Raw genomic sequence first — 57,671 nt, forward strand, 5'->3', positions numbered from 1 at the left:
AGCGTCGAGGTGGATGGGCTGGCAGTCTGCGGCGCGGGCCGAGGTCCCCGGCAACAACCGGGGCGAATACGAGCGTACGCGGAAGCGGACGCACCCCTCCCCTTGGCCGCAGCGCAGTCCGTCGGAGGCCCTCTCTCCCTCGGCCGGTCCGCGGTGCGGGCCGCCCGACCGCCATCAGCAGCGACGTCTGGCACTGGTCACGAATCTACACCGATCGGCCCAGCGAACCCCAGCCCGGAGGGGCGATGCCGTGCGGTACCGGCCAGGGAGGGGGGGCGGAACGGCCGGTGATTCCCGGGGGCCGGGGCGCCGGCGACCGGCGTTCCCGCTGCTGGGGGCCGTTGCTCCGGAGGGGTTTGCTCGCGCCGGGACGTCATGCAGGATGCCTCGGAGCGCGGGAACATCTGCCCGGCCGCGCGCACGTTCGTAAGGAGAACCACGTGACCACCAGTCCAGCCGATCCCCCCACGAGCACGGGAAGGGGCGGGCACGGTCTGAAGCTGCTCGCAGTGACCGCCTGCCCGACCGGTATCGCCCACACGTACATGGCCGCGGAGAAGCTGACCCAGACGGCCCGGTCCCTCGGGCACGAGATCAAGGTGGAGACGCAGGGCTCCATCGGGGCTGAGAATGTACTGTCTGACAACGATGTCAGAGACGCGGATGGCGTCATCATCGCCGCGGACAAGGACGTCGACCGCAGTCGGTTCGTCGGCAAGAAGGTCTTGGCCGTCGGGGTCGCGGAGGGCATCCGTCATCCCGAGCAGCTGATCGAGCGCGTGCAGAGTGCGCCCGTGTACGGGGGCGAGCCGGGAGACGGGGCCGGCGGTGGCGCGGCTGCGGCTTCCGGGGGCGGCGGCACCGGTGGCGGCAAGGAGCGCAGCGTAGCGTACAAGGCGTTGATGAACGGCGTCAGTTACATGATCCCGTTCGTGGTGGTCGGCGGGCTGCTGATCGCGATCTCGCTGGCGGTGGGGGGTCATCCGACGCCCGAGGGGCTGAAGATCGCTCCGGGCTCGTTCTGGGAGGACGTCAACAACATCGGCACCATCGGCTTCCAGCTGATGGTGCCGATCCTGTCCGGCTATATCGCCTATGCGATCGGCGACCGGCCCGCGCTGGTGCCGGGCATGATCGGCGGCTGGATCGCCACCCATGGCGAGTTGTACGGCATGAAGGACGCGAGCGCCGGCTTCATCGGTGGCATCGTCACGGGCTTCCTGGCCGGGTACCTGGTCGTATGGATCAAGAAGGTCAAGGTCCCCAGGTTCGCCCAGCCGATCATGCCGATCATCGTGATCCCGATCGTGGCCACGACCGCGCTCGGGCTCTTCTTCGTCTACGTACTCGGCAAGCCGATCTCCTGGGTGTTCACCCATCTCACCGGCTGGCTCAGCGGCATGACCGGGACCAGCGCGATCGTGCTGGGGGCGATCCTCGGCCTGATGATCGCGTTCGACATGGGCGGGCCGGTCAACAAGACGGCGTTTCTGTTCGGTTCGGGTCTGATCGCCTCCGGAAACCAGACGGTCATGGGGATGTGCGCCGCCGCGATCCCGGTGATGCCGCTCGGTCAGGGGCTGGCCACGCTGATCCGTCGGCACCTGTACTCCGAGCAGGAGCGGGAGATCGGGATGGCGGCGCTGTTCATGGGGCTCTTCGGGATCTCGGAGGGCGCGATCCCGTTCGCCGCGGCGCGGCCCGCGCAGGTCATTCCGGCGAACATGCTCGGTGGCGCGGTGGCCGGTGCCCTCGCGGGGATGGCCGGGGTGGCGGACGCGGTGCCGCACGGCGGGCCGATCGTGGCGGTGCTGGGTGCGGTCGACGGGGTGCCGATGTTCTTCGTCGCCGTGGTGATCGGAGCGGTGGTGACGGCGCTGGCGACGGTGGCGCTGGTGGATGTCGCGGAGCGGAGGAAGAGCGGGGCGCGGGCCGGTACCGGGGGCGGTGCCGAGGTCATGGCCGGCGCTGACGCCGTGGTGACGGTCGGCGGGGCGTCGTTGGCGGTGGCGGAGCCGGTGACGGAGCCAGTAGTTGCGGGACCCGTGGCTGCGGGACCCGTGGCTGCCGGGGTCGGCGCGGGGGCCGGGGCTGAGGCTGCGGCCGGTGGCGCGTCCCGTACGGCGGTGGCGGTTGCCCCCGTCCCCGGGGCGACCGCTGCACCCGGGCAGGGGTCGGACGGTGAGGCCGTCGAGACCGATGGCGCCGAGATCGATGGCAACGATGTCAGCGGCGACGGTCAGGGCGCCGACGGCGACGGCGACAGCGACAGCGACAGCGATGACAGTGCCTCCTCCGTCGAGGTTCTCTCCGGCTATCTGACGGAGCAGACCGTCAAGACGCAGCTCGACGCCGACGGGAAGGAGGCGGCGATCCGCGAGATGGCCGAGCTGGCGGCCGGCACCGGCAAGGTGGCGGACGTCGACGAGCTGGTCCGGGTGGCGCTGGCGCGTGAGGCGCAGGGCACCACCGGGCTCGGTGAGGAGATCGCCATCCCGCACGCCAAGACGGACGCGGTGACGGCTCCGGTCGTCGGCTTCGCGCGGTCGGCGGACGGTATCGACTGGGGTTCGCTGGACGGCACGCTCGCCAAGCTGGTCTTCATGATCTCGGTACCGGAGGCAGCGGCCGGGGATGAGCATCTGCGCATCCTGGCGCTGCTGTCGCGGAAGCTGATGGATGCGGACTTCCGGGCGCGGCTCCAGGGTGCGGAGGACAAGACGGCGATTCTGCGCGTGCTCGGTGAGATCCACTAGGGACTGGGCGGGCATCCCGCGAGATCCACTAGGGCGGGGGCGAACGCATCCCGTAGGGGGTGCGAGCGCCCCCTCGGGGCCACAACGCGGTGGTCCGGGGGCGGTATTCCCGGTTCCTGTGGCCGACACGTGAGCAACAGCCCGGCACCTCACGGCGTGAGCAACAGCCCGGCGGCTCACGGCGTGAGCGACACCTCCTGTGACCGGCCACATGAGCGACATCCCTGTGGCCCCACATGTGATCGCCATTCCCAAGGCTCAGGTGATCGGCACTCCCGTGGCTCACCGCGCGATCGTGGCTCACCGCGCGATCGACGGGTCGTGGTCGATCGGCTTGGCGCCATACGGCGGTCGTGATCGATCCGCTTGGCGTCGCCATACGGGAGCGGCCCCCGCGCTCGTCGGGCGTCATACGGCAGCGGCCCCCGCGCTCGTCAGGAGTGCGGGGGCCGTTCGGTCGCGGGTGGTTCAGTGCTCGCTCGGCGTCTTCGACGGGTCGGTGCCCGCGGCGGCCGTGGCCTCGTTGTAGATGTCCGGCTCCAGGTAGATGACCCGGGCGATCGGCACGGCCTCGCGGATGCGGGCCTCGGCGGCGTTGATGGCCTCGGCGATCTGGGTGGCGGTGCCGTCGTGCTTGACCGCGATCTTGGCGGCGACCAGCAGCTCGTCGGGGCCGAGGTGGAGCGTGCGCATGTGGATGACACGGGTGACGACGTCGCCGTCGACGACCGCGGCACGGATCTGGGCGATCTGCTCGGGGCCGGCGGCCTCGCCCAGCAGCAGCGACTTGGTCTCGGCGGCCAGGATCAGAGCGATCAGCACCAGCAGCGCGCCGATGCACATCGTGCCGATGCCGTCCCAGATGCCGTCGCCGGTGGCGAGGGTGAGGCCGACGCCGCCCAGCGCGAGCACCAGACCGACCAGCGCGCCGAAGTCCTCCAGCAGGACGACCGGCAGCTCGGGGGCCTTGGCGCGGCGTACGAACTGGGTCCAGGTCTGCTTGCCGCGCAGCTCGTTGGACTCCTTGATCGCCGTACGGAAGGAGAAGCCCTCGGCAATGATCGCGAAGACCAGGACGCCGACCGGCCAGTACCAGTTGTCCAGCTTGTGCGGCTCGTGGATCTTCTCGTAGCCCTCGTAGAGCGCGAAGACGCCGCCGATGGTGAACAGGACGATGGAGACGAGGAAGCCGTAGATGTAGCGCTCGCGGCCGTATCCGAAGGGGTGCTCGGCGGTCGCCGCGCGCTTGGCCTTCTTGCCTCCGAGCAGCAGCAGGCCCTGGTTGCCGGAGTCCGCGATGGAGTGCACACCTTCGGCCAGCATCGAGGACGAGCCACTGAAGGCGAACGCCACGAACTTCGCTGCGGCAATCGCCAGGTTGGCGCCCAGCGCCGCAACGATCGCCTTTGTCCCGCCTGATGCGCTCATAAGTGCCGCATGTCCCTTCCGTCGTCCGGCTTTACCGCCGCTTTAATGCTGCTGCGGCGGTCATTGTTGCAGCCCGGTCCCCGGCAGCCGCCATGAGGCCACCTGACGGACAGCTTCCGGAACCCGGCGCGCGCTTCCGGTGAGCGGGGAGCCCTCCCGATGCGTGCGTGTCTGTATCCGCAGGTCCCGATGCGTGCCCGTCTGTGCCCGCAGGCCCCGATGCCTGTCCGTCTGTCTGTGTCCTCTGTGCCCGCCGGCCTGCCCCGTCCCGGCCCCCGGCAACGGCCGTCGGCCTGTCCGGCACCTCGGCAGGGGCCGCCGAACCTGACGAGGACGCCTCCTAGGGAGGGACCCCTAGGCCACCACCGTCGCGCGGAAGAGCGTGCCGTCCCCGGTGAGCGTGAGGTGCTCGCCGGCCCGTACGAAGGCGGACTCGCCGGGCGCCAGAGTCAGTTCGGAACCAGAACCGGAACCGGCTCCGGCATCGGCACCGTCCCCGGCATCGGCCCCGCCGTTCCGCAGCCGGACCGTGCCCGCCGTGCACAGCAGGATCTGCGGTGTACGGGAGACCAGCGGGCGCGGTGCGGCGCCGGGGGCCAGGGCGAAGCGGGAGAGCCGGAACTCGTCGATGGGGGTCTCGTAGATCTCCTCGCCGTCCACCGCCTCGGGGCGCAGCACGCCCGCGTCGCCGGCCTCGAAGCGGACCACCCGCAGCAGCTCCGGTACGTCGACGTGCTTGGGGGTCAGCCCGCAGCGCAGCACATTGTCCGAGTTGGCCATCAGCTCGACGCCGAGGCCGTTCAGGTAGGCGTGCGGGATGCCGGCGCCGAGGAACAGCGCCTCGCCGGGCTGGAGTTGGACGTGGTTGAGCAGCATGGCGGCGAGCACGCCGGGGTCACCCGGGTAGTGGTGGGCGATGCCCGCGTACGCGGCGTAGTCGTCGGCGTGCGGGCCGCCCTCGGCCGCCAGCCGGCCGGCGGCGACGGCGGCCCGCTCGACGGTGTCGGCGATCGCGTGGTGCTCGGCGCTCAGTACGGCGGTGAGCACCTCGCGCAGCGCGTTCTCTTCCGGGCTGGCGCGCAGGATGTCGACGTACGGCTTGAGGTCGTCGACGCCCAGGCCCGCCAGGAGGTCCGCGGCCTGCGCGGGGTGCCGGAAGCCGCACAGGCCGTCGAAGGGGGTGAGCGCGACGATCAGCTCGGGCTTGTGGTTGGCGTCCTTGTAGTTGCGGTGGCCGGCGTCGATCGGGACGCCGCGCCGCTCCTCGTCGGCGAAGCCCTCCTTGGCCTGTGCAAGGTCGGGGTGGACCTGGAGGGAGAGCGGCGAGCCCGCCGCGAGCAGTTTGAGCAGGAAGGGCAGCCGGGGGCCGAAGGCGCGGACGGCGTCGGCGCCGAGTTCGGCCTCGGGGGCGGCGTCGATGGCCTCGGCCAGGGAGACGGGGCCCGCGCCGCGGTCGATGCGGGAGGGGGCGCCGGGGTGGGCGCCCATCCACATCTCGGCCTGCGGTTCGCCGGTCGGTGCGGTGCCGAGGAGCTCCGGGAGGGCGGTGGTGGAACCCCAGGCGTAGGGGCGCACGGTGTTGGCGAGGCGGTCCATGGGGCTGCTGCTTCCTCAGGGTCGTACGTGGCTGCGGAGTCATGCGGCCGGTCCGCGGGTGCGGACCGGCCGTCAATGATCACTCGGTGCCGGCAAGCGCCAGGTAAACGGCGCCAAAATCCACGATGGCGAGTAGTTCCGCGGCCTTCTCCAGATCGCTGCCGGAGTCCGGTTCCAGTTCGCTGACGGCGGTGTCGCGCTCCTCGGCGAGCGCCTGGGCGGCGCGGGTGGCGGACAGCGGGCCCGGTTCCTGCTCGCGCAGCAGCACGACCCTGGCGTGCATCGCGGCGGGCTGCTCGACACGGTCGCGGAAGAAGTCGTCCGGGTCGGCGCCGGCGGCCAGGGCGCCGGCGAGCAGGGTGCGGTGGGTGGTGAGCGCCTCGGGGAGCTCGGCGGCGAGGGCGGGGCGTCCGGCGAGCCCGGCCAGCTCGGTGGCGAAGTGCCGGCCGACGGCGCCGGCGACGGTGCCTTCCGTCCAGATCAGCGGGAAGGAGTCGGCGAGTTCGGCGGCGAGCGTCTTGGCGGGGTTGGTGTACGTGGGGATGGCCGGGCCGCAGCGTTCGGCGAGCTGGTCGAGGCGGTCGGCGAGTTTGCCCAGGTCCTCCGGCGGGGCGCTGAGCAGGCCGATCCGGTCGGCGAGTGCGAGCAGCGGGATGAGCACCGACCAGAGGGTGCCGGGGGCGGCCGGCGGGGCGCCCTCGACGTCGAATTCGGCGTCGTAGGGGGTGGTCGCCAGCGGGACGGCGAGGCCGCGGGCCTGGATGACGGCGTCGGCGAGCGGGCCGCCGGCCGGGGTGACGGCGACGACGGCGCAGCCGCGGCGGTAGGCCTGCTCGACCAGCTCGGCGAGGCCGGGGTCGGCGGCGTCCGGGCCGGGGAGCAGCAGCAGGTCCAGGGGGCCGGCCCAGCCGGGCAGCGTCCAGCGCAGCGCGCCGGGCAGCGGTGCGACGCCCGTGGGCGGGATGAGGGTGACGGGGCAGCTGCCGCCGCCGAGGGCCCTGAGGAGGTCGGCGACACCGGCCGCGGCCGGGCCGGGCCCGGCGACGAGCACGGCGCGCGGCCGCCCGTCGGGGGTGAGTTCGGGGATGCCGGATTCGACGGCGCTGCGGGCGGCGGTACGGACCCGGGCGCCGGATTCGGCGACGCCGCGCAGCAGACCGAAGCGGTCTGCGCCCGCCAGTGCGTCAGGGGTGTCGAGGAGTGACTCGTCGAGCATGGTGGGCGCGGCCTCCGATCGCCGGTACGGGCGGGGGAACGCCGGGCGGTGCCGGGACGGGCCCGGCGGCGCCCGGTCAGGCGGGGCTGGGGGTGCCGCCCATGCCCTGCGGGCCATGGGGGCGGGCCTCGTCGACGAGGAGTACGGGGATGCCGTCCCGGACGGGGTAGGCGAGGCCGCAGTCGCCGGAGGTGCAGAGCAGCTCGGGGTCGGCGGCGGAATCCGCAGGGTCTCCGGTGCGGTCCTCGAGGGGAGCATGGCACGCCGGGCAGGCAAGGATCTGGATCAGGCTGGCGTCGACCGGCATGGAGACTGCTCCTTCGGGGTGGTTACGGCTTGGCCAGCGTACCGCCGGAGCGGGGGCTGAGGCGTGCTCGGCGGGATTCGGGGTGGTGGGAGGAGTGCCGGGCGGCAGGGACGGTGCTCCTGCCGCCCGGAGCCCACCGGAGCCGGCCTCCGGGCCGGGCGTCCGGCCCGGAGGCGACCGGTGCCGGGACTCAGGCGCGGATGATCGCCAGGGCCTCGTCGCGGGTCCGTTCGGCGGTCGCGGTGTCGCGGGCCTCGACGTTCAGCCGGAGCAACGGCTCGGTGTTGGAGGCGCGGACGTTGAACCACCAGTTGTCGGCGGTGACGGTCAGTCCGTCGAGTTCGTCGAGGGTGACGCCCTCGCGGTTCTCGTAGGCCGCCTTGATCGCGGCGAGCCGGCCGGCCTGGTCGTCGACGGTGCTGTTGATCTCGCCGGAGGCCGCGTAGCGGTCGTACTGCGCGACCAGCTGGGAGAGCGGTCCGTCCTGGCCGCCGAGGGCCGCCAGGACGTGCATCGCGGCGAGCATGCCGGTGTCGGCGTTCCAGAAGTCGCGGAAGTAGTAGTGCGCGGAGTGCTCGCCGCCGAAGATCGCGCCGGTCTTGGCCATCTCCTCCTTGATGAAGGAGTGTCCGACGCGGGTGCGGACCGGCTTGCCGCCGTTCTCCTTGACGACCTCGGGCACCGACCAGGAGGTGATCAGGTTGTGGATGACCGTGCCGCCGGGGTGCTTGGCCAGTTCGCGGGCGGCGACCAGGGCGGTGATCGCGGACGGGGTGACCGGGTCGCCGTTCTCGTCGACGACGAAGCAGCGGTCGGCGTCGCCGTCGAAGGCGAGGCCCAGGTCGGCGCCGGTCTCGCGCACCCGTGCCTGGAGGTCGACGATGTTCTTGGGATCCAGCGGGTTGGCTTCGTGGTGGGGGAACGAGCCATCCAACTCGAAGTACATCGCGTCCAGTTCGAGCGGCAGGCCCTCGAAGACGGTCGGGACGGTGTGCCCGCCCATGCCGTTGCCCGCGTCCACCACGACCTTCAGCGGGCGGATGCCGCTCAGGTCCACCAGGCCGCGCAGGTGGGCGGCGTAGTCGCCGAGGACGTCGCGCCGGGTGACGGTGCCCGGTTGGGCGGCCGGCTTCGGGGCGCCCTCGTCGGACCACCGCTCGACCAGCGCGCGGATGTCGGCGAGACCGGTGTCCTGGCCGACCGGCGCCGCGCCCGCCCGGCACATCTTGATGCCGTTGTACTGGGCGGGGTTGTGCGAAGCGGTGAACATGGCGCCGGGCAGGCCCAGTGCGCCGCTGGCGAAGTACAGCTCGTCGGTCGAGCAGAGACCGATCTCCGTGACGTCCGCGCCGCGGGCCGCGGCGCCGCGGGCGAAGGCCTCGGACAGGCCGGGCGAGGAGGGCCGCATGTCGTGCCCGATCACGATCGCGTCCGCGGCGGTGATCTCGGCGAAGGCCGCCCCGAACAGCTCGGCCAGCGTCTCGTCCCACTGGGTGGGGACGACGCCGCGCACGTCATACGCCTTCACGATCTGCGACAGATCAGTCACAGCCAGCCCTCCTGGAGAGTCTCTACGGACTTCCAACCTACCCGGGCCGCTCCGCCTGTGGGCCGTGCATCTCTGCCATTGCCGGGCGCGGCGCCGCTGCCGGCCGGGTCCGCCGTGCGGGGCGGGCGGCGGGGCGTCCCCGCGGGGTCGTTTGCGGGCCCAAGAGGGCAGCTCCGCTCAGGAGTCCGGCGAGCGCAGCACCCGTAGATGGCCTCGGCGGGCGACTTCCATGGGGTGGCTGTCGCGGTCCCCGGGGTGGGAGGCGCCGCCCGCGCCGGCGGCGCGTTCCTGGGGGCGGGCCGCCTCGCGTACGGCGTTCGCCAGGGCTTCGAGGTCGTCGCCGCTGGGGCGGGGCGGGCCGGAGTCGAGGGCGAGGCGGACAACTTCCCAGCCGCGGGGCGCGGTCAGCCGCTCGGAGTGCTCGGCGCACAGGTCGTAGCAGTGCGGTTCAGCGTAAGTGGCGAGCGGTCCGAGCACGGCGGTCGAATCCGCATAGACGTACGTCAGCGTTGCGACGGCGGGGCGGCCGCACGCAGTGCGCGAACAGCGACGTACAGGGCTCACGACGTTGGACGGTACCGCACTCTTGAGCGGGCCGCGACGACTCCGCCCAGGCTCACCCACCCGTGTCGTCCCGCTTCGTCCGATGCGTCTGACCTGCACCCGCTCGACCTGACCTGAGCCGGGCGCGCCGGGACGGACGGCGCGCGGCGAAGAATCCCGTCACGACTCGATGCATTTCCGGCCATTCCGACGTCGGTCCGCGATCTCATGCGGGGAGGCAAACGAACTCGACGCGGACAGGTCCGGTCAGCCGGCGACATGCCACGTCTTGCCGCGCTCCCCGGTGCCGAGCGGTGCTCGACGGCTACGCTCGATCCTGATGGACAGTCCCGTACCTCCCCGACCGGCACAGCCGCGGACCCGCCGCCGCGACCGCCACGGCCGCGGCATGCGCGGCCCCATCGCGCCGCCCCAGGTGCCGCTGTCGGTGACCCGTGCCGACGCGTTCGTGGATCTCGTCTACGACTCCCGGGACCGGCTGGAGCGGCGCTGGACGCAGCTCTCCCAGGTCGACTTCCTGGTCCTGGAGGTGCCCGGTTTTGGGCCGGACGACGGGGCGGAGGCGGAGACCGACGAGGAGACGGTGCCGCTGGGGCGGGTGGTGCCGGCCGCGGGCGGATATCGCGACCGGATCGTGATCTACCGCAGGCCGGTGGAGATCCGTACGAAGAGCCGCGACGAGCGGGCGCTGCTGGTTCATGAGGTGGTGGTCGAGCAGGTCGCCGAACTGCTCGGGCTGGCCCCGGAGTCGGTGGACCCGCGCTACGGCCAGGAGTGAGGCCGGCGCGCGGGTCCGTGGAGGCGGCTGCGGTCAGTTCGTGAGGACCGACAGATCCTGGCCGGCGGTCGGGACGAGGACCGAGCCCCGGTCGTCGGGCAGCGGCTGGACGGTGAAGGCGGGCAGCCCGCCCTGGGGCCGGGCGAGCATGCGGGCCGCATAGACGGGACCGCTGCCGGATTCCGGCTCCACCGTCAGGGCGTAGCTGCCCTTCACGCCCGCCGGGCGGGGCGGGGCGATGTCGAGGCTGGTGCCGCCCTTGACCGTGTACGTCTTGGTCACCGGGGTCCCGCCGCCGCTGCCGGCCGACGCGGTGACCTTCACCTTGGCGTCCTTGCCCTTCTCGGGCGCGACCAGCGAAAGGGTGCTGTCCTTGCCGCGGTTGTCGACGACGGTGGCGCGCTTCTCGACCGGCCGGGTCGCGGGGATGAACGCCATCTCCTGCTTGTCGCCCTTGCCGCGGGTCACCCGCAGCGCGGCCGCGACCGGGACCTTGGAGCCGCTGTCGGAGGGCGTCAGCACCAGTGAGCCGGCCTCGCCCTTGGTCAGGTCCTTGAGGTCCACCGCCGTGGTCATCCCGCTCTTGAGGTGCAGGGTCTCCACCCCGGCGGGGGTGATCATCCCGGTCGGGGTGGCCAGTTGCACCTTGAGGTCGGCATCGGCCTCGCCGGGGGCGAGCGCGACCAGCCGTACGGAGGTGGCGTCCTTGGGGATGCCGGGCAGCACCACGCGCGGCGACGGGTCCGCAGCGGCCGGCAGCCAGTCACTGCCGAGCTTGCCGTCGCTCGCCTGGACGGCGGCGCCGACCCGGCCCTCGCGGGCGACGACGTGCAGGGACGCGTTGGTGGTGGGGGCGCCGGTCAGGGTGGAGAGCAGGACGGGGACCGTGGTGTGCGGCGGGACGGAGATGTCCTCGCCGGCCGAGCCCCCCAACCCCCCGTCCTTGCCGCGCAGTTCGAGGTCGACGACGGCGGGGGTCGAGTCGGGGTTGGTGAGGTGGACATAGTCCTGGCGGTCCGTGGCGGTGCTGACGCCGGGGAACCAGAACGTGGTGTCGGGGGTGGTGCAGCTCAGGCCGAGGAGGCCGCGGCCCGCGCCGGCGGCGACCGAGGTGGTCTGCTGGACCGTCCAGCCGGGGGCGAGGGCGCCGTCCGCCGTTCCCACGAGGGCGGGGGCGTCGGGCCGGTCGGTGGTCGCGGTGACCGGCCGGCCGGCCTCCCGGAGGGGCACGACGGGCTTGGTGTCCCGGGGCGGGACGGCCTGCCCGGCGGCGGAGTCCGCACCGCTGCCCTTGCCCTTGCCGCCCTTGGGGTTCTTCTTGCCCTTGCCCTTGCCGTCCGCGGCCCCGGCGGCGTCCTGGACGGTCCCGGCGGGCAGCAGCTGGGCGGAGCCCTTCTTGCCGTCCGCGCCGGCGGCGGCTCCCTTGGGCGCGAAGGCGGTGTAGGCGGTCTCGCCGACCTCGGAGGAGGTCGGGGCCGGGCAGAGCAGCGCGGAGCGCTGGACGGGCAGCCGGGTGCTGCCGCGGGGCGCGTCCTGGCCGCCGCCGTCCGGGCCGGCCACGGCGGCGACGCCGGTGACGGCGGCCAGCGCGACGGCCACGCCGGTCAGGGACATCATGGTGCGCTTCACTGCTGGTCGCTCCCGTCACGGCGCGGCTCGGGGTAGGAGCCGGAGTACCCCGGGTACTCGGTGCCGTCGTCGTAGGGCTGCTGGTGCTGCGGTCCGCCGTCGCCGTACTGCTGCTGCCCGTACCCGTACGGGTCGTAGGCGCCCGCCTGGTAGGGGTCCGCGGCGTACGGGTCGGCGGCTTGGTAGGGGCCGGCCTGCGGGTAGGGCTGCCGGCCGTACTGCCCGGCCTGGTAGGGCTCGGCGGGCGCGTAGGGCTGCTGGTCGGCCGGGTGGGCCGGCGGGACGGGCCCGCCCTGCTGGGCGGCCTGCCAGTCGTCGTACGACGGCTGCTGCGGCACCGCCCCGTACGGGTCGGCGTCACCCATGGGCGCAGCGGCCTGCGGCACGCCCTCGGCCCCCTGGCCGGGGACCGCCGCGTCCATCGGGCCCGCCGGGTCGAGCGGCTGCTCGCCCGCACGGGCCGCGGGGATGCCGGGCCCGGCCGCCTCGGGGGTGCCGGCGGCCTCGGCCTGCGCCCGCAGACGCCGCGCCCGGCGGCCGTCGCCGGTCACCGCGGCGGCCTGCGCGGCGGCCGTGTCCTCGGGCAGATCGTCGTCGATCTCCCGGCGGCGGCCCGGCAGCGCCAGGACCACCAGGAAGAGGGCGAGCAGCCCCTGCGCCCACAGCCAGAGGGTGTGGCCGATCGGGTTCTCATGGGTGAGGTCGAGGGTGCCGCCGCCCGCGGGGAGCGTGAAGCCCTGGGCCCAGCCGTCGACCTTCAGCGGCTTGAGCGGGGTGCCGTTGAGCGTGGCCTGCCAGCCCTCGTCGGCGGCGTCGGCGAGACGCAGCACCCGGCCGTCGGCGCCGTCGGGCACCTTGGTGTGCGCCTCGACCGGGCCGGACGGTACGGCGAGGGGCGCGGCGGCCTCGCCCGCGCTGGTGCCGTCCTTGGCCTCGCCCGCGACGATCGAGACCCGCGAGACCCGCCGGTCGACACGCCACAGGGCGCTGCCGTCGTCCTGGCTGAGCCGGGTCAGCCCCGGGGTCGAGTCGAGCACCCGGCCCATTTCGCGCGGCGCCCCGTCCCTGACCAGGATGTAGCGCACCGCGTAGCCGCCGAGCTGGTTGGTCTGGTCGGCGCCGGACCCGGCCACGAGGTGGGCGACGATGCCGCCGAGCCGCTTGTCCTCACCCGCCGCGGCGGCCAGATCGGCGTCACCGAGCCGGGCGCCGGAGCCTCGGACGAGGGAGTAGTCGACATGGCCCGGCTTGCCGTCGAGGACCAGGGTGCGGGCCCGGTCGGCGGTGCCGGACTCCTCGGCGACGAAGGCCGGGACCTGCTCCGGGGTGCGCCGCTCCAGCGGTCCGGCCGCGCCGGTGATCATCCAGCTGACGGCGGCGACGAGCGGGGCGAGCACGGACGCCAGCGCGATCAGCACGGCGACCGGCTGCTTCCAGCCGAAGCCGAGGTTGGCCATCCGGGTGCGGATGCCCTCGGCGCCGATCGCGGCGGCGCACAGCAGCGCCAGGCCGTAGACGAGCATCGCGGGCCCGGTCCAGCCTGAGCCGTTGCCCAGCGCCGCGAGCAGCAGCCCGGTCAGGGCCACCGTCCAGGCGGTACGGATCGCGCGCTGCCGCTGGTCGCGCAGCGTCGCGGCGAGCGCGGCCAGCACGATCCCGAAGAGCAGCACCCCGCCGACGGCCTTGGGGCCGCCGGGGCTGAGCCCGATGAGGTCGAGCACGGAGGCGGAGCCGGCGCCGTAGTCGAGCCCGGCTTCCTGGAAGAAGCGGGACGGCTGGGTCAGCAGCGACAGCGACCAGGGGGCGAGCACGACGAGCGGGGCGAGGAGCACGACCAGGAAGCGCAGCCCGTGGGCGGCCAGCTGATCGCGGCTGCCGTCCAGGAGGCGCAGCACCAGCAGCCCGATGCCGAGCAGCACCGCGATGGGCCAGACGACCGGGGTGAAGGCCATGGTGAAGGTGACCAGCAGCGCATACGCCCAGGTGGCGCGCCAGCTGGGCCGCACGCCCGCCGGCAGCCGCAGTCCGCTCGCCGCGACGGCGGCACGCGCCATCAGCGGCAACAGGATGGCGAGCACCGCGGTGCCCAGCCGGCCGCCGGCCAGCGCTCCGGCGGCCGCGGGCAGGAAGGCGTACGCGATGCTCCCCCAGGCCCGCAGCAGCCGGGAGGCGACCAGCGGGCGGGAGGCGAAGTAGGCGGTGAGGCCGGCCAGCGGGACGGAGCAGACCAGCAGCAGGGTCACGGCGAAGCCGGTGCTGCCGAAGAAGATGCTCGACACCAGGGCGACGATCGCCAGGTAGGGCGGCGCGGAGGCGCTGCCACCGACCCCGACCGCATGCCAGCTGTCGAGGTACGCCGACCACAGGTCGGACACGCTGCCGGGCGCGGGCAGCATCGCACCGCCGGTCAGCGCGCCGGAGCCGAGCAGCCCGCGGCAGGCGACCAGCGAGACCAGCAGCAGCAGGACGAAGAGCACCGGTGCGGGCTTGCGGGCGATCCGCTTGAGCCGGGCGAACTGCTCGATCTCCAGGAAGTCGGCGTCGTCGCCGCCGGGCCCTGACTCGACCGCGCCGTGCCGGCCGGCCGAGGCCACATCCGGTGCGGCCCGCCCGGCGAGGTTGCCGGCGACCTGCTCGGCGGTGGCCCGCACGGTCGCGCCCGGTGGCGGGAAGAGCGGCCGCAGTTCGCTCGTATCGACCGCGGGGCGGCCTCTCTTCTTGCGTGCGGCGAGGATCTTGCCGGGCCGCAGCAGGGTGCCGAAGAGCCCGGCGAGCTCGTCGAGCGCCTGGCCCGGGACCTTGCCGACGAGGTAGGCGATGACCCGCAGGACGGTGCCGAGCAGCAGCCGCAGCAGGACGTACGGGAGGATCGCGCCGCGGGTGTTGGTGAGCAGCGTGTAGACGGCACCGGCCTTGTCGACGCGGTGCGGGTTGGCGACCGAGCGGCCGACGCAGTCGATGGGGCGGCGCTCGCGGGCGGCGGCCTCGGCGTGCCGCAGGATCGCGTCCGGCGCGACCAGGACCTGGTGTCCTGCTGCCTGGGCGCGCCAGCACAGGTCGACGTCGTCGCGCATCAGCGGCAGCCGGCGGTCGAAGCCGCCCAACTCCTCGTAGACGTCACGGCGGATGAGCATGCCGGCGGTGGAGACGGACAGCACGGGACGGACCTGGTCGTGCTGGCCCTGGTCCTGTTCGCGGCGGTCCAGGCCGGTCCAACGGCGGCCGCTGCGGGCGATGCTGACCCCGGCTTCGAGCAGCTGCCGGCGGTCGTACCAGCTGCGCAGCTTGGGGCCGACGATGACGGTGGACGGGCTGGCGTCGGCGACCCGCAGCAGCTCGGCGAGCGCGTCCGGCTCGGGCGCGCAGTCGTCGTGCAGCAGCCACAGCCACTGGACCGGTTCGCCGTGCGGCAACTCCGGCATGTCGTACGCCTCGTCGCGCCAGGTCCGGCTGACCGGGTCCCAGCCGCTGGGCCGGCGCAGGTACGGCAGATCGTCGGGGGTGAGCTCGGGGGCCGTGCGGACGGCCTCGTCGACGGCGGTGCCGAATCCGGAGCGGCGGGCGAGGTGCAGCACCCGCTGGTCCCCGATGGCCTCCGCGAGCAGCTGGGCGGAGTGGTCCGCGCTGCCGGTGTCGGCGCCGATGACGTTCTGCACCGGGCGCTCCTGGCCGAGCAGGCCGCCGAGCGCGTCGGGCAGCCAGCGGGCACCGTCATGGGAGACGATCACGGCGGTGACGACGTGCCGCGGGAACTCTGGGGTGGCGGCTGCATATGAGGCGGCCTGGGCCGCCGACTGGCTGTGCACGGACATCGAGGTACGGGCCCTCCGGACCCGGGAGTTCGAAGGCCCGCGGCGAAGTCTGGGCCCCCGCCCCCGGAAGACACTGCGACGGACTACGAGGCGACGCGCGCGCACTGTAGGGCGGCGGCGCATCTCGGACGGGGCCCCACACTAATGGTTCGCGCCGGTGCCCCGACCGGGTCCGTGCACAGCAGTCCGCCTCCGGCGCACGAGTCGCTGGAGGCGGAGTGTTCGCTATAGGGGGATATGGGGAGTTGGGGTGGCACGGCGGCGTGGTCCGTGAGGCCGCGCCCGGTCGGTCCGGCCGGCTGCGCTGTCATCGTCAGACGGCGGCCTTCTTCAGCCGGCGCCGCTCGCGCTCGGACAGGCCGCCCCAAATACCGAAGCGCTCGTCGTTGGCGAGCGCGTACTCAAGGCATTCGGACCGGACTTCGCAGGCGAGACAGACCTTCTTGGCCTCGCGGGTGGAGCCACCCTTCTCCGGGAAGAAGGACTCGGGGTCGGTCTGGGCGCACAGTGCGCGCTCCTGCCAGCCGAGCTCCTCATCCGCCTCCTCGACCAGCAATTCCTGGAACAGCTCGGTCATGTGCGCCCCTCGTCTGTCTTTACGTCCCCGTGATCAAGCCGTGATCGATTTCGGCTGAACGACACGAGTGAAATTACAAGTGTGGTGATCCGGGCCAGTCAAGCCGAGATCTGCTATTGGGCCTCTTATTCACTCGGCGGAACCAAGCGTATGCGGAAAGTGTTCAAATCAGTAAAAACCAGGACACTTCCCAGGGCGTGCCACCTGGCACATCCTCGTTGCTCACCAAGACGCAATCAGGCGGCATTCACGTTGCACCCCGCGCGCCGAAGCGGGGGAGATCACAGACGGATCACGGGGCCGCAACGGCGTTTGAAGGTGCGGTTGCCGGTCGATGTCTCCGTGCCAACGACTGCACAAACCTTTCTCCGGGCGGAGTAACCGGATGAGGTGAAAGATTTACGGCAAACCAGTCATCCAGTTGACATCGCCGCGCGAACCCGGTCTCCTTGACCCCATGCCAGTGACCCCCGCGCTCCGACTGACCCGTGCCTACGGGTCGCTCTGCGCTGCGCAGGCTCGCTGTCGCTGTTCCAGCTGTTGAAGCCACTGAGCTCCAGCCTTCTCGCTCGCACCACCCCCGCAGCGCTTCTGCTCCGCGTCGCCGCGCCGCGCCCCCCCCAGGGAGCGCCCGCGCCGTGCCGCAGCCCTCCCCCAGCACTTTTGCCGAGGAACCCGAAACCCCATGAACAGCGACGTCCAGATCGCCGGCGACCCGCTCGCCATCCCTCACCTGCTGCCGCCCGTCCCCGCCCACCCGGCCACCGTCGCCGGCTTCGCGGGACTGGCCCGCTCGCTCGCCGCCGACCGCGCCGCCTGGGCCCCGCTCGTCCGCTACGACACCACCACCCGCTGGTACCACCGGCTCCGTACCGGCCCCGGCTACGAGGTGTGGCTGCTGAGCTGGGTGCCGGGCCAGGGCAGCGGCCGGCACGACCACGGGGCGTCCTCCGGTGTGCTGACCGTCCTGGAAGGCGAGTTGACCGAGCACACCGAGGCCGGGCCCCGCACGCTCACGGCCGGCGCCCAGCGGGTGTTCGCCCCGGGGTACGTCCACGAGGTCGTCAACGACGCGCTGGCGCCCGCGGTCAGCCTGCACGTCTACTTCCCGGGCCTGACCAATATGCCGATGCACCCCAGCCAGGCCACGGTCTCCGGGGGCGCGGCGGCCCCGTCCGAGGTACTGGCCCCCTGACACCCGGTCGCCGGCCCCTGCCATGCTGGGGCCATGCGAATCGTGGTTCTGGCCGGCGGTATCGGCGGCGCCCGCTTTCTGCGGGGACTGAAGGCAGCGGCTCCGGACGCGGACCTCACCGTCATCGGCAACACCGGCGACGACATCCATCTGTTCGGGCTCAAGGTGTGTCCCGACCTCGACACCGTGATGTACACGCTCGGCGGCGGCATCAATGAGGAGCAGGGCTGGGGCCGGACCGACGAAACCTTCCGGGTGAAGGAGGAGTTGGCCGCCTACGGCGTCGGCCCCGAGTGGTTCGGGCTCGGCGACCGGGACTTCGCCACCCACATCGTGCGGACCCAGATGCTGGGCGCCGGATATCCGCTCAGCGCCGTCACCGAGGCGCTGTGCGCGCGCTGGAAGCCCGGCGTCCGGCTGCTGCCGATGTCCGACGACCGGGTCGAGACCCATGTCGCGATCGACGACGAGGACGGCGAGCGCAAGGCGGTCCATTTCCAGGAGTACTGGGTGCGGCTGCGCGCCTCGGTGCCGGCGCATGCCGTGGTGCCGGTCGGCGCGGACCAGGCCAAGCCCGCACCGGGCGTGCTGGAGGCCATCGCGGAGGCGGACGTGGTGCTGTTCCCGCCGTCCAACCCGGTGGTCAGCATCGGGACGATCCTGGCGGTGCCGGGCATCCGTGAGGCCATCGCGGACGCCGGGGTGCCGGTGGTCGGTCTCTCGCCGATCGTCGGCGACGCCCCCGTGCGCGGGATGGCGGACAAGGTGCTGGCGGCGGTGGGCGTGGAGGCGACCGCCTCGGCCGTGGCCCGCCACTACGGCTCCGGGCTGCTGGACGGCTGGCTGGTCGACTCCGTCGACGCGGACGCCGTGGCGGAGGTCGAGGCGGCCGGGATCCGCTGCCGGGCCGTGCCGCTGATGATGACGGACCTGGACGCGACGACCGCGATGGTGCGCGAGGCGCTGGCCATGGCCGAGGAGGTCCGGGCGTGAACGGCGCCGCCCAGGTGCCCGCGTACCGGGTGTGGGCGCTGCCGGGGGTGCCCGAGGTGCAGCCGGGCGATGACCTCGTCAAGCTGGTCGTCGCGGCGGCCACCGCCGACGGCCTGCCCCAACTCGCCGACGGCGACGTGCTGTTGGTGACCTCGAAGATCGTCAGCAAGGCCGAGGGACGGGTGGTCGAGGCCACCGACCGCGAGGCGGCGATCGACCGGGAGACGGTACGGGTGGTGGCCCGGCGCGGCCCGCTGCGGATCGTCCAGAACCGGCAGGGCCTGGTGATGGCCGCGGCCGGCGTCGACGCCTCCAACACTCCTTCGGGGACGGTGCTGTTGCTGCCTGAGGACCCGGACGCCTCGGCGCGCGCCCTGCGGGCGGGCCTGCGCACCGCGCTCGGCGTCGAGGTCGGCGTCGTCATCAGCGACACCTTCGGGCGGCCGTGGCGCAACGGCCTCACCGATGTCGCCATCGGGGCGGCCGGGGTGCGGGTGCTGGACGATCTGCGCGGCGGGACGGATGCGTACGGCAATCCGCTCAGCGCGACGGTGGTGGCCACCGCCGACGAACTGGCCGCCGCGGGCGACCTGGTGAAGGGCAAGGCCGCCGGGCTGCCGGTCGCGGTGGTGCGCGGCCTGCCCCATGTCGTCGAGGAGGCGGGCGACGGCGACGGGGCGCGCGCGATGGTGCGCGGCGCCGAGGACGACATGTTCCGGCTGGGCACCTCGGAGGCCGTCCGCGAAGCGGTGACGACGCGGCGTACGGTCCGCGCCTTCACCGGTGAACCGGTCGATCCGGGGGCGGTCCGGCGCGCGGTGGCGGCGGCGCTCACGGCCCCGGCGCCGCATCACACCACGCCCTGGCGGTTCGTCCTCCTGGAGTCGCCGCAGACCCGGGCGCGGCTGCTGGACGCGATGCGGGACGCCTGGATCGCGGATCTGCGCGCCGACGGCAAGTCGGAGGAGTCCATCGCCAAGCGGGTGCGGCGCGGCGAGGTGCTGCGCAGCGCGCCGTATCTGGCGGTGCCGTGCATGGTGCTGGACGGGTCGCACGACTACCCCGACGCGCGGCGGAGCGCGGCGGAGCGGGAGATGTTCGTCGTGGCCCACGGCGCGGGGATCCAGAACTTCCTGGTCGCGCTGGCGGGCGAACGTCTGGGCTCCGCCTGGATCTCGTCGACGATGTTCTGCCGGGACGTGGTCCGCGACGTGCTCGGGCTTCCCGCGGACTGGGAGCCGATGGGGGCGGTGGCCGTCGGACATCCGGCGGCGGCACCGGCGCCACGTCCGGCGCGGGACGCCGACGACTTCGTCGTCGTGCGGTGATCCGTCGTCGTGTGCTGATCCGTCGTGGCGCGGTGATCCGTCGTCATGCGTCGATCCGTCTCGTGTGCGGATCCGGGAGCGTGCGCTGATCCGTGAACGTGTGCGGCTCCGTCATCGCGCGCTGATCCGTCATCGTGCGGTGGTCCGTCGTCGTGCATTGATCCGTCTCGTGTGCGGATCCGGGAGCGTGCGCTGATCCGTGAGCGTGTGCGGGTCCGCGAGCGTGCGCGGATCCGTCATCGCGCACTGATTCCGTCATCGTGCGCCGGACCGCGCCGTCGCTGCGGGTCAGAGCCGGGCGATGTCCCCCACGGGGAACCGCGGGGCGCGGCGCGGCGGGACGCGGCCGGACAGCAGGATCAGCCTGGCCGCGCGGTGCCGCTGGCCCTCGTAGGGGGCGAGGAGTTCGAGCATCTCCTCGTCGGTGGTGCCGCGCCGGCCGGTGAGGGCAAAGCCGATGATCTTCGGCAGATGGAGATCGCCGACCGTGATCGCGTCCGGCGCGCCGAGGGTGCGCTGGAGGGTCTCGGCGGCCGTCCACGGGCCGATGCCCGGTATCGCCGTCAGCCGGCGGGTGGCGTCCGCGAGGTCCATCCGCGCGGCCTCCTCCATCCGGCGGGCGGCCCGCACCGCGCGCAGGATCGTGGACGAGCGCTTGGCGTCGACACCCGCGCGGTGCCACTCCCAGGAGGGGATCAGCGCCCAGCCGCGCGGGTCCGGCATCACCCGCATCCGCTCCCAGGGGCCGGGGGCGGGCTCGCCGTGCCGCTGGAGCAGGAGCCGCCAGGCGCGGTAGGCCTCGTCGCTGGTGACCTTCTGCTCCAGGACCGAGGGGATCAGCGACTCCAGGACCAGGCCGGTCCTCGCCAGCCGGACGCCGGGATGGCGGCGGCGGGCCTCATGGACGATGCGGTGCCGGGCGGTCAGCTGCGCCGGGTCGTCGGACTCCCCCAGCAGGTCGGGGAGGTGCGCCAGCAGCCAGTCGGCACCCGGCCCCCAGGCCTCCGCCTCGACGCTGCCGGCGGCCGGGCGGGCCGCGACGCGCAGTGTGCCGGGGCCCTGGGGCGTACGGCAGGCCCGCCACAGTTCGCCGCCGCGCACCGCGAACGCGGGGTCGCCGGGACCGCGCTGGAGCACACCAAGGGTGCGGTGCAGGTCGAACGGGCCGGGCGGCAGCCAGGTACGGGCGGGCATGCGGCCAGGTTAGGCGATGCGGCCGGGGCGGACCGGGCCCTGTGGACAAGCACGGTCACGGCCCCCGGTGACCGGCCTACTGGTCGGAGGAGAAGCGCACCGACCCGGCCGGGATGTCGGCGTCGCACCAGATGCGGATGCCGCCGCGCAGCTCGTTGTCGGCGCCGATCCGCGCGCCGTCGCCGATGACCGCACCGTCCAGGACCGTACGGGCCCCGATGTGCGCGCCGGCGCCGATCAGCGAGTCACGGATCTGGGCGCCCTCCTCGATGACCGCGCCTTCGAGGACGGCGCTGCCGTCGATCCGGGCGCCGGAGCCGATGACGGTGCGCGCTCCGGCGACGGTGCCGCCGGTGAGCTTGGCGTCGGGGGCGACCTCGGCGGTCTCCAGGACCAGGCGGTCCCCGCGGCGGCCGGGCACCGCCGGGGACGGGGCGCGGCCCAGGACCAGGTCGGCGGAACCGCGGACGAAGGCCTGCGGGGTGCCGAGGTCGAGCCAGTACGTGGAGTCGACCATGCCCTGGAGGTGGGCGCCCTCGGCGAGCAGGCCGGGGAAGGTCTCGCGTTCGACGGAGACCGGGCGGCCGGCCGGGATGGTGTCGATGACGGACCGGTTGAAGACGTAGGCGCCGGCGTTGATCTGGTCGGTGACGATCTCCTCGGGGGTCTGCGGCTTCTCCAGGAAGGCGGTGACCCGGCCGGTGTCGTCGGTGGGGACGAGGCCGAAGGCGCGCGGGTCCTCGACCCGGGTGAGGTGCAGCGAGACATCGGCACCGGAGGTGCGGTGGGTGCCGACGAGGGCCGCGATGTCCAGACCGGTGAGGATGTCGCCGTTGAAGATCAGTACCGGGTCGTCGGGGCCGGAGTGCAGCCGCGAGGCGACATTGCGGATGGCGCCGCCGGTGCCCAGCGGCTCGTGCTCGGTGACGTACTCCAGGTGCAGGCCCAGCGTCGATCCGTCGCCGAAGTACGGCTCGAAGACCTCGGCGAGGTAGGAGGTGGCGAGGACGATGTGCTCGATACCCGCGGCCCGGGCGCGGGCCAGCTGATGGGTGAGGAACGGCACACCGGCCGCCGGGACCATGGGCTTGGGCGTATGCACCGTCAGCGGACGCAGCCGCGTGCCCTTGCCGCCGACCAGGAGGATCGCTTCAGTCACTGTGACCTCTGTTCACTTCTCCGCCCGCTGGGCCTCTCCTGCCCGATGGCGGGCTAGGAGGGAGCAACGGTGCGGCTCTCGTCGTCGACCACAGCCCGGCGGCTGCACGTACGACGCTCACGGAGTCTTCTCTGCTTCCTGCTGGGGTCGGCCGATCGGCCGACCAGTGTAGGCAGACGGGCCGGCAGGCGCCCTCGGCGGTGGGGGGTGCCCCGTGCCGTTCGGATCACGGGGCCGCGCGGGCCGGGAGCGCACACGTCGTGGTCGCCAAGACGTGTCAACGACAGGAACGGTTCAGTGGTCCCTGCAACATGCACCGTGCCGGACGCCCGCAAACCCGGGTGCTGCCGCCCGGCCCGACGGAGCAGGTCAGCGGCCCTGAAGGCCGGCCGCGGCGAGGCGGGTGGCGGCGAGCTTGTTGTAGAGGTGGAGGCCGGGGCAGTCGGTGGTGAAGCCGTCCCGGTGGCCGGAGATGACGTGCAGCGGGACCTTGGCGCCCTTGGGGAAGCGGTTTCCGCCGGCGGACAGCAGCTTCGTCATGGTGCGCGGATCGACACCGTAGAGACCGAGCTTCCAGGCCGTCAGACGGGCGATGGCGTCGATGGCGGGCCGGGGCGGTTCGGTGTCGGTGAAGGCGCCGAGGACGGCGATGCCGGTGCTGTCGGAGTTGAAGCCGAGGGTGTGGGCGCCCATGACGGGCTTGGCGACGCCGCCCGCCCGGCCCTCGTAGACCGTTCCGCACTTGTCGATGAGGAAGTTGTAGCCGATGTCCCGCCAGTGGTTGCTCATGACGTGGAAGCGGTACATGGCGCGGATCAGCGCAGGGGCCTCGTCGCAGGTGTAGTTGTTGCCGGAGCCGCTGTGGTGGACGAAGGCGGCGCGGACGGTGCGGGTGTAGGTGAAGGCCTTTTCGCGCAGATGCTCGTCGGCGCCCCAGCCGGCCCGGGTGACGATGCGGGGGCGCGGTCCGATGGCGGGGTGAGCGGAGGACGGCCCGCCCGCCACGGCGATGTCGGCGTCGGAGGCGGCCTGGTCGAGGGCCGGGATCTCGGTGGCGCCGAGCGGGGCGAGGCCGTCGTTGGCGGCGGAGGCCGCGACGGCCTCGGCGCCGACCGGGGCCGGGGGGTCGGCGTGCGCGCCGCGGACGGAGCGCGGTTTCCTGCCGGGGTCGACGAGTTCCAGCCGTAGCCCGGCCGGGACGGTGGCCGGTGCGCGGTCGTGGGTCTCGGGGGTGATGCGCAGTTGGACGGCGTCGGAGTCGCCCACCCACAACGGCGCGGTGCTGCCCCGTACGCCGCTGCCGTGCCGCTCGGCGGAGCCGAGGTCGGGGGCGTCGTCGTTGTGGACCTGGACGTCCTGCCAGTCGGACCACTGGCCGCCGGTGGCGCGGGTGCGGACCTGGACCCGGCCCCGCAGCTCGGCGGCGGCGTCGTCCCAGACGATCCCGAGCAGGGAGAACGGCCGTACGGTGCGGGCCGGCAGACCCAGCGTCCCGGGGGTGGGCACCGTGGTGGTGTCGCGGTCGGTGGTGTGCGGGCCGGGTGCGCCGAGCGTCGCCACCGGCAGGGACTGGGTGCTGCCCGGCAGATCACCGGTTCTCGTGGCGCCCGGCACGGCGGCCGGGGCGGGGGCGGCGCTCGCACCGGCCGTCGGCGCGAGGGAGAGGGCGAGGGCGGCGGTGCACACGGCGCCGAGGCAGGTCACGAGGAAGGGGCGCATGGACAAAATCCTGGACATGGGCGGACCGAACGCGCCAACGGTGGCCTGACGGGACATCGGCCGATCCGGTGGCCGAAGGCTGCTGTGCCCGGCCCGACGCCGGCCGCCGCCGCGCGTACCCTGGCCGCGATGAACGCCACCGATCGCACCCCCGCCGACCTGCTGAGTTCCGCGCTCGCCGCGGACCCGGCCCGCCCGCTGGTGACCTTCTACGACGACGCCACCGGCGAGCGCGTGGAACTGTCCGTCGCGACCTTCGCCAATTGGGTGGCCAAGACCGCCAACTACCTCCAGGGCGATCTGGCCGCCGAGCCCGGCGACCGGCTCGCGCTGCTGCTGCCCGCGCACTGGCAGACCGCCGTCTGGCTGCTGGCCTGCTCGTCGGTGGGCGTGGTCGCGGAGGTGGACGGCGATCCGGCCGCCGCCGATCTCGTCGTCGCCGGGCCGGACCGGCTCGATGCGGGGCGCGGCTGCTCCGGGGAGCGGGTGGCGCTGGCGCTGCGCCCGCTGGGCGGCCGTTTCCCGCAGCCGCCGGAGGGTTTCGCGGACTACGCCGTCGAGGTGCCGGGCCAGGGCGACCGGTTCGCGCCGTTCGCACCGGTGGACCCGGGGGCCGCGGCCCTGGTGGTCGGCGGCGAGGAGCTGACCGGTGCCGGGATCGTGGCCCGCGCGCTGGCCGACGCGGACGCGGCCGGGCTGCCCGAGGCGCCCCGGGTGCTGTCGGGGCTGCCGTACGACAGCTGGCAGGGCCTGGCGTACGGGCTGTACGCGCCGCTGGCGACCAGCGGTTCCGTGGTCCTGTGCCGCCACCTTGACCAGCTGGACGCACCGGCCACGGCCACCCGCGAGAGCAGCGAGAAGATCACGTTCAGGGCGCCGCTGCCGCACTGAACGGCACTCCCCCGTCCGGCGGACCGGTGGCGCCCGCGGCGGGCCGGTTCGCCCTTTTCGGTCCATGATCTTGAGTACGTACAACCCTGCGCGGGTTTCGTCCGTCTCTTGTTCCGTCCGGGCCCGTGTGCGGGCGCGACGCCGACTCCGTGAGGGATGGACGCACAGGTGACCGAGACCCCCGAACCCCCCAGGTTCGCCGGCTGGGGCGAGCACCCCGCCCGGGGGCCGGGTTCGGGCCGGCCGGGGCCGCCGCGCATTCCGCCCCACCGGTGGGGCTGGCGGCGCTGGGCCGCACTGGGGGCCGCCGGTTTCCTGCTGGGCGGGGCCGGTACCGGCTGGGCGGTGTACACCAAGCTCAACGGCAATATCCACACCGACAGCGCCACCGAGAAAGAGCTGCGGAAGTGGGAGTCCGAGCGGCCCCCGGCGGGCCCGCCGAACGCCGAGAACGTGCTGCTGCTCGGCTCCGACAGCCGTAAGGGCGACAACGGCCGATACGGCCGCAGCACCGGCCAGCGCTCGGACACCACGATGCTGCTGCACCTCGCTTCGGACCGGAGGAGCGCGACCGCGGTGAGCATCCCGCGCGATCTGGTGGTGGCCGTTCCGCACTGCAAGAACCCGGACGCCACGGAGACCGAACCGCGGACGACCCGGTTCAACGAGGCGTTCGCGCTCGGCGGCGCGGCCTGCACGATCCGGACGGTCGAGACGCTGACCGGTATCCGTATCGACCACTACCTGATCATCGACTTCGTCGGCTTCAAGAAGATGGTGGACGCGGTGGACGGCGTCGAGATCTGTCTGACCCGGCCCGTCCACGACCGCGAGGCGGAGCTCTCCCTGCCCGCGGGCCGGCAGACGCTGCACGGCGAGGCCGCGCTCGGATTCGTACGGGCCCGTAAGAGCCTGGGCAACGGCAGCGACACCCAGCGCATGCAGCGACAACAAGACTTTCTTGGCGCTCTCGTGAAGAAAGTGCAGAGTAATGGTGTCCTGCTCAATCCGACCCGGCTGTATCCGGTGCTGGATGCCGCGACCAGTTCACTGACCACGGACGCCGCGCTGGCTTCCCTGAAGGGGCTGTACGAATTGGTGCGGAGCACCCGCAGCATTCCCACCGACCAGGTCCGGCTGATGACCGTGCCACGCCGGGAGTACCGCTACGACCCCAACCGCGATGAGCTGCTCCAGCCGGACGCCGACCGGCTCTTCGGACAGCTGCACAGGGATCTTCCGGTGACGGTGAAGCCCCCGCCCGGCACCGAGGAGAAGCCGGTCCGCACGGGAGACGGAGCACCGTCCGGCCGGGCGGCCGGACCGCCCTCGCCGTCCCCGAGTTCGGGCCCCGCCTTTCCCGGAACGACGGCGGAACACGGGATCTGCGAATAAAGATGCCGCAAAGTACAGCCGGTGACTCGAATGGATTGGGCGGATTGCCCAGTTGTAGGCAAGTGGAATTTGTCACGAGCGTCGCGGGGCGCTGAACTGGGCGGATAGTGTGAGCGATCCGGTCGCAGGACCAGCTGACCGATGAACCATGCAATGCACGATCGACCGACCGAGCGCCTTGAGGGGATGGCGCCGCGTGGCACCGACGGAGGACTCAAGGCACCGTGGACGCGCAAGGCCGTGGGCGGGCGGGCGACAACAATGTCGATCCCGCCGATCAGTGGGTGTTCGACCCGAACACCGGCAATTACGAGCTGCGGCTTGACCAAGCAGGTCAAGCCCCCGCTCGCCCCGCCGACCGCAAGACGGCGGGCTCCAGACGCGCCGCGGGCAGGTCCGGCGGCGACACCGACACCCGGCCGCTGCCGACCCAGCGTGCGCGCGGGGACGAGAGCGCCGATGACGACGAGCGCCCCGGCGGCCGTGCGTCCCGCCGGGCGGCCGGCAGCCGTGCGGCGGCAGCGGCGGCGGGCCCGGCCGGCCGTCGTAAGCGCAAGCCGAAGAAGTCCGGCAAGCAGAAGGCGCTGTACTGGACGGCCGGTGTGGTGGGCTTTGTCCTCGTCGCCGGCTGCGGTGGCGCGTTCTACCTCTACCAGCAGCTGAACGGGAACATCTCCAAGGTCGACGTCGGTGTGGAGAACGACGCGGTCTCCGACGGCCCGGTCAACGTCCTCATCATCGGCACGGACGCCCGCTCCGGGAAGGGCAACTCCGGCTACGGCGACGCCGGCAGCGTGGGGCACGCGGACACCACGATCCTGATGCACATCTCCAAGGACCGGTCGAACGCCACCGCGCTGAGCATCCCGCGCGACATGATCACGGACATCCCGACCTGCCCGACGAAGCAGAAGGACGGTTCGACGAAGAACATCCCCGGCGAGCACGGGGTGCGCTTCAACACGAGCCTGGGCCAGGAGGGCCGGGACCCCGGCTGCACCTGGCGCACCGTCGAGAAGCTGACCGGCCTGAAGATAAACCACTTCATGATGGCCGACTTCAATGCGGTCAAGTCGCTGTCCACCGCGGTCGACGGCGTCGAGGTGTGTGCGGGCAAGGACCTCAACGACCCCAAGTCGCACCTGAAGTTGAAGGCCGGCCGGCACATCGTCAAGGGTGAGCAGGCACTGGCCTTCGTCCGTACCCGGCACGCCATCGGGTTCGGCAGTGACCTCGACCGGATCAAGATGCAGCAGCAGTTCCTCAGCTCGCTGATCCGCAAGCTGAAGTCCAGCGCCTTCAGCAGCCCCGGCAAGCTCTACGACGTCAGCCAGGCGGCGACCAAGGCACTCACCGTCGACACCGGTATCGGCAGCGCGAACAAGCTGCTGGATTTTGGTACCGATCTCAAGAAGGTCGACATCGACAAGGTCACCTTCGCCACGGTGCCGGTGCTGGACAACCCCGACGACCCGGCCACCGTCATCCTCAACAAGACCGCGGCGGACCCGCTGTTCGCGATGGTGCGAGCCGACCACGCGCTGGCCAAGGGCAAGAAGGGCAAGGGCAAGAAGTCCGCTCCGGCGAAGAAGGCTCCGCCCGAGCAGGTGCGGGTCGACGTCACCAACGGCGGCGGGCCCATCGGCTCGGCCCAGGAGACCGTGGACTGGCTCCAGAACAACAAGGCCGCCAAGCTCTCCACCAACGCCGGCAACGCGCCGGCGAAGCTGGCCGCCACCCGCCTCGAATACGCGCCCAACCAGGCCGACCAGGCCGCCACCCTGGCCGACTGGATGGGGCTGCCCAAGAGCGCGCTGAAGAAGTCCTCGCAGAACGCCGGTGACCGCGTACCGATGAAGCTCACCCTCGGCAAGGACTTCAAGGCACCGGGCTCGCCGATCGAGGCGCCGACCGAAACCCCGGACGGGGTGCAGAACGTCAATGCAGATGACAAGAACGTCTGCGCGAAGTGACCTGAGCGGGATCCGGCCGCCCCGCGGAGGCGCCGAGCGCACCACCGGACCGAAAACGGGGAGAGAGCCCAATGCGGCAGAGCAGTGTGCGTGGTGACCGATCACGCAGGCGACGCCAACCGGATGCACAGGAGCCGGGCTTGGACGACGGTCCGTACCAGGACCAGGGGCTGCCGCCGGACGCACCCGGCTGGACGCCCCCCGCGGGCGGTGCCGTGTCCTCCGGTGACGGGGATGCGCCCGCCGACGGGGGCGGGCACCGCAAAGGGGGCCGGCCGCGCGGCGGCAAGGGCCGCAAGGTGCTGCGCTGGACCGCCCTCACCGTCGCCGTCCTGATAGTGGGCGGCGCGGGCGCCGGATACTGGTACTACGAGCACCTCAACGCGAACCTCCGCAAGGCACCGAGGTCCCTGGGCGGGGGCGGTCTGAAGAAACCGGACCCCAATGCCTTCGGGCAGAGCCCGCTGAACATCCTGCTGCTGGGCTCGGACGGCCGGAACAGCAAGAAGAACATCGAGCTCGGCGGCGCCCGGCAGGACGCGGACCGCAAACCGCTCGCCGATGTGCAGATGCTGCTGCATGTCTCCGCCGACCGCAGCAACATGTCGGTGATCTCCATACCCCGGGACACCCGGGTGACGATCCCCGAGTGCACCGACCCGAAGACCCGCAAGGTCTATCCGCAGACCTCAGCGGCCATCAACGAGTCGCTCCAGCACGGCGGTCCGGGCTGCACGCTCGCCACCTGGCAGGAGCTGACCGGCATCTACGTCGACCACTTCATGATGGTCGACTTCTCCGGCGTGGTGGACATGGCGGACGCCATCGGCGGTGTCCCGGTCTGCGTCGACAGAAACGTCTACTCGCACGACAGCAAGGGCCATGGCAGCGGGCTGCGGATGGAGAAGGGCACCCATCCCGTCAAGGGCGTGCAGGCGCTCCAGTGGCTGCGTACCCGCTACGGCTTCGAGGACAACACCGACATCGGCCGGGCCAAGGCCCAGCACATGTACATGAACTCGATGGTCCGTCAGCTGAAGAAGGGCACCAAGCTCTCCAACCCGGGGCAGCTGCGTGACCTGGCGGAGGCCGCGACCAAGGCACTGACCGTCGACGACGGCCTCGACACCGTCAAGAAGCTCTACGACCTGGGCGGCGACCTCAGCCGGGTGCCGACCAAGCGGATCACGATGGTCACCATGCCCTGGCAGTACAGCCCCGACGAGTCGTATGTCATGCCCAAGCCCGGCGACGCGGAGGCGACCTTCGGGCTGCTGCGCAACGACACCGCGCTGGACGGCAAGGACAAGAAGAAGAAGGCGACGCCGGACCCCGAGCCGTCGACTCCCAAGGCGCAGCTGAAGGTTGTGGTGCAGAACGGCACCAACAGCACGGTGAACGGGCCGGTCTCCGGCCGCGCTTCGGTCGTCCAGCAGCGGCTGTCCGGTCTCGGCTACTCCGCGGCCGGCACCGACTCCGCGCTCACCACCCAGGCCGACACCACCATCACGTACCGGGACAAGGGGCAGCGCGGCGACGCCCTGGCGCTGGCGAAGGCGCTCGGACTGCCCAAGAGCGCGGTACGGGAGTCCAGTTCGGCCACCGGGATGCGGCTGGTGGTCGGCAACGACTGGCGCAACGGCTCGGCGTACCCGAAGAAGTCGGGCGAGGAGAAGGCCGCCGACAAGGCCCCGGACAGCGCGGATGCGCTCAACGGCGAGGACTCCAAGGCCTGCATGAAGGTGAATCCGCAGTACACCTTCTAGGGCCGGCGCCTGACGGGCCGGTGCCTGACGGGGACGGTGCCTACGGGGGCTGCCGGCGGCCCTGTGGGTTTTTTCCCCGCCGCCCACCCCCCTTCGGGGGGTGGGCGGGTGTAGAGGGGAGGTTTGCCGAAGCGGCCGGTCCAACTCGGCGCGGGCTTGCTCCGTCCCGGCCTGCCCTGCCTGCTCCGCCGTGCCCTACTCCGTCCCGGCCTGCCCGGCCCGCTCCGCGCCTTGGTCTACTCCGCCCCGGCCCGCTCCGCCCCGGCCGCCGGGGGCATGACCGCCGGGCGGCGGCTGGCGATGACCCTCTTGGCGAGCGAGCGGGGGCTGGTCAGGAAGCCGATGCCCCAGGTCAGGTGCATGGTGGCCAGGGCGAGGGGGATCTGGGCGCGGGCCTTGAGGGACAGGCCCTTGCCGGCGGGCAACGACCCCGCGGTGATGGCCGCGAGATAGCCGGCCGGCACGACCAGGCCCCAGGGGGTGACCGCCGCGCCGACGACCAGGCCCGCCGCGATGGCGCACACCGCGGTCGGCGGCGCGAGATAGCGCAGGTTGATCGAACCGGCGTGGTAACGGGCGACGACGTGCCGCCACTTGCCGTAGTCCTTGTACTGCTTGGCCAGCGCCTTCACGCTCGGCCGCGGGCGGTACTGCACCCGCAGCTCGGGCGAGAACCAGATCTGCCCGCCGGCCTCACGGATACGGAAGTTCAGCTCCCAGTCCTGGGCGCGGATGAACTCCTCGTTGTAGCCGCCCTGCTGCTCCAGCACCTCGCGGCGGAAGACGCCGAGGAAGACGGTCTCGGCGGGGCCGGCCTGCCCGCCCGTGTGGAAGGCGGCATTGCCCACGCCGATCTTGGAGGTCATCGCGGCGGCGACCGCGTCCTCCCAGGCATTCTCCCCCTCGGCGTGCATGATGCCGCCGACGTTCGCGGCGCCGGTCTCCTCCAGGAGGCGCACGGCGGTGGCGATGTAGTTCGGCGAGAGCATGCCGTGGCCGTCGACGCGGACCACGATCGGATGCCGGGACGCCTTGATCGCGGCGTTCAGTGCCGCGGGGGTACGGCCGGTGGGGTTCGGCACCGTGTGCACCCGGGCATCCTCGGCGACGAGCTCGGCGGCGATCTCGTCCGTACGGTCCGCGGACGGGCCGAGGGCGATCACCACCTCCATCTCACCGGCGTACTCCTGCTCCAGGATGTGCCGGACCGAGTTGCGCAGGTGTCGTTCCTCATTGAGCACCGGCATGATCACGGAGACGGCCGGGGGCTGCTGCTGCGGCATGGTTCCTCAGGGGTACGGCCCGCGGCGGAGCCGCCAGCGACGGCAGCGCCCGCCGGGAGACTGCAGAATCGCGCCTCACGTTACCGCGAATGGGGGACGGCGTCGGACGCAGCCGGGTGGGCCGGAAACGGATGTCCGGCGTGTGGCGCTTTGCATCCGATCATATGGACTTACATTGCTCTCGCCGCATTCGCCCCTGATCGTCCCCTGCCCACCCTCATCCGCTCCCCCCGCCGGGCACCGATCACGCCCGTCCAGCCGCGGAGGTGTCCCCGTGACCGCGCCGTTCCGCTCCCCCCGTCCGGCCAGGCGCCGGGCCCGGTCCGGCCCGCGCCGGCGACCGCCGGGCCCGCGCTGGGGGCTGCGGATCGGCGCCGTCACGTCCGTGCTGGTGCTGGCCGCGAGCGGCGTCGGGCACGCCGTGGTCACCGGTGTGGAGAGCGGTATCGGCCGGGTGGACGCCTTCACGGGCATGAGCGACCGGCCCGGGGGCGGCGACGGCCTGAACTTCCTGGTCGTCGGCACCGACGGGCGCGACAAGCTCACCCCCGCGGAGAAGCAGAAGTACCACCTGGGCGGCGCGCCCTGTCACTGCACCGACACCCTGATGCTGGTGCACCTCTCCGCCGACCGGGACCGCGCCAGCGTGGTCAGCCTCCCCCGCGACTCCTATGCCGAGGTCCCCGCGCATACGGACGCGGTGACCGGCGGACAGCGCGCCACGCACGCCATCAAGCTGAACGCGGCCTACGCCGAGGGCGGCCCCAGCCTGACCGTGCGGACCGTCGAGCACATGACGGGGGTGCATATCGACCACTACCTGGAGGTCGACTTCACCAGCTTCATGCGCAGCGTGGACGCGGTCGGCGGGGTCGAGATCTGCACCGTACGGCCACTGCGCGACAGCTATACGGGCCTGGATCTGCCGGTCGGCAAGTCGAAGCTCAACGGCGGCCAGGCGCTCCAGTACGTGCGCTCACGGCATATCGACGGCTCCGCCGACCTCGGCCGGATGCAGCGCCAGCAGCGTTTCCTGGCCGCCCTCATCCACAAGATCACCTCCTCCGGAGTGCTGATGAACCCGATCCGCTTCAGGGACGTCGCCGACACGATGCTCAAGTCGGTACGGGCCGACTCGGGCTTCGCGGCCAATGACCTGGTCGATCTCGGGCAGGCCATGCGTGGCTTCACCCCCTCGTCCTCGGAGTTCACCTCCGTCCCCCTGGGCAATGTGGCCCAGCCGGTGCCGGGGGTCGGCTCGACCGTGCGGTGGGATCCGGTGCAGGCACCGAAGCTCTTCCAGGCGATCCGCGAGGACAAGCCGATCGCGATGCACCGGGACCGCAAGGAGTCACGGGCGAGGGTCGTGGACGTACCGCCGGGACAGGTCCAGGTGCAGGTCGGCGACGGCAGCGACCGGCCCGGCCCGGCCGCCAAGGTGACCGGCGCCCTGCGCGCCACCGGCTTCGCCGCCCCGGCCGCCCCCGCCGCCGCCACCGCCGCCCCCGCGGCCGGCCCCTCTCCCGGCACGCCGCCCCGTACGGTCATCGCCTACGACCCGCGCTGGGACCGTTCGGCCCGCTCGCTGGCCGTCGCGCTGCCCGGCGCCGAGCTGCGCCCGGTGGCCGGGCGGGGGCCGGTGATGCAGGTGACGGTCGGCCGGGGCCGCCAGGCGGTGCAGCGGGTACGGGCCGAGGAGCCGCCGCAGAAGCCGGGCGGGATCTCGGCGATCACCGGCGACGAGGCGGTGTGCCCATGAGCGAGCGCAGCGGGAGCAGGGAAGGGTGCGCGCCTCGCGAGCGCGGGACCGGGCGAAGCGAGGGTGCGGCATGAGCGTCCCCGCGCCCCGTCGCACCGCGGCCAGGCCGCCCGCGCGCCGCCCGGACCCCCGCCGCGACGCACGCCGGATCGCGGTGGCCGTGGCGGCGATGTGCCTGGTCGCGGCCACCGCCGCCACGGCACCGGCGGCGCCCGCCGAGCCGACCGGCTGCGGGGACCTGGTGCGCGGTCAGCTGTGTCTGCGCGGTCCGGTGGGGGCCGACGGTACGTACACCGCGACCTACCGGCGGTACGGCGTGCCGGCGCGTCGCGAGGCGGCTGCCGCCGGGGCGGTGGCGGGCGACGGGCGGGCGGCCGGGCGGGACGCGATCACCGTGCGGCTCGGGTATCAGCGCAGGAACGACCGGATCACCGCCTTCCCGGGCTGGTTCGGCACCCGGCGGACACAGGGCGGCACCGTCGTGCTGAGCGGCCGGGTGGAGATGCTCGCGGATGAATGCATCCGGGGCGTCATGGAGCGTGGCGAGACGGTCTATGTCACCAAGTGGAGCTGTAGCTGACGTCCGGAGGACCTTCATGCTCTTGATGTCCTGGATGCTCCGGATGTTCTGGATTGCCTGAAAGGGGCGCATCGTGTGGCAGGTTGTGCTGGGCGTCACCCCCACCACGGTGGCGCTCTTCGTGGTGCTGTCCCTGGCGGTGGCCATGGCGCTCGCCCTGTGGACGGCGCTCGTCCCCGGCGGTGCCGCGCCGCGCACCGCGGCCCGGACGGCGCTCGCCGGGTGGCTGCTGCTGCTTCTGGTGGTGACGCTCGCGCCGAGCCAGCCGATCGGCTCCACGGACGCCACGGTGTGGTGGCGGCCCGGTGAGGGGCTGTTCGACCTGGGGGCCCAGCTGGAGCCGGGGGAGCTGACGATGCTGGTGCGGCGGCAGGTCGCCGATGCCGCGCTGTTCGTGCCCCTGTCGCTGCTGCTGAGGTTCGCGGCGCCGCGCGCGTCGGCCGCCGTGGCGTTCCTGCTGGGCGTGGGCCTGTGTCTGGTCACCGAGACGGCGCAGGTGCTGATGCGGGCCGGCCGGGTCGCCGATATCGACGATGTGATCTGCGCGGCGGCCGGCACGGTCATCGGGTCGGGACTGGCGCTGCTCGGGCAGCTGGCGGTCGCCGCTATGCGTCGTCGAGGCCTTCCGCGGCGCGCCGTTCACGCAGCTCCATGATCGCGCGCCGCCGGGCGAGGCGGTGCGTCCGGCGGATCTGCGCCTCCTGGTAGCGGCGCTTGTCCCGCTCGGTCTCGGGGAGCACCGGCGGCACCCGGCGCGGCTTGCCCTGCTCGTCGACGGCGGCGAAGACCAGGTAGGCGGAGCCGACCTGCTGGGGCGGGAGGGATTCGTTCCAGCGCTCGGCCAGGACCCGTACGCCGACCTCCATCGAGGAGCGGCCGGTCCAGTTGACCTGGGCGCGCACATGCACGAGGTCGCCGATCCGGACGGGTTCGAGGAAGGCCATCTCGTCCATGGAGGCCGTCACGGCGGGCCCGCCGGAGTGGCGTCCGGCCACGGCGCCCGCCGCATCGTCGACGAGCTTCATGATCACGCCGCCGTGCACCGTTCCCAGCAGGTTCGTGTCACCGGCCGTCATGATGTGGCTGAGTGTGATGCGGGATACGGACGTGGGCTTGCCCACAACCTCGCCCTCGGGGTTGTCGGTGACGAGTTCGGTCATGCAGCCAGCCTAAGTGTCGGCCGAAGGGCACCGCCCCGCGCCGATCGTGAGACTGGTCTCGCCGTTTGCGCAGGTCCGTGACGCAGGTCTCACGCCTCACGCCGGAAACCATCCGGAATGGTTGCTTCCATTCATGCAGGTCGGAATGGTCACGGCCGCTTGCGGTATGCGGCGGAAGGCCGCCGTAGCTTTGCATCAGCTCTGCAACAGCCATGGCCCGATCCCGCACCCGCTCTATGGAGTACCCCTCTGCGGCATGCACACTTCCCCGTATGAATGAGTGGCCCAATGGGTGGTCCGGCGACCAGAGCGGCAACCGGTACGGACACGGCAGCGGCAGTGCCGAGCCGGAGGGTGCGCGCGCGATGCCACGGGTGCAGCGCGACGCAGGCCCCGGCTATCAGCGGCACGAGCCTCCGCTGCCGCCGTCGATGTCCCCGCGCCGTGGCGCGGCCGTGCCGCCGCAGCAGTCCCAGGGCTACGACGACGCATACGACAACGGCTACAACACCGGCCAGGTCTACGGCGGCGGCCGTGGCGGCGGTGACGGCTACGACGACGGTCCCGGCCGCGGCGGCCGGCCGCGCCCCCGCTGGGGCAAGCGCATCAAGTGGACGGTCATCACCCTGGTCGCCGTGCTGGCGGTCACCTCGGTGGCCACCTACTTCTGGGCCGACGGCAAGCTCCGCCGCAAGGTGGACCTGAGCAAGGTCATCGACCGGCCCGTGACGGGCGACGGCACGAACTACCTGATCGTCGGCTCGGACAGCCGCGAGGGCATGTCCGCCGCGGACAAGCAGAAGCTGCACACCGGCTCCGCCGCGGGCAAGCGCACCGACTCGATGATGATCCTGCACGACGGCAGCAACGGCCCGACGCTGATATCCCTGCCGCGCGACTCGGACGTGGAGATACCCACCTACGTCGGCTCGGACTCCGGCAAGAAGTACCCGGGCACCGGACGGCACACCAAGCTCAACGCGGCCTACGCCGAGGACGGCCCGGAGCTGCTGACGCGCACCGTCGAGTACAACACCAAGCTGCACATCGACCACTACGTCGAGATCGGCTTCGCCGGCTTCGCCAACATCGTGGACGCCATCGGCGGCGTCGAGATGGACATCCCCAAGGCGTTCAAGGACAAGAGCTCCGGCGCCGACTTCCCGGCCGGCAAGCAGACGCTGAACGGCCAGCAGGCGCTCGCCTTCGTCCGGACCCGGCACGCCTTCGCCGGACAGGACCTGGACCGGACGAAGAACCAGCAGAAGTTCCTGGCGACCCTGGCGAGCCAGACCGCCACCCCCGGCACCGTCCTCAACCCGTTCAAGCTCTACCCGACGATGAGCGCCGGCCTGGACACCCTCATCGTCGACAAGGACATGGGCCTGTGGTCCCTGGGCAACATGTTCTTCGCGATGAAGGGCGTGACCGGCGGCGAGGGCAAGTCGATGAACATGCCGATCTCCGGCAGCACCGGCGGCAACCTGGTCTGGGACAAGGCCAAGCTCCGCCAGCTGGTCCAGCAGCTGAACAACGACGAGAAGGTCACGGTCTCCGGCAACTGACCGGCGGCCCACCGCACCAAGAAGGGGCCCCGGACCGCCACTGCGGTCCGGGGCCCCTCTGCTGTGCCCGATTCCTGCTTACTGCGGCAGGTTGCGCGCCATCACGATCCGCTGGACCTGGTTGGTGCCCTCGTAGATCTGCGTGATCTTGGCGTCCCGCATCATCCGCTCGACCGGGTAGTCACGGGTGTAGCCGTAGCCGCCGAGCAGCTGGACGGCGTCCGTGGTGATCTCCATGGCGGCGTCCGAGGCGTAGCACTTGGCCGCGGCGCCGAAGAACGTGAGGTCCTCGCCCTTGCCGCCGGCGGAGATCCGCTCGGACCTGGCCGCCGCGGCGTAGGTGAGCTGCCGGGCCGCCTCCACCTTCATGGCCATGTCGGCGAGCATGAACTGAACGCCCTGGAAGTCACCGATCGGCTTGCCGAACTGCTTGCGCTCCTGGACGTAACCCTTCGCGTAGTCCAGGGCGCCCTGGGCGATGCCGAGAGCCTGGGCCGCGATGGTGATGCGGGTGTGGTCCAGGGTCTTCATGGCGGTGGCAAAACCGGTGCCCTCCGCGCCGATCATGCGGTCGGCGGGGATCCGGACGTTGTCGAGGTAGACCTCGCGGGTCGGGGAGCCCTTGATGCCGAGCTTCTTCTCCGGGGCGCCGAAGGAGACGCCCTCGTCGCCCTTCTCGACGACGAAGGCCGAGATGCCCTTGGAGCGCTTCTCCGGGTCGGTGACGGCCATCACCGTGTAGTACTCGCTGACGCCGGCGTTGGTGATCCAGCGCTTGACGCCGTTGAGGATGTAGTGGTCGCCGTCGCGGACGGCCTTGGTCTTCATGCCCGCCGCGTCGGAACCGGCGTCCGGCTCGCTCAGGCAGTACGAGAACATCCCGTCACCCTTGGCCAGCGGGCCCAGGTACTTCGCCTTCAGCTCCTCGGAGCCGGAGAGGATCACCGGCAGCGATCCGAGCTTGTTGACCGCCGGTATGAGGGAGGACGACGCGCAGACGCGGGCGACCTCCTCGATGACGATGACGGTCGCCAGCGCATCGGCGCCGGCACCGCCGTAGGCCTCCGGTACATGGACGGCGTGCAGGTCGTTGGCGACCAGCGCGTCGAGCGCCTCCTGGGGGAAGCGGGCCTCCTCGTCCACCGCGGCGGCGAACGGCGCGATTTTCGCCTCGGCGAGCGAGCGCACCGACTCGCGGAGCATGTCGTGCTCCTCGGACGGCCGGTACAGATCGAAATCAGCGGTTCCCGCCACGCTTTCTCACTCCCCTGTGAGCTGTCGGCAGTGCTAACTACCGTTAAGTAACCCTTTACCTCTCCGGATTCTAGGGGCCTGACCGGGCCTGCGGATACGTGAGGTTGCCGACAGTTACAGAGCTGCCCGCCACGGCCCGGCGGAGGCCCTACCGGGCCCGACTATGCTCGGTCAGCGCCGTTTTCCTTAAGCCCCATGACCCGACCACCCCGCAACCCCGGCGCTCCGCGCCGCCTCCCCTCTTTTTGGAGCATCCATGGCCCTCAAGATCACCGTGATCGGCACCGGCTACCTCGGCGCGACCCACGCCGCGGCCATGGCCGAGCTGGGGTTCGAGGTGCTGGGGCTGGACGTGGTCCCCGAGAAGATCGAGATGCTTCAGCGGGGCGAGGTCCCGATGTACGAGCCCGGCCTGGAGGAGCTGCTGCGCCGCCATGTCGACGGGATCGAGGGCTCGACCGGCCGGCTGCGCTTCACCACCTCCTACGAGGAGGCCGGGGCCTTCGGCGATGTCCACTTCGTCTGTGTGAACACTCCGCAGAAGCACGGCGAGTACGCCTGTGACATGTCGTACGTGGAGAACGCCTTCGACTCGCTGGCGCCGCATCTGACCCGGCCCGCGCTGGTGGTCGGCAAGTCGACGGTGCCGGTCGGCAGCGCGGCCCGGCTCGCCGAGCGGCTGGCCGCGGCCGCCCCGGCGGGCGCCGCCGCCGAGCTGGCCTGGAACCCGGAGTTCCTGCGCGAGGGGTTCGCCGTCAAGGACACCCTGCACCCGGACCGGATCGTCGTGGGCGTGGCCGGTGAGCGGGCCGAGGAGCTGCTGCGCGAGGTGTATGCCGCCCCGATCGCCGAGGGCTCGCCGTTCATCGTCATGGACTACCCGACGTCCGAGCTGGTGAAGACCTCCGCCAACTCCTTCCTGGCCACGAAGATCTCCTTCATCAACGCCATGGCGGAGGTCTGCGAGGCGGCCGACGGCGATGTGGTGAAGCTGGCCGAGGCCATCGGGCACGACGACCGGATCGGCAAGAAGTTCCTGCGGGCCGGTATCGGCTTCGGCGGCGGTTGCCTCCCCAAGGACCTGCGGGCGTTCATGGCGCGCGCCGGTGAGCTGGGCGCCGACCAGGCGCTGACGTTCCTGCGCGAGATCGACTCGATCAACATGCGGCGCCGCGGTCACATGGTCGAGCTGACCCGGGACGCGGTCGGCGGCGGCTTCCTCGGCAAGCGGGTCGCCGTTCTGGGGGCGACCTTCAAGCCGGACTCGGACGACGTCCGGGACTCCCCCGCGCTCAATGTCGCCGGTCAGATCCACCTCCAGGGCGGCCAGGTGACGGTGTACGACCCCAAGGGCATGGAGAACGCCCGGCGGCTCTTCCCGACGCTGGCGTACGCGGACAGCGCGCTGGAGGCGGTGCGCGGCGCGGACGTGGTGCTGCATCTGACGGAGTGGCGCGAGTTCCGCGAGCTGGACCCGGCCGCGTTGGGCGACGTCGTCGCCGAACGCCGCATCCTCGACGGCCGCAATGCCCTCGACCCCGAACTGTGGCGCAAGGCGGGCTGGACGTACCGGGCGCTGGGGCGCCCTCGGGCCTAGTTCCCACGTACCCGGCTTTCCCTCCGCGGGCGTTTGTCGCCGTTGCGCCTGCGGCGGGCGTGGGTTTGTCGGGTGCGGTGACGGCCCTCCGGACTCCGTCCTGCGGTCCGTCCCCTCCCGTGGGTGGGTGGTGAGGTGAGTGGGGGCGCGCGTTTCCTTTCCGGTGTCCCTGTGCGACGTCCACTGGGCGCGCCTGAGCGTCTGCCTGCACCCCCACCGGTCTCCTCCCACCCCCAACGGGAGGGGCCGGACCGCAGGACGGAGTCCGGAGGGGCGGTCCCGCAGCCGAACAGCCCAGCGCAGCGGCAACGGCCCGCCGCAGGCGCAACGGCGGGAAAGCCGAAGACGTGGGGCAGCGGCAAAAGCGCAGCTATCGTGACGCCATGAGCCTCATCACACTCGGTGTCGTCGCACTGGACTGTCCCGACCCCCGGGCACTCGCGGACTTCTACGCGGAGATGCTCGGCCGGCGGGTCGAAGCCGGAGGGGACGACGAATGGGTCGAGGTCGCCGGGCCGGACGGCCGGGCCCTCGCGTTCCAGCGGGTGGCGGACTACCGGCCGCCGCAGTGGCCCGGCCAGGACGTGCCGCAGCAGCTGCACCTCGACTTCGACGTACCGCGAGCGAAGATCGACGAGGCCGAGCGCACGATCGTCGCGCTGGGTGCCAAGCTCGTCCAGCACGACGACGGCCAGCGCGACTGGCGGGTCTATCTCGACCCGGCCGGGCACCCGTTCTGCCTCTGTCTGAGGTGAGGGCCCCGGCCCGGTGCGTCAGCCGTCCAGCTGCTCGATCGTCGCGTGGGACGGGCCGCGCCGCTGCTGCTCGGCGCGTGCCACGTCCTCGGCGGCGCGCAGCGTGCGGACGGCGTTCTGCCAGGTGAGCTTGGCCAGGTCGGCCTCGGACCACTTGCGGTCCAGCAGCTCGGCGATCAGGTTCGGGTAGCCGGCGACATCGGCCAGATCGGCCGGGGTGAAGGCGGTGCCGTCGAAGTCGCCGCCGATCCCGATGTGGTCGACACCGGCGACCTCGCGCATGTGGTCGAGGTGATCGGCGACGGTGGCCGCGGTGGCCATCGGGCGGGGGTGCGCGGCTTCGAAGTCCCGCTGGACCCGCATGCCCGCCTCGGTGGTGTCGAGGTGGTGCAGACCGTGGGCCCGCATGTTCTCGTCGGCGCGCAGCGTCCACTCGACGGCCGCGGGCAGCACGAACTTCGGCACGAAGGTGGCCATCGCGACACCGCCGTTGGCGGGCAGCTGCGCCAGCACGTCGTCGGGGATGTTGCGCGGGTGGTCGCAGACGGCCCGCGCGGAGGAGTGCGAGAAGATCACCGGCGCGGTGCTGACGCGCAGTGCGTCGCGCATGGTGTCGGCCGAGACGTGCGAGAGGTCGACCAGCATCCCGCAGCGGTTCATCTCACGGACGACCTCCTCGCCGAAGGCCGACAGCCCCTGGTGGCGCGGCTCGTCGGTCGCGGAGTCCGCCCAGTCGAGGGTGTCGTTGTGGGTGAGCGTCATATAGCGCACGCCCAGCCGGTGCAGCGCGCGCAGGGTGGCCAGCGAGTTGTGGATGGAGTGGCCGCCCTCGGCGCCCATGAGGGACGCGATCCGGCTCTCGTCCCGGGCCGCCTCCATGTCGTCGGCGGTGAACGCGAGGCGCAGCGCCTCGGGGTGGCGGGCGACCAGCTCCCGCACCACATCGATCTGTTCGAGGGTCGCGCTGACGGCCTTGTCGCCCGCGTAGTCGGCGCGTACGTACACCGACCAGAACTGCGCGCCGACGCCGCCGTCCCGCAGCCGCGGCAGGTCGGTGTGGAGGTGCGCGGACTGGTCGGCGGCGATGTCGCGCCGGTCGAGGTCGTAGCGGACCTGCTCGCGCAGCGCCCAGGGCAGGTCGTTGTGGCCGTCGACGACGGGCCAGCGGGCGAGCAGATCCCGGGCGGCGTCCAGGGAGGAGCTCACTTGCCGCCCCCGAAGCCGAAGCCGGCCGGGGAGGCGACCTTGTTGCGCAGCCGCTTGCCCTTCTCGGTGGCCTGGTCGTTCAGCTCCTGCTGGAACTCCCGCATCCGGGCGAGGAGTTCGGGGTCCTGGGTGGCGAGGATCCGGGCGGCCAGCAGCCCGGCGTTACGGGCTCCGCCGACGGAGACGGTGGCGACCGGCACCCCGGCCGGCATCTGCACGATGGAGAGGAGGGAGTCCATGCCGTCCAGGTACTTGAGCGGGACCGGGACGCCGATGACCGGGAGCGGGGTGACCGAGGCGAGCATCCCGGGGAGGTGGGCCGCGCCCCCGGCGCCCGCGATGATCGCCTTCAGGCCGCGCCCGTCCGCCTCCTCGCCGTACGCGATCATCTCGCGCGGCATGCGGTGCGCCGAGACGACATCGACCTCGTAGGGGATCTCGAACTCGGCGAGGGCCTGGGCGGCGGCCTCCATGACGGGCCAGTCGGAGTCGGAGCCCATGACGATGCCGACCACGGGGGACGGGTCGGCGGGGGTCGCGTCGGCGGTCGTTGCGCTGGACGTCATTCGGTGATCGTTCCTCGCAGGTAGCCGGCGGCGTGCGCGGCGCGCTCGCGCACATCCGCCAGATCGTCGCCGTAGGTGTTGACGTGGCCGACCTTACGGCCGGGCTTCACATCCTTGCCGTACATATGGATCTTCAGCTGCGGGTCCCGTGCCATGCAATGGAGGTACGCGTAATACATGTCGGGGTAGTCGCCGCCGAGGACATTGGCCATGACCGTCCAGCGGGCGCGCGGGCGCGGATCGCCGAGCGGGAGGTCGAGCACGGCACGGACGTGGTTGGCGAACTGCGAGGTGATCGCGCCGTCCTGGGTCCAGTGGCCGGAGTTGTGCGGGCGCATGGCGAGCTCGTTGACCAGGATGCGGCCGTCGGCGGTCTCGAAGAGCTCGACGGCCAGATGACCGACGACGTCCAGCTCCTGGGCGATGCGCAGCGCCAGCTCCTGGGCCTGGCCCGCCAGCTCCGGGTCGAGGCCGGGTGCCGGCGCGATCACGGTGTCGCAGACGCCGTCGACCTGGATGGACTCCACGACCGGGTAGGCGACGGCCTGGCCGTGCGGGGAGCGGACGATGTTGGCGGCCAGTTCGCGGGCGAAATCGACCTTTTCCTCCGCGAGGACGGGCACCCCGGCGCGGAACGGCTCGGCGGCCTCCTTGGAGGATCGCACGACCCACACGCCCTTGCCGTCATAGCCGCCGCGGACGGTCTTGAGGATCACGGGGAAGCCCGCACCCTCCGCCGCGAACCGCTCGACATCGGCGGGATCGGACACGATGCGGTGCCGCGGGCAGGGCACGCCGATCGCGTCCAGCTTCGCCCGCATCACCCCCTTGTCCTGGGCGTGCACCAGCGCATCCGGACCGGGCCGTACGGGGATCCCGTCGGCCTCCAGTGCCCGCAAATGCTCGGTGGGAACATGCTCGTGATCGAAGGTGATCACATCGCAGCCACGGGCGAAGGAACGCAGCGTGTCCAGATCGCGGTAGTCGCCAATGACGACATCACCGACCACCTGAGCCGCCGAATCCTGCGGGGTGTCGCTGAGGAGCTTGAATTTGATGCCGAGGGGGATACCCGCCTCGTGGGTCATACGGGCGAGCTGACCGCCGCCGACCATGCCGACTACCGGGAACGTCACGCCCCCAGGGTATCCGTACGCCACCGCCGACCCCGACGCGGGCTTGGATGATCCTCTGAGTGCGCACGTTCGAAGATCGTCGGCGCAAGATCGAAAGCGGCGGTTACTCTCGGGTTCCGGGGCGGAACCGGTGCCCGGACGCGGGCCCGGTAAAGGGGAGGCCGGATGGCGAACAGTGGCATATCGAGGGGCTCCAGGACGCTGGTGATCGCCGTCGCGATCGCCGCGCTGCTGATCGCCCTGTACTCCGTTTTCAGCCAGTTATCGGCGCCCAAGGTCTATGACGCGGACGACACCGAGATCACGGTCTCCGCCGGCGACCGCTTCAGCGTGAAGGTCGCCGACGACCCCGCCGACGGCTATCGCTGGATCATCGCCGAGCCCCGCCCCGACCCCTCGCTCCTCAAGGCCGCCGGCGAGCGCGTGGTCACCGCCGGCCGGCCCCCGACCGGCTCCGGCACCGCCCGCTACCTCTCCTTCGAGGCCGTCCGCCCGGGCCGTACGGACTTACGGCTGCTGCGCTGCCGGCGCTGCGGCACCGGCGCGGCCGACGAGAAGGGCGCCCGCAGCCTCAACTTCCGTGTCACCGTCGGCTGATCGGCGGTCACTGTCGGCTGACCCGTTCGGACCGCGAGGCCTTGCGCACGGACCGGACAGATGGCAGGCACGGCTCCCCACCCCTGGTTAGCATGAGGGAGCGGACCAGGATGACGGCCGCGGACACCGCCCACGACGGGAGCTGAACGATCACCATGAGTGAACGGAGCGCGCTGCGGTCGAGGCTGGAGGCGCTGGTTCGCGAAGTGGCGAAGTTCGGCGCGGTCGGCGGCGCGGGTGTCGTGGTCAACTTCGCGGTGTTCAACCTCGTGCGGCATCTGACCGAGGTACCCGTCGTCCGGGCCAGCATCATCGCGACGGTCGTGGCGACCGGCACCAACTATCTCGGCTACCGCTACTTCACCTACCGTGACCGCGACAAGCAGGGCCGGACGAAGGAGCTGACGCTCTTCCTGCTGTTCAGCGCGATCGGCCTGGTGATCGAGAACGGACTGCTCTACGTCGCGACGTACGGGTTCCACTGGGACAGCCCGCTCCAGAGCAACGTCTTCAAGTTCCTCGGCATCGGCGTCGCCACGCTCTTCCGCTTCTGGTCCTACCGCACCTGGGTCTTCCGTGCGCTGCCCGCGCGGGAGGCCGTCGAGACCGCCGAGTCCTTCCTCACCGACCGCTCACCGCGCCCGCGCAGCGCCTCCCGGAAGTAGCCGGGGCACGCCGGGTCCCGCAGGACGCACCGGCCCCCGCGGGCTCACTCGTCGACGGAATCGGCTTCCCGGGCCAGGAACAGCGCAAAGATCGGCGGATGCTGCTGGAGCAGCTCCAGCCGCCCGCCGTCCGCCTCCGCCAGATCGCGGGCGACGGCCAGCCCGAGCCCGGTGGAGTTCCGGCCGGACACCGTCCGCTCGAAGACCCGCGAGCCGAGGTCCGGCGGGACCCCCGGACCGGCATCGGTGACCTCGACGACCGCCTGGTTGCCGGTGACGCGGGTACGCAGCGCGACCGTCCCGTCGCCGTGCATCAGCGAGTTCTCGATGAGGGTGGCCAGCACCTGGGCGACCGCGCCCGGAGTGCCGACGGCCCGCAGCCCCTTCTTGCCGGAGCGCACGATGGCCCGCCCCGCACTGCGGTAGGCCGGCCGCCACTCCTCGATCTGCTGCTTGACCACCTCGTCGAGGTCGAAGGCGACCGCGGAGCCGCTGCGCGGGTCCCGGGAATTGGTCAGCAGCCGCTGGACGACATCCGTCAGCCGCTCCACCTGCGCCAGCGCGATGGTGGCCTCTTCCTTCACGGTGTCCGGATCGTCGGTGAGGGTGATCTCCTCCAGCCGCATGGACAGCGCCGTCAGCGGCGTCCGCAGCTGGTGGGAGGCGTCCGCGGCCAGCCGCCGCTCGGCGGTCAGCATCCGCGCGATCCGCTCGGCACTGGCGTCCAGCACATCGGCGACCCGGTCCAGCTCCTGGACGCCGTAGCGGCGGTGGCGCGGGCGGGGGTCGCCGGAGCCGAGCCGCTCGGCGGTCTCGGCGAGGTCGGTGAGCGGCGCGGTCAGCCGGCGTCCCTGGCGGACGGCCAGGATGACGGCCGCAATGATCGCCAGCAGCGCCACGGCCAGAATGACCAGCAGCGTCCGGCCGATCTCCGCACTGACCATGGAGCGGGACGCCTTGACCGTGACGGACTCGCCGCGGTCGCCGCGCACCTGCGACTGGATGACGTCGCCCGTGGGCCGCTTGCCGATCTCGATCGGCTCCTTGCCGGGCACCTTGATCTGCGCGTACCGCTTGGCGGTGATCTGCTCGGAGAGGATGTCCGGGGTGATCTTCTCGCCGCTGCCCAGCCGGCTCTCCACTATCCCGACCAACCGGACCGCCTCGGACGCCACACTCTCCTGGGCGCCGGCCTGGATGGTGCGGGTCTCGACGATGACGAGCGAGACGCCGAAAACGGCGATCACGACGAGCACCACGGCGAGCGTGGAGTTGATCAGGCGACGGCGCACGGGCCCCTAGCTCTTCTCGAAGCGGAAGCCGACTCCGCGGACGGTGGCGATGTAGCGGGGGTTGGCGGCGTCGTCCCCGAGCTTCTTGCGCAGCCAGGAGATGTGCATGTCGAGCGTCTTCGTGGAGGACCACCACGTGGTGTCCCAGACCTCGCGCATCAGCTGGTCGCGGGTGACGACCCGGCCGGCGTCGCGCACCAGGACCCGCAGCAGGTCGAACTCCTTGGCCGTGAGCTGGAGTTCCTCGTCCCCCATCCATGCGCGGTGCGACTCGACGTCGATCCGTACGCCGTGGGTGGCGGGCGGCTGCTGGGGCTCGGCGGTGGAGCCGCGGCGCAGCAGCGCCCGTACGCGGGCGAGGAGTTCGGCGAGCCGGAAGGGCTTGGTGACGTAGTCATCGGCGCCGGCGTCCAGGCCGACGACGGTGTCCACCTCGTCGGCGCGGGCGGTCAGCACCAGAATGGGGAAGGAGTGGCCTTCGTTGCGCAGCCGGCGGGCGACCTCCAGGCCGTCCATACCGGGCAGCCCCAGGTCCAGGACGACGAGGTCGATATTGCCCTGGAGACCGGCGTCGAGCGCCGTCGGGCCGTCCTCGCGCACCTCGACTTCGTAACCCTCGCGGCGCAGTGCGCGGGCGAGCGGCTCCGAGATGGACGCGTCATCCTCGGCGAGCAGTACACGGGTCATGGCCCGATGGTAGTCCGATGCATCCGGGCCGAGGGGCGGACCAGCGCGGATGGCCGACGACGGACCGTTCCTGCACCCTGAGCTGCACAAGCGTCGGCGCGCGCGAGAGCGCGCGGTCGCACGGAGGGGCGCCTGTAGTTCCCCGTTGCAGTGTGAGCGTTGTCTCACGCTGCCCAACGGCGGTGCGACGAGACGTATGGTGGCAGGACGTCCATCGCTCAACCTTCGGGACCTTTGACGCTCAACTGACGTCAACGGTCCCTCGTTGTGTACAGGGCTGGAATCACCAGTCCCGCTACGCAGTGATCGACATGTCGACCGGTTCCACCGCGCTTGTAGCACGGGGGGCGTGGATCCCGGTGTACGACCGTCCTGCCGACCCCCCGCGGGGAGCCGAACCTCCCGGACGTGGGGGCGGGCGGAGTTACGCCGGTACCGGTCACTCCCCCCCACCCGGGCGCGTACGGCGTGCGAACGCGTCCCGTAGCAGCAAGGAAGCATCCATGGCGTCCAGCCTGACGAAGGACGCGGCCCAGCAGGGGAACCCTGTGGACGGCGGCAAGACCTTCTTCGGCCACCCCCGCGGACTGGCCACGCTCTTCATGACCGAGATGTGGGAGCGCTTCAGCTTCTACGGCATGAAGGCTCTTCTCCCGCTGTACCTGATCGCGCCCGGCGGCATGCATATGCAGGCCACCACGGCCACGGCGATCTACTCCGTCTACATGGCGATGGTCTATCTGCTCGCCATGCCGGGCGGCTGGGTGGCCGACCGCTTCTGGGGGCCGCGCAAGACGGTCGCCATCGGCGCGGGTGTCGTCATCGCCGGCCACATCACGCTCGCCCTGCCCACCGCGGCGACCTTCTTCGGCGGTCTCGTGCTGGTCGCGCTCGGCTCCGGCCTGCTGAAGGCGAACATCTCCACGATGGTCGGCCACCTCTACAACGGCCCGGAGGATCCGCGCCGTGACGGTGGCTTCACGCTCTTCTACATCGGCATCAACCTCGGCGCGTTCCTGGCCCCGCTGAGCATCGGCACTGTCGGCGAGTCCGTCAACTGGCACTTCGGGTTCACGCTCGCCGCCGTCGGCATGGCACTCGGCCTGGTCCAGTTCCTGCTCGGCACCCGCCACCTGAGCGCGGAGAGCAGCGTCGTCGCCCAGCCCGCGACGCCCGAGGAGAAGGCGTCCGTGCTGCGCAAGGGCCTGATCTGGCTGATCGTCGCGGCCGTGTTCTACACCCTGCTCGGCGTGACCGGTAACTTCGCCGACTGGGCGCTGATGCCGATCACCATCGCCGGCCTGGTCATCCCGATCGCCGTCCTGGTCCGCATGAAGCGCGACAAGGAGCTCACGGACCTCGAACAGTCCAAGCTCTCGGGCTACGTCTGGTTCTTCGTGGTCGCCGCCGTCTTCTGGATGATCTACGACCAGAACGGCTCGACCCTGTCGATCTTCGGCGAGCACTCCACGACGAACAACCTGCTGGGATTCCACTTCCCGACGTCGTGGTACCAGTCGCTGAACCCGGTCTTCATCATGGCGCTCGCCCCGCTGGTCGCCTCGGCGTGGCTGTGGCTGAACAAGCGCGGCAAGGAGCCCAGCACCGCCGTCAAGTTCGCGTCCAGCCTCACCCTGATCGGCATCTCCTTCGTCGTCTTCCTCATGCCGCTCTTCGCCACCGCCGGCGACGGCGGCAAGGTGAGCCCGCTGTGGCTGGTGTCGATCTACTTCATCCAGACCGTCGGTGAGCTGTGCCTCTCCCCGGTCGGCCTGTCGGTCACCACGAAGATGGCGCCCGCCAAGTACAGCTCCCAGATGATGGGTGTCTGGTTCCTCGCGGTCACCGCGGGTGACTCCGTGTCAGGTCTGCTGACGTCGCCGCAGCTGAACATCGACCTGAACACCTCGGGTGCGGTCACCGTCGAGGCCGCCTTCGCGGTCGTCGCCGGAGTCGGCATCTGGATGTACCGCAAGCGGATCAAGGAGCTGATGGGCAGCGTCAACTGACGTCTGCCGGCCCCGGACAACGAAAGGGGGCGTCGCACCGCCGGGTGCGACGCCCCCTTCGTGCGTCCCGTGGACGTGCCGCGTCAGCGGACCCGTGCCCGGTGGCGCGGGAGGAACGTGAAGACCGCGCCGCCCAGCAGGATGACCGTCCCGGCGAGGAGGCCGAGCGCGGTCAGCGCGCCGTGGTCACTCGCACCGGTCTCGGCGAGGCCGCCGCTGCTGCCGCCCGACACACTGGCCGGTCCCGCCGCGCTGCCGCCGGAGGCCGCCGCGCCGCCCGTCGTACCGCCGGAGGTGCCGCCCTGCTGCGCCGAGGTGTCCAGGGCGAGCGAGACTCCCGGGTCCTTCTCCGGGGTGCAGGTGGTGGTCGTCCCGAGGGCGTTGACGGTGAGCACGCCCGGGGTGAGCGTGGCCTTGCCGGTGGCACCCGGCTTGTAGGTGCCCTTCAGGTCGGGGATCGCGATCGGCTGGCCCGACTTGATCGGCTCGGCGTTCGTCGGACCCTCGACCTTCACCGATCCCTTGTCCGCGCCGCCGACCTTGACGTCCATCGACGGCTTGACCGAGTCCTTGGGGATGTCCGCCGGACTGTCCATGACGGACTTCGCGAACTTCACCGTCAGGTCGTAACTGCCGCCCTTCTTCACGGCGTTGATCTGGACCGGGGAGGTCGCCTTCTTGTCCCCGATGGGCGTCTTGCAGGCGTACGGGACCTGCACCTGCTTGCCCTGGTACGCGGTGCCGTCGGGGTCGCCGCCGGAACCGCCGGTGGTCGTACCGCCGGACGGGCCGGCGCTCGTGCCGCCGTCAGTGCCGCCGCTAGTGGTGCCGCTGGTCGTTCCCGACGTGGTCCCGCCGGTCGTCCCGGTGGTGGTGCCGCCGGATGTCCCGGTAGTGGTGCCGGTGGTGGTCCCGCTGGTCGTCCCGGTAGTGGTGCCGGTCGTCGTCCCGCTCGTGGTGCCGCCGGAACTGCCCCCGCCGTCGGTCACCTTGATGGTGACCGCGGGCTGCACGGTCTCCTTGGGGGAGCACTTGGTGTCCGTGGAGATCGGCTTGTTGACGTTGATGTTGTAGAAGCCGGGCGCCAGGGTGACCTCACCCGGTTTGTCCAGCTTCAGCTTGCCCTTCATGTCGGACAGCTTCATCGCACCGCCCTTGGGGATCGGCGGGTTCTGGCGCGGTCCCTGCATCGCCAGATCGCCGGTCTGCGCGCCGGCCACCTTGATCGTGCCGGTCGGCTGGACGGTGTTCTCCCCCAGATCGAGGATGTCGGGGTTCTTGGAGGCCCCCTCGACGGTCTTCCAGACCACCTCGATCTCGTCGCCGACCTTCGCGGTCGCGGGGGCGCTGACCGCCACCTTCGTGGTGCCCTGGATCGGCGGCAGCCCCGATATCGGTGGCGGCAGACACTCCGTCTTGTACGCCACCTCCGCTGCCTGGGCGGTCCCGGCCGCTGCCACGATGCCCGCACCCGCGAGCACCAGCGCGGCCGCCGAGGCCACCGCAGCTCTCCTCCGTTGCCTCATCACGCTGAACCTTTCGACGTCGGTCGTTCGGTTGATGTGGTGGTGGACGGTGCGGTGTCCGGGGTGAACCACGGCAGCGCGGCGGAGTCGCCCGGCGTACCGGGGCCGTCCGTGGAGCTCTCGCCCGCGGTTCGGTTTCTGATGCGTGATCCGGTGCCGGCCGCGCGGGGCGGCCGGCCGGCGGCGCGGGTGCCTGCGGCCGGGTGCGTACGTCCTGCCGTGTGCCTGCGGGTCCCGCCCGCCCGGCGCGGGCGCACCCGGTCCACGAGGGCCATCCCGATGCGGAACACCGCCGTCGGGACCACCACACAGAGCAGCACCCAGAAGAGCGTCACGCCCCAGGGCCTGCCGACCCCCCAGGGCTGCTCGGCCAGCACCTTGCCGCCGTATTTGAGGGAGACCAGATAGTCCCCGTGCGCGCCGGCCGGCAGTTCGACCGGCAGCCTGACCTCGGCCTTCTTTCCGGCGGGTACGGTCCCCCGCCACTGCTGCTCCTCCCATTTCGGCGCGAAGACCCCGTGCGAGGTGCCGACCTGGAAGACCGGGTCCCGGGCCGGTGCCGAGCCGAGATTGCCGACCGTGAGGGTCAACTCGCGCTGTGCGGGGGCACCGAACCAGGTCAGCAGGCCGCTGCTGCCGGCCAGCCGCGGCTGGGCGAGCACCGTCAGCCGGCCGCCGGTGCCCTCCTGGGGCAGCGGGGCCACCGGGTGGCCGGCCACCTTGAACGCGGCATCGGCGTCGGCGGCCTCACCGGTCACGGTCGCCACATGCACCACACAGGGGCAGGGCTTGGGCGGCTCGGCGACCGGAAGTCTCTTGTGGAACGCGCCGTGCGCGTCGGTGGTGACCGCCCGCCCGTCGCCGTTGGCACAGGCGTTGGTGCCGCCGATCATGTTCTGTCCGCAGATCAGCAGCGTGAGCAGCGCCTTGGGCCGCCAGCCGCGACCGGTCACGGTGAGGCTGCCGCCTTTGCCGGCTTCCTTCTGGGACAGGTGGACGGTGGGCCTGCCCTCGGCCGCCGGGGCGTACGGGGCGGCAGACACCGCGACGGCGCCCGTAAGCGGGACCGAAGCGAGCGCCGCGCACAACGCGAGCACGGCCACCACCCGCCGCCGCACACGACGCCCGGCGCGGGCCGACGGTCCGGCCACCCCGCCCGACCTGCCCGCCCTCGTCGCCGTACCCGCTCCCGCTCCCGTCCCCGCCCCCGTCTCGTCGTTCACGATCGCGCTCCTGATCCGGTGCTCGCCAACTGCTCCGCCGCGTCCGGCCTTCCGTCCTCGCACGGCGGCGCCTCATCGGCCGCGGTCCGCGCGGTGTCCGCGCCCGGCACCCCACGCACGGCCTGGGCACCGCGTCGCCGGCGGACGACCGCCAGGCCGCCCGCGCCCGCCGCCAGGAGGAGCACCGGTCCGGCCACGACGCCCCAGGGGGCAGCGGTGTACGTGGCGGTGGCGGCCCCGTGGGCACCGCCGCCCGCCGTCACCGTGAGCCGCACGTCCACCCGGTCCAGATCGGGCGGATCGGGCCATTTCTCCGTCAGATCGATGGCCTGGCCGGGCCGTAGTCCGACCGGAAGGGTGCGGGCGGCCCGGCGCAGCACCGGGCCGAAGAGCCCGTCGGCGCGGACCGCGAGCCGCGGCGCGAGCACCGTGTTGCCGCGGTTGACCAGCGTGTACCGGATGGCCGCCGTACGGCCCCGCCCGCTCACCGACACGTCCTCGACGGTCAGCGCGGACAACGTCGGCCCGGTCACCCGCAGATGGACCGCTACGGCGTCCCGTCCGCCCGCGCCGCCCCCCTTGCCCCCGCCGGTCGCGATCAGCTCTCCGGAGTGGTCGCCGGGGGCCGCGCCCCGCGGCACGGTCACCGTGAACGGAACGCTCGCCCGGGTGCGCGGCGGCACCTTCACCTCCGTCGAGGCGAGCCTGAGCCACGAGCCGGGCACGGAGCTGCGCAGCCGTACGGTGACGGCACGGCCGGTGGGGTTGCTCAGGGACAGCCGGTCGTTCATGACGGTGCCCGGCGCGCCCGCCAGGTAGAAGTACGGGCGGTCCACTGCCCGCGGCTCGGCGCCGTCGCCGGGCGCGGGCGCCGCGGACCAGCCCGGCGGTGCCGGCGCGGCGGCCGGCCGGGCCACGGCCGCGGCGGGGCACAGCAGCACGGCGGCGGTGGCGAGGATCGCACCGCTGACCGCTGTGCGGGTACGGAACGGCATCGGCGGCTCCTGGTGCAGGCGGGTACCTCCCCGTGCCGGCCGGGCAAGGGGTCGGGCGGGGTACGGGGGTGCGCTCCGCGGGTCCTGGCGCCCCGCGCGGAGCGTCACACCCGCTGGTGGCGGCGGGTCAGCCAGAGCGCACCGGCCGCACCGGCCAGCAGCACGGTGCCGCCGAGGGTGCCCAGCGCGATCGCGGAGTCCGCGGGTCCGGTCTGCGGCAGCTGCCCGCCGGAGGAACCGCCGCCCGCGGCGGAACCCGCGCTTCCGGACGCGCCGCCCGAGCCGCCGGATCCCTTCACGTCGAGGGTCAGCGAGGGCTTGGGGTTGTTGCTCGGGGTGCAGGTGGTGGTGGTGCCCAGCGCCTTGATGGTGAGCGTGGCGGCCGTGAAGGTGACCTTGCCGCTGCCCTTGGGCGTGTACGTACCGCTCAAGTCACTGATCTTGATGGGGGTGTTGGCCGGTATCGCCTTGTCGTTCGGCGGCCCGGCAACCGGCACCGTACCGCTCTCCGCACCGCCCAGCTTGATCAGCGCGCTCGGCTTCATGGCGCCCTTGCCCAGCTCGACGGGGCTGGAGGAGACGCCCTTCTGGAAGGACATGACGAGCTTGTACGCACCACCGGCGGCGGTGCTCTTGATGTCGATGGGCGAGACCGCACCCTTGTTGCCGATCGGCGTTTTGCACTGGTAGTTGACGTCGACGACCTCGGCGTGGGCAGTCGGCGCGGCGAGCATCACCGCGGATCCCGCCGCCATCGCCACGGCCGCGGCGAGGCCGGCCGTCCGCCCCGGGCGCCTGCCGTGCTGTTCGTAGAAGCGGGCCACCTCGGATTCCCCTTCTCCCGGTGAGCGCGCCGCCGGATGTTACTGACGGCACATCAGATTGGCCGCTCAAGGTACGCCGGGGACCTTGCCGAGGGAAGGCAATGCACAGCCCCGATCGGCCCGGGGCCCGCACGGCGGGGAAATCCGGCCGTGTACGCGGCGGCCCGAGGGTGCCGTACGACAGGGCCCGCACACGACGAAGCGCGGGCCCACAGGCCCGCGCCCAGCTCTTCTCCGACCCCTCCGCCCGCCCTTCAGGACGGCGCGGCGAGCTCCGCCCAGACGGTCTTGCCCGTGCCGTCGGGGTGACGCACCACGCCCCAGTCCAGGCACAGGCGCTGCACGATGAACATGCCGTGACCGCCGGGGCGGCCCGGACGGTGCGGGCTGCGCGGCGCCGGCGAGCCCGCACCGAGGTCGCTGACCTCCAGGCGCAGCACTTTGGAGGTGCAGCGCAGCCGCAGCTCCTCGGGCCCTTCGGCATGCAGACAGGCGTTGGTGACCAGTTCCGAGACGACGAGCAGCACATCCTCGGCCGCGGCACGACGGTCGGCACTGGCGGCCGGCAGCCAGCCCCAGTCGTGCAGGGCCTGCCGGGCGAAGTCACGGCCACGCGCCACGGCACCACGGGTGCCCGCCAGGCGCAGCCGGCGGATCTGGCCCACCGGGGTGGCGGCAGCCGGGGCGGCGGAAGCGCTCGCGCCGCCCGACTCCGGGCCGAGATCGCCCGGCGGGTACGGCCGGGTGGTGCTCATCAGCGCTTCACCTCACCGATTCGCCTGTTCACGGAAAACAGATACTGACTGATTCAACGGATTCAGATGTCTCCTGCCCGACCGGACGGTGAGAACACCCACTTCTTGGGTACGGAAGTTGTGACACGGACTACGTGCCCGGAATGCAACGTTCCGGACACCGTCGCCATGTCACTCGGCCAGGGCCGCGTCGAGAGAGTCGTGCACCGTGAAGACCGCCTCCGCGCCCGTGATCTCGAAGACGCGGGCGACCACCGGCTGCATCCCGGCCAAATGAACTCCGCCCCCCTCGGCCTCCGCCTTCAGGCGCGCGCCGAGCAACACATTGAGGCCGGTGGAGTCCATGAACTCAAGGGGTGAGCAGTCCACCACCAGGCGTGCATATCCGTCGTCCACGCAGCCCTCGAGTGACTCACGCAACAGGTCTGCGGTGTGGTGATCCAACTCACCCGAAACCGTCACGACCGCGCTGGCGCCGTGATGGCGGATCTCGACATGAAGCCGGCCCCGGCTTGCACTGCCGACCGTCCCGCGGTCCATGCGCGCGCACCCCTCTTGCTGTCTAGACAACTGTTTGCTTACGACTGCGCTCAGCGAACCCTACGCCCTCCTGACGCCTCTCGGTAGCCGAACAATCCGCATATTGCTCAATATACGGACAACACGCACTTGCCATCTTCAGGCAAAGCCAGGTAGGCGTAGAAGCACACATTCGAAACGGCCGGCTTTGGAGGCGCCGCACACCGCAGCTTCACGTAGAGGCATCGGCAGCCATATGCCGAGAACGATGGAGGAGACCATGTCACCCCGGCTCGACGAACTGCGCACCGACGACACCCGGCAGCCCGCATCGTCGACACCCCCGTCCGACCCGACCGGGCACATCCCTTCCCAGTCGCTGCCCGCCGAATCAGATCTGGCGGAAATGACTGAGATCGAGGCGCTGCCCGAGATCCCGCCGTTCGACGAGGTGGGCCCGGTGGACGCGAGGGCTCTGTCCAAGACCCTCTTCGAGCGGCTCGAAACGCTCGAGGAAGGCACCCACGAATTCGCGTACGTCCGCAACACTCTGGTCGAGCTCAACCTCGCGCTGGTGAAGTTCGCGGCCTCCCGGTTCCGCTCCCGCAGCGAGCCCATGGAGGACATCGTCCAGGTCGGCACGATCGGCCTGATCAAGGCGATCGACCGCTTCGAGATCAGCCGTGGCGTCGAGTTCCCGACGTTTGCGATGCCGACCATCGTCGGCGAGATCAAGCGCTTCTTCCGTGACACCAGCTGGTCGGTGCGGGTACCGAGGCGCCTTCAGGAGCTGCGCCTGGACCTCGCCAAGGCCGGCGACGAGCTGGCGCAGAAGCTGGACCGCGCCCCCACCGTGCTCGAACTCGCCGAACGCCTCAGCATCACCCGTGACGAGGTCGTCGAGGGGATGGCCGCGAGCAACGCCTACACCGCGAGCTCGCTGGACGCCCAGCCCGAGGAGGACGACAGCGAAGGCGCGCTGGCGGACCGCATCGGCTACGAGGACCACGGCCTCGAGGGCATCGAGTACGTCGAATCGCTCAAGCCGCTGATCGCCGAACTCCCGCCGCGCGACCGCAAGATCCTCTCGCTGCGCTTCGTCGCCAACCTGACGCAGTCCGAGATCGGCGAGGAGCTGGGCATCTCCCAGATGCATGTCTCCCGTCTGCTCTCGCGCACTCTCGTGCGGCTCCGCAAGGGCCTGATGGTCGAGGAGTGAGGGACCGCGGTCCCTGCCGGCCCCCGTGGCCGGCAGCCGCCCGCGCAAATGAGGGCCTGCCCCGGGACTGCTCGGGACGGGCCCTCCTTTGCTGTGCCTGCGCATGCCGGGCCGGCGCAGTGCGCCCGCGCCCGGCTCCGTGAAGCCGGCGCGGACGTCACCCTGCGCGCGTGGCCGTCAGACGCGAACTCCCTTGTGCCACACGTCGGAGACGAGCGGGACGCCCGGCCGGTAGGCGAGGTGGACGTGCGAGGGCGCGTCCAAGAGGGCGAGGTCGGCGCGGGCGCCGGGGGCGATCCGGCCGACGTCCGTGCGGCGCAGGGCACGGGCGCCGCCCGCGGTCGCCGACCACACGGCCTCGTCGGGCGTCATCCCCATGTCGCGGACCGCCAGCGCGATGCAGAACCCCATGGAACTCGTGAAGGACGAGCCGGGGTTGCAGTCGGTGGACAGGGCGACGGTGGCGCCCGCGTCGAGCAGCGGACGGGCGTCGGGCCACTGGGCGCGGGTGGAGAACTCGGCGCCCGGCAGGAGCGTGGCGACGGTGTCGGAGTGCGCGAGGGCGTCGATGTCGGCCTGGCTGAGGTGGGTGCAGTGGTCGGCGGAGGCGGCACCGACCTCGACGGCGAGCTGGACGCCGGGGCCGTGGCCGAGCTGGTTGGCGTGCACCCGCGGCACCAGGCCCCTGGCCTTGCCCGCGGTGAGGACGGCGCGGGCCTGGTCGCCGTCGAAGGCGCCCTTCTCGCAGAAGACGTCGACCCAACGGGCGTGCGGGGCGCAGGCGTCCAGCATCGGGCCGGTGACCAGGTCGACGTAGCCGGCCGGGTCGTCGGCGTAGTCGGGCGAGACGATGTGCGCGCCGAGGAAGGTGACCTCGTCGGTGTGCTCGGCGGCGATGCGCAGCGCGCGGGCCTCGTCCTCGACGGTGAGTCCGTAGCCGGACTTGGTCTCCTGGGTGGTGGTGCCCTGGCGGAGCGCCTCCGCGAGATAGCGGGCGACGTTGGCGTGCAGCGCCTCGTCGGTGGCGGCGCGGGTGGCGGCGACGGTGGTGCGGATGCCGCCGGCGGAGTACGGGCGGCCGGACATCCGGGCGTTGAACTCCGCGGTGCGGTCACCGGCGAAGACCAGGTGGGAGTGGGAGTCGACGAAGCCGGGGAGGCCTGCCCGGCCGCCCGCGTCGACGGCGCTGTCGGTGGCAGGTGCTTTGCTGGAGGCACCGACCCAGGCGATGCGGTCGCCGTCGATGACGACCGCGGCGTCCTGGATCAGGCCGAGGGGGCCTTCACCGAGGGAGGGGTCGTTGGTGACGAGCTGGGAGATGTGGGTGATGGCGGTGGTGGTCGGCGTGGAAGTCGTCGTCATCGCGGGGGTGTTCTCCTTCAGCCGCGTACCGCGGCGATGGACTCGGCGAGGGCGGTGGGTACGTCGGGGACGAGGGTGTGCACACCGTCCCGGACGATCTGCCGGCCGCCGACGATGGTGTGCCGTACGTCCGCCGCGGAGGCGGCAAATACGGCCGTTTCGGCGGCCAGCCGGGGCAGTGGTCCGGCGGTGCGTACGGAGTCCAGTGCGATTGTGGTGAGGTCGGCGAGCGCGCCGGTCTCCAGGGCGCCGGCGTCGTCCCAGCCCAGGGCGGCGTGACCGTCGGCGGTCGCGGCGCGCAGCAGGGCGGCGGCCGTCCAGTGCCCGCGGGTGCGGGTGCGCAGCCGTTCGTCGAGCTCCATGGCGCGGGCCTCTTCGAGCAGGTCGATGACGGCGTGGCTGTCGCTGCCGAGGGACAGCGGGCTGCCGCGGCCCTGGAGCCGGGCGGCCGGGCCGATGCCGTCGGCGAGGTCGCGTTCGGTGGTGGGACACATGCACACGCCCGTGTGGGAGTCACCGAGCAGCTCGATGTCCTCGGTGGTGAGGTGGGTGGCGTGCACGGCCGTGGTGCGCCGGCCCAGCGCGCCGTGGTCGGCCAGCAGTTGTGCGGGGGTGCGGCCGTGGGCGTCGCGGCAGGCGTCGTTCTCGGCGGTCTGCTCCGAGAGGTGGACGTGCAGCGGTGCCTGCCGTTCGCGGGCCCAGTCCGCGACGGTGCCGAGCTGCCCGGCGGGGACGGCGCGTACGGAGTGGATGGCGGCGCCGATGCGGGCGTGGGCGCGCTCCTTGAGGGCGTCGGCGCGCTGGGCCCAGCGCTCGGCGGTGCCGTCGGAGAAGCGCAGCTGGTGGTGGTTGGGCGCGGCTCCGAAGCCGGCCGAGAGATAGGCGGTGTCGAGCAGGGTGATGCGGATACCGGCGTCTTCGGCGGCGGAGACCAGCGCCTCGCCCATGGCGTTGGGGTCGTCGTAGCGGGTGCCGCCCGGCGCGTGGTGGAGGTAGTGGAATTCGCCGACGCAGGTGATGCCGGCCAGCGCCATCTCGGCGTAGACGGCGCGGGCGAGGGCGTAATAGGTCTCGGGGGTGAGCCGGTCCGCGACGCTGTACATGACCTCGCGCCAGGTCCAGAAGGTGCCGGTGCCGACCTGGACCGTGCCGCGCAGGGCGCGGTGGAAGGCGTGCGAGTGGGCGTTGGCGAGGCCTGGGAGGGTCAGACCGCGCAGCGCGGTGGCGCCGGGCGGCGGGGTGTCCGCCCCGGTGCGGACGGCCGTGATCCGCCCGTCCGCGACGTCCAGGGTGACGCCCGGCTCGACGTGGG

Annotated in this window: 47 protein-coding genes (1 of these 47 running past the window's edge); 19 read left to right on the forward strand and 28 right to left on the reverse strand. The window is 72.0% G+C overall.

All coding sequences use genetic code 11. From position 1 onward, the window contains the following. Positions 1–509 precede the first annotated feature (509 nt). Complete coding sequence (locus M8I34_RS24760; protein WP_374210984.1) at positions 510–2,756, forward strand: fructose-specific PTS transporter subunit EIIC; 2,247 nt, start codon at positions 510–512, stop codon at positions 2,754–2,756. Positions 2,757–3,224: 468 nt separating this feature from the next. On the opposite strand, the gene M8I34_RS24765 is transcribed toward M8I34_RS24760, so the two are convergent. The 6 genes from M8I34_RS24765 to M8I34_RS24790 all read right to left on the reverse strand — a co-directional run bounded on the left by M8I34_RS24765 (position 3,225) and on the right by M8I34_RS24790 (position 9,476). Next, positions 3,225–4,184, reverse strand: a complete 960-nt coding sequence (locus M8I34_RS24765; RefSeq protein WP_250052577.1) for a cation diffusion facilitator family transporter — start codon at positions 4,182–4,184, stop codon at positions 3,225–3,227. Positions 4,185–4,538: 354 nt separating this feature from the next. Then, positions 4,539–5,780, reverse strand: a complete 1,242-nt coding sequence (gene manA, locus M8I34_RS24770; RefSeq protein ID WP_250052579.1) for a mannose-6-phosphate isomerase, class I — start codon at positions 5,778–5,780, stop codon at positions 4,539–4,541. A 79-nt stretch (positions 5,781–5,859) separates the two neighbouring features. Further along, complete coding sequence (locus tag M8I34_RS24775; protein WP_250052581.1) at positions 5,860–6,996, reverse strand: SIS domain-containing protein; 1,137 nt, start codon at positions 6,994–6,996, stop codon at positions 5,860–5,862. Positions 6,997–7,072: 76 nt separating this feature from the next. Next, positions 7,073–7,303: a Trm112 family protein gene (locus M8I34_RS24780; protein ID WP_250052583.1), complete on the reverse strand. Its 231-nt coding sequence runs from the start codon at positions 7,301–7,303 to the stop codon at positions 7,073–7,075. Positions 7,304–7,493: 190 nt separating this feature from the next. Beyond that, positions 7,494–8,852: a phosphomannomutase/phosphoglucomutase gene (locus M8I34_RS24785; protein ID WP_250052585.1), complete on the reverse strand. Its 1,359-nt coding sequence runs from the start codon at positions 8,850–8,852 to the stop codon at positions 7,494–7,496. 177 nt (positions 8,853–9,029) lie between these two features. Beyond that, the gene (locus M8I34_RS24790) at positions 9,030–9,476 is read right to left on the reverse strand and encodes a DUF3499 domain-containing protein (RefSeq protein ID WP_250052588.1); all 447 of its coding nucleotides are present in this window, start codon (positions 9,474–9,476) and stop codon (positions 9,030–9,032) included. Positions 9,477–9,735: 259 nt separating this feature from the next. Here M8I34_RS24790 and M8I34_RS24795 point away from each other — a divergent pair, with 259 nt between their 5' ends. Further along, a complete protein-coding gene (locus tag M8I34_RS24795; RefSeq protein WP_250052590.1) occupies positions 9,736–10,194 on the forward strand; it encodes a metallopeptidase family protein in 459 nt (152 codons plus the stop codon). A 33-nt stretch (positions 10,195–10,227) separates the two neighbouring features. On the opposite strand, the gene M8I34_RS24800 is transcribed toward M8I34_RS24795, so the two are convergent. The 3 genes from M8I34_RS24800 to M8I34_RS24810 form a co-directional block, all read right to left on the reverse strand. Beyond that, positions 10,228–11,823, reverse strand: a complete 1,596-nt coding sequence (locus M8I34_RS24800; protein WP_250052592.1) for a DUF5719 family protein — start codon at positions 11,821–11,823, stop codon at positions 10,228–10,230. Next, on the reverse strand, positions 11,820–15,635 hold the full coding sequence (locus M8I34_RS24805; protein ID WP_250052594.1) for a glycosyltransferase: 3,816 nt from the start codon (positions 15,633–15,635) through the stop codon (positions 11,820–11,822). The genes M8I34_RS24800 and M8I34_RS24805 overlap by 4 nt, the downstream gene beginning before the upstream one ends. 313 nt (positions 15,636–15,948) lie before the next feature. After that, positions 15,949–16,212, reverse strand: a complete 264-nt coding sequence (locus M8I34_RS24810; RefSeq protein ID WP_003983763.1) for a WhiB family transcriptional regulator — start codon at positions 16,210–16,212, stop codon at positions 15,949–15,951. A gap of 685 nt (positions 16,213–16,897) precedes the next feature. On the opposite strand from M8I34_RS24810, the gene M8I34_RS24815 reads away from it, so the two are divergent. From M8I34_RS24815 to M8I34_RS24825, 3 genes are read left to right on the forward strand one after another with little or no spacing between them, the layout of a single operon-like run. After that, on the forward strand, positions 16,898–17,407 hold the full coding sequence (locus tag M8I34_RS24815) for a cysteine dioxygenase family protein (protein ID WP_250052596.1): 510 nt from the start codon (positions 16,898–16,900) through the stop codon (positions 17,405–17,407). Positions 17,408–17,440: 33 nt separating this feature from the next. Beyond that, entirely contained in the window at positions 17,441–18,400 is a 960-nt protein-coding gene (gene cofD / locus M8I34_RS24820; RefSeq protein ID WP_250052598.1) for a 2-phospho-L-lactate transferase, read from the forward strand. Then, positions 18,397–19,728: a coenzyme F420-0:L-glutamate ligase gene (locus M8I34_RS24825; protein WP_250052600.1), complete on the forward strand. Its 1,332-nt coding sequence runs from the start codon at positions 18,397–18,399 to the stop codon at positions 19,726–19,728. The genes cofD and M8I34_RS24825 overlap by 4 nt, the downstream gene beginning before the upstream one ends. 288 nt (positions 19,729–20,016) lie before the next feature. Here M8I34_RS24825 and M8I34_RS24830 read toward each other — a convergent pair whose 3' ends face one another. The 3 genes from M8I34_RS24830 to M8I34_RS24840 all read right to left on the reverse strand — a co-directional run bounded on the left by M8I34_RS24830 (position 20,017) and on the right by M8I34_RS24840 (position 23,818). Further along, on the reverse strand, positions 20,017–20,922 hold the full coding sequence (locus tag M8I34_RS24830) for a DNA-3-methyladenine glycosylase (protein WP_250052602.1): 906 nt from the start codon (positions 20,920–20,922) through the stop codon (positions 20,017–20,019). Between the two features lie 76 nt (positions 20,923–20,998). Then, positions 20,999–22,081 (reverse strand): NDP-sugar synthase, encoded by a 1,083-nt coding sequence (locus M8I34_RS24835; protein WP_250052604.1) that lies wholly within the window; start codon positions 22,079–22,081, stop codon positions 20,999–21,001. Positions 22,082–22,450: 369 nt separating this feature from the next. Continuing rightward, positions 22,451–23,818 (reverse strand): N-acetylmuramoyl-L-alanine amidase, encoded by a 1,368-nt coding sequence (locus M8I34_RS24840; protein ID WP_250052606.1) that lies wholly within the window; start codon positions 23,816–23,818, stop codon positions 22,451–22,453. A 111-nt stretch (positions 23,819–23,929) separates the two neighbouring features. Between M8I34_RS24840 and M8I34_RS24845 the strand changes: the two genes are divergently transcribed. The 4 genes from M8I34_RS24845 (at position 23,930) to M8I34_RS24860 (ending at position 29,825) form a co-directional block, all read left to right on the forward strand. Beyond that, positions 23,930–24,691, forward strand: a complete 762-nt coding sequence (locus tag M8I34_RS24845; protein ID WP_250052608.1) for a TIGR03089 family protein — start codon at positions 23,930–23,932, stop codon at positions 24,689–24,691. A gap of 168 nt (positions 24,692–24,859) precedes the next feature. Continuing rightward, positions 24,860–26,086: an LCP family protein gene (locus M8I34_RS24850; RefSeq protein ID WP_374210983.1), complete on the forward strand. Its 1,227-nt coding sequence runs from the start codon at positions 24,860–24,862 to the stop codon at positions 26,084–26,086. 224 nt (positions 26,087–26,310) lie between these two features. Next, positions 26,311–28,059 carry an LCP family protein gene (locus M8I34_RS24855; protein ID WP_250052611.1) on the forward strand — a complete coding sequence of 583 codons (1,749 nt, stop codon included), beginning with the start codon at positions 26,311–26,313 and terminating at the stop codon, positions 28,057–28,059. 71 nt (positions 28,060–28,130) lie between these two features. Further along, on the forward strand, positions 28,131–29,825 hold the full coding sequence (locus tag M8I34_RS24860; RefSeq protein WP_250052613.1) for an LCP family protein: 1,695 nt from the start codon (positions 28,131–28,133) through the stop codon (positions 29,823–29,825). 236 nt (positions 29,826–30,061) lie between these two features. Here the strand turns inward: M8I34_RS24860 and M8I34_RS24865 are convergent, their stop codons facing one another. Then, a complete protein-coding gene (locus M8I34_RS24865) occupies positions 30,062–31,108 on the reverse strand; it encodes a glycosyltransferase family 2 protein (protein WP_250052622.1) in 1,047 nt (348 codons plus the stop codon). Positions 31,109–31,382: 274 nt separating this feature from the next. On the opposite strand from M8I34_RS24865, the gene M8I34_RS24870 reads away from it, so the two are divergent. The 3 genes from M8I34_RS24870 (at position 31,383) to M8I34_RS24880 (ending at position 34,102) form a co-directional block, all read left to right on the forward strand. Further along, positions 31,383–32,867 carry an LCP family protein gene (locus tag M8I34_RS24870; protein ID WP_250052625.1) on the forward strand — a complete coding sequence of 495 codons (1,485 nt, stop codon included), beginning with the start codon at positions 31,383–31,385 and terminating at the stop codon, positions 32,865–32,867. Between the two features lie 70 nt (positions 32,868–32,937). Then, positions 32,938–33,447, forward strand: a complete 510-nt coding sequence (locus tag M8I34_RS24875; protein WP_250052626.1) for a hypothetical protein — start codon at positions 32,938–32,940, stop codon at positions 33,445–33,447. 73 nt (positions 33,448–33,520) lie between these two features. Beyond that, positions 33,521–34,102, forward strand: a complete 582-nt coding sequence (locus M8I34_RS24880) for a VanZ family protein (RefSeq protein ID WP_250052628.1) — start codon at positions 33,521–33,523, stop codon at positions 34,100–34,102. Here M8I34_RS24880 and M8I34_RS24885 read toward each other — a convergent pair. Beyond that, the gene (locus tag M8I34_RS24885; RefSeq protein WP_244414481.1) at positions 34,053–34,607 is read right to left on the reverse strand and encodes an acyl-CoA thioesterase; all 555 of its coding nucleotides are present in this window, start codon (positions 34,605–34,607) and stop codon (positions 34,053–34,055) included. The two genes, M8I34_RS24880 and M8I34_RS24885, sit on opposite strands and share 50 nt — an antisense overlap. A 272-nt stretch (positions 34,608–34,879) precedes the next feature. On the opposite strand from M8I34_RS24885, the gene M8I34_RS24890 reads away from it, so the two are divergent. After that, entirely contained in the window at positions 34,880–36,172 is a 1,293-nt protein-coding gene (locus M8I34_RS24890; protein ID WP_250052629.1) for an LCP family protein, read from the forward strand. Positions 36,173–36,250: 78 nt separating this feature from the next. On the opposite strand, the gene M8I34_RS24895 is transcribed toward M8I34_RS24890, so the two are convergent. After that, positions 36,251–37,426, reverse strand: coding sequence for an acyl-CoA dehydrogenase family protein (locus tag M8I34_RS24895; protein ID WP_244414479.1), 1,176 nt, complete (start codon positions 37,424–37,426; stop codon positions 36,251–36,253). A 256-nt stretch (positions 37,427–37,682) separates the two neighbouring features. On the opposite strand from M8I34_RS24895, the gene M8I34_RS24900 reads away from it, so the two are divergent. Further along, positions 37,683–39,023, forward strand: coding sequence for a UDP-glucose/GDP-mannose dehydrogenase family protein (locus M8I34_RS24900; protein ID WP_244414478.1), 1,341 nt, complete (start codon positions 37,683–37,685; stop codon positions 39,021–39,023). Positions 39,024–39,406: 383 nt separating this feature from the next. Beyond that, positions 39,407–39,778, forward strand: a complete 372-nt coding sequence (locus M8I34_RS24905; protein WP_250052630.1) for a VOC family protein — start codon at positions 39,407–39,409, stop codon at positions 39,776–39,778. A gap of 18 nt (positions 39,779–39,796) precedes the next feature. On the opposite strand, the gene M8I34_RS24910 is transcribed toward M8I34_RS24905, so the two are convergent. From M8I34_RS24910 to M8I34_RS24920, 3 genes are read right to left on the reverse strand one after another with little or no spacing between them, the layout of a single operon-like run. Next, positions 39,797–40,984 carry a dipeptidase gene (locus tag M8I34_RS24910; protein ID WP_250052639.1) on the reverse strand — a complete coding sequence of 396 codons (1,188 nt, stop codon included), beginning with the start codon at positions 40,982–40,984 and terminating at the stop codon, positions 39,797–39,799. After that, a complete protein-coding gene (purE, locus tag M8I34_RS24915; protein ID WP_244414475.1) occupies positions 40,981–41,550 on the reverse strand; it encodes a 5-(carboxyamino)imidazole ribonucleotide mutase in 570 nt (189 codons plus the stop codon). The genes M8I34_RS24910 and purE overlap by 4 nt, the downstream gene beginning before the upstream one ends. After that, a complete protein-coding gene (locus M8I34_RS24920; protein WP_308372670.1) occupies positions 41,547–42,686 on the reverse strand; it encodes a 5-(carboxyamino)imidazole ribonucleotide synthase in 1,140 nt (379 codons plus the stop codon). The genes purE and M8I34_RS24920 overlap by 4 nt, the downstream gene beginning before the upstream one ends. A gap of 165 nt (positions 42,687–42,851) precedes the next feature. On the opposite strand from M8I34_RS24920, the gene M8I34_RS24925 reads away from it, so the two are divergent. Both M8I34_RS24925 and M8I34_RS24930 read left to right on the forward strand, forming a co-directional pair. After that, positions 42,852–43,283, forward strand: a complete 432-nt coding sequence (locus M8I34_RS24925) for a protease inhibitor I42 family protein (protein ID WP_250052640.1) — start codon at positions 42,852–42,854, stop codon at positions 43,281–43,283. A 155-nt stretch (positions 43,284–43,438) separates the two neighbouring features. Next, entirely contained in the window at positions 43,439–43,948 is a 510-nt protein-coding gene (locus M8I34_RS24930; protein WP_250052641.1) for a GtrA family protein, read from the forward strand. 44 nt (positions 43,949–43,992) lie between these two features. On the opposite strand, the gene M8I34_RS24935 is transcribed toward M8I34_RS24930, so the two are convergent. Both M8I34_RS24935 and M8I34_RS24940 read right to left on the reverse strand, forming a co-directional pair. Further along, entirely contained in the window at positions 43,993–45,240 is a 1,248-nt protein-coding gene (locus M8I34_RS24935; RefSeq protein WP_030989931.1) for an ATP-binding protein, read from the reverse strand. 6 nt (positions 45,241–45,246) lie between these two features. Then, entirely contained in the window at positions 45,247–45,927 is a 681-nt protein-coding gene (locus M8I34_RS24940; RefSeq protein WP_030086430.1) for a response regulator transcription factor, read from the reverse strand. Positions 45,928–46,430: 503 nt separating this feature from the next. Between M8I34_RS24940 and M8I34_RS24945 the strand changes: the two genes are divergently transcribed. Next, a complete protein-coding gene (locus M8I34_RS24945) occupies positions 46,431–47,936 on the forward strand; it encodes a peptide MFS transporter (protein ID WP_250052642.1) in 1,506 nt (501 codons plus the stop codon). Between the two features lie 83 nt (positions 47,937–48,019). Here M8I34_RS24945 and M8I34_RS24950 read toward each other — a convergent pair whose 3' ends face one another. The 6 genes from M8I34_RS24950 to M8I34_RS24975 form a co-directional block, all read right to left on the reverse strand. Continuing rightward, positions 48,020–49,462: a hypothetical protein gene (locus tag M8I34_RS24950; protein ID WP_250052643.1), complete on the reverse strand. Its 1,443-nt coding sequence runs from the start codon at positions 49,460–49,462 to the stop codon at positions 48,020–48,022. After that, on the reverse strand, positions 49,462–50,565 hold the full coding sequence (locus tag M8I34_RS24955; protein ID WP_250052716.1) for a hypothetical protein: 1,104 nt from the start codon (positions 50,563–50,565) through the stop codon (positions 49,462–49,464). Before M8I34_RS24955 ends, M8I34_RS24950 begins: the two co-directional genes overlap by 1 nt. A 116-nt stretch (positions 50,566–50,681) precedes the next feature. Further along, positions 50,682–51,680 carry a hypothetical protein gene (locus M8I34_RS24960; RefSeq protein WP_250052644.1) on the reverse strand — a complete coding sequence of 333 codons (999 nt, stop codon included), beginning with the start codon at positions 51,678–51,680 and terminating at the stop codon, positions 50,682–50,684. Positions 51,681–51,784: 104 nt separating this feature from the next. Beyond that, positions 51,785–52,504 (reverse strand): LPXTG cell wall anchor domain-containing protein, encoded by a 720-nt coding sequence (locus M8I34_RS24965; RefSeq protein ID WP_250052645.1) that lies wholly within the window; start codon positions 52,502–52,504, stop codon positions 51,785–51,787. A gap of 254 nt (positions 52,505–52,758) precedes the next feature. Beyond that, positions 52,759–53,259: an ATP-binding protein gene (locus M8I34_RS24970; RefSeq protein ID WP_244414468.1), complete on the reverse strand. Its 501-nt coding sequence runs from the start codon at positions 53,257–53,259 to the stop codon at positions 52,759–52,761. Positions 53,260–53,430: 171 nt separating this feature from the next. After that, the gene (locus M8I34_RS24975; RefSeq protein WP_030086413.1) at positions 53,431–53,799 is read right to left on the reverse strand and encodes an STAS domain-containing protein; all 369 of its coding nucleotides are present in this window, start codon (positions 53,797–53,799) and stop codon (positions 53,431–53,433) included. Positions 53,800–54,184: 385 nt separating this feature from the next. Between M8I34_RS24975 and M8I34_RS24980 the strand changes: the two genes are divergently transcribed. Then, a complete protein-coding gene (locus M8I34_RS24980) occupies positions 54,185–54,997 on the forward strand; it encodes an RNA polymerase sigma factor SigF (RefSeq protein ID WP_234341365.1) in 813 nt (270 codons plus the stop codon). A 177-nt stretch (positions 54,998–55,174) separates the two neighbouring features. On the opposite strand, the gene hutI is transcribed toward M8I34_RS24980, so the two are convergent. Together hutI and M8I34_RS24990 are read right to left on the reverse strand one after the other, a co-directional pair. Next, the gene (gene hutI / locus M8I34_RS24985; RefSeq protein ID WP_250052646.1) at positions 55,175–56,359 is read right to left on the reverse strand and encodes an imidazolonepropionase; all 1,185 of its coding nucleotides are present in this window, start codon (positions 56,357–56,359) and stop codon (positions 55,175–55,177) included. A 17-nt stretch (positions 56,360–56,376) separates the two neighbouring features. Beyond that, positions 56,377–57,671, reverse strand: partial view of a formimidoylglutamate deiminase gene (locus M8I34_RS24990; RefSeq protein ID WP_244414466.1) — the 3' portion only. Its footprint extends 61 nt past the window's final position; the window shows 1,295 of its 1,356 coding nt (coding positions 62–1,356); its start codon lies off the right edge, out of view; it ends in the stop codon at positions 56,377–56,379.

The organism is Streptomyces sp. MCA2, assembly GCF_023544705.1.
Classification (GTDB): Bacteria; Actinomycetota; Actinomycetes; order Streptomycetales; family Streptomycetaceae; genus Streptomyces; species Streptomyces decoyicus.

What these genes read in the sequence shown, in the direction of transcription:
- M8I34_RS24765 (WP_250052577.1), bottom strand. Translation starts at nt 4,184, where the DNA reads ATGAGCGCATCAGGCGGGACAAAGGCGATCGTTGCGGCGCTGGGCGCC.
- manA (WP_250052579.1), bottom strand. Translation starts at nt 5,780, where the DNA reads ATGGACCGCCTCGCCAACACCGTGCGCCCCTACGCCTGGGGTTCCACC.
- M8I34_RS24775 (WP_250052581.1), bottom strand. Translation starts at nt 6,996, where the DNA reads ATGCTCGACGAGTCACTCCTCGACACCCCTGACGCACTGGCGGGCGCA.
- M8I34_RS24780 (WP_250052583.1), bottom strand. Translation starts at nt 7,303, where the DNA reads ATGCCGGTCGACGCCAGCCTGATCCAGATCCTTGCCTGCCCGGCGTGC.
- M8I34_RS24795 (WP_250052590.1), top strand. Translation starts at nt 9,736, where the DNA reads ATGGACAGTCCCGTACCTCCCCGACCGGCACAGCCGCGGACCCGCCGC.
- M8I34_RS24805 (WP_250052594.1), bottom strand. Translation starts at nt 15,635, where the DNA reads ATGTCCGTGCACAGCCAGTCGGCGGCCCAGGCCGCCTCATATGCAGCC.
- M8I34_RS24810 (WP_003983763.1), bottom strand. Translation starts at nt 16,212, where the DNA reads ATGACCGAGCTGTTCCAGGAATTGCTGGTCGAGGAGGCGGATGAGGAG.
- M8I34_RS24815 (WP_250052596.1), top strand. Translation starts at nt 16,898, where the DNA reads ATGAACAGCGACGTCCAGATCGCCGGCGACCCGCTCGCCATCCCTCAC.
- cofD (WP_250052598.1), top strand. Translation starts at nt 17,441, where the DNA reads ATGCGAATCGTGGTTCTGGCCGGCGGTATCGGCGGCGCCCGCTTTCTG.
- M8I34_RS24830 (WP_250052602.1), bottom strand. Translation starts at nt 20,922, where the DNA reads ATGCCCGCCCGTACCTGGCTGCCGCCCGGCCCGTTCGACCTGCACCGC.
- M8I34_RS24840 (WP_250052606.1), bottom strand. Translation starts at nt 23,818, where the DNA reads ATGTCCAGGATTTTGTCCATGCGCCCCTTCCTCGTGACCTGCCTCGGC.
- M8I34_RS24845 (WP_250052608.1), top strand. Translation starts at nt 23,930, where the DNA reads ATGAACGCCACCGATCGCACCCCCGCCGACCTGCTGAGTTCCGCGCTC.
- M8I34_RS24860 (WP_250052613.1), top strand. Translation starts at nt 28,131, where the DNA reads ATGCGGCAGAGCAGTGTGCGTGGTGACCGATCACGCAGGCGACGCCAA.
- M8I34_RS24865 (WP_250052622.1), bottom strand. Translation starts at nt 31,108, where the DNA reads ATGCCGCAGCAGCAGCCCCCGGCCGTCTCCGTGATCATGCCGGTGCTC.
- M8I34_RS24875 (WP_250052626.1), top strand. Translation starts at nt 32,938, where the DNA reads ATGAGCGTCCCCGCGCCCCGTCGCACCGCGGCCAGGCCGCCCGCGCGC.
- M8I34_RS24885 (WP_244414481.1), bottom strand. Translation starts at nt 34,607, where the DNA reads ATGACCGAACTCGTCACCGACAACCCCGAGGGCGAGGTTGTGGGCAAG.
- M8I34_RS24890 (WP_250052629.1), top strand. Translation starts at nt 34,880, where the DNA reads ATGAATGAGTGGCCCAATGGGTGGTCCGGCGACCAGAGCGGCAACCGG.
- M8I34_RS24900 (WP_244414478.1), top strand. Translation starts at nt 37,683, where the DNA reads ATGGCCCTCAAGATCACCGTGATCGGCACCGGCTACCTCGGCGCGACC.
- M8I34_RS24905 (WP_250052630.1), top strand. Translation starts at nt 39,407, where the DNA reads ATGAGCCTCATCACACTCGGTGTCGTCGCACTGGACTGTCCCGACCCC.
- purE (WP_244414475.1), bottom strand. Translation starts at nt 41,550, where the DNA reads ATGACGTCCAGCGCAACGACCGCCGACGCGACCCCCGCCGACCCGTCC.
- M8I34_RS24925 (WP_250052640.1), top strand. Translation starts at nt 42,852, where the DNA reads ATGGCGAACAGTGGCATATCGAGGGGCTCCAGGACGCTGGTGATCGCC.
- M8I34_RS24930 (WP_250052641.1), top strand. Translation starts at nt 43,439, where the DNA reads ATGAGTGAACGGAGCGCGCTGCGGTCGAGGCTGGAGGCGCTGGTTCGC.
- M8I34_RS24940 (WP_030086430.1), bottom strand. Translation starts at nt 45,927, where the DNA reads ATGACCCGTGTACTGCTCGCCGAGGATGACGCGTCCATCTCGGAGCCG.
- M8I34_RS24945 (WP_250052642.1), top strand. Translation starts at nt 46,431, where the DNA reads ATGGCGTCCAGCCTGACGAAGGACGCGGCCCAGCAGGGGAACCCTGTG.
- M8I34_RS24950 (WP_250052643.1), bottom strand. Translation starts at nt 49,462, where the DNA reads ATGAGGCAACGGAGGAGAGCTGCGGTGGCCTCGGCGGCCGCGCTGGTG.
- M8I34_RS24960 (WP_250052644.1), bottom strand. Translation starts at nt 51,680, where the DNA reads ATGCCGTTCCGTACCCGCACAGCGGTCAGCGGTGCGATCCTCGCCACC.
- M8I34_RS24970 (WP_244414468.1), bottom strand. Translation starts at nt 53,259, where the DNA reads ATGAGCACCACCCGGCCGTACCCGCCGGGCGATCTCGGCCCGGAGTCG.
- M8I34_RS24975 (WP_030086413.1), bottom strand. Translation starts at nt 53,799, where the DNA reads ATGGACCGCGGGACGGTCGGCAGTGCAAGCCGGGGCCGGCTTCATGTC.
- M8I34_RS24980 (WP_234341365.1), top strand. Translation starts at nt 54,185, where the DNA reads ATGACTGAGATCGAGGCGCTGCCCGAGATCCCGCCGTTCGACGAGGTG.
- hutI (WP_250052646.1), bottom strand. Translation starts at nt 56,359, where the DNA reads ATGACGACGACTTCCACGCCGACCACCACCGCCATCACCCACATCTCC.